This is a genomic window from Kribbella antibiotica (assembly GCF_004349055.1).
Classification (GTDB): Bacteria; Actinomycetota; Actinomycetes; order Propionibacteriales; family Kribbellaceae; genus Kribbella; species Kribbella antibiotica.
In genome coordinates this window covers 1-57,671 of record NZ_SMKX01000023.1, presented here as the reverse complement: position 1 = coordinate 57,671, position 57,671 = coordinate 1, and the positions used below count along the sequence as shown (strand labels likewise).

At 67.6% G+C, this 57,671-nt stretch carries 50 protein-coding genes (1 of these 50 running past the window's edge); 20 read left to right on the top strand and 30 right to left on the bottom strand.

Annotated elements, in window-relative coordinates:
- From cobM to E1263_RS10680, 6 genes are all read right to left on the bottom strand, one after another.
- Positions 1-375 carry the 5' portion of a precorrin-4 C(11)-methyltransferase gene (cobM, locus tag E1263_RS10705; protein ID WP_132167067.1) on the bottom strand. The gene continues 366 nt to the left of window position 1, outside the view, so 375 of the gene's 741 nt are visible here — the first part of the coding sequence; it begins with the start codon at positions 373-375; its stop codon lies off the left edge, out of view.
- Positions 372-1,604 (bottom strand): precorrin-6y C5,15-methyltransferase (decarboxylating) subunit CbiE, encoded by a 1,233-nt coding sequence (cbiE, locus tag E1263_RS10700; protein ID WP_132167066.1) that lies wholly within the window; start codon positions 1,602-1,604, stop codon positions 372-374. The genes cobM and cbiE overlap by 4 nt, the downstream gene beginning before the upstream one ends.
- Positions 1,594-1,977, bottom strand: a complete 384-nt coding sequence (locus E1263_RS10695) for a TIGR03618 family F420-dependent PPOX class oxidoreductase (RefSeq protein WP_132167065.1) — start codon at positions 1,975-1,977, stop codon at positions 1,594-1,596. Before E1263_RS10695 ends, cbiE begins: the two co-directional genes overlap by 11 nt.
- A gap of 61 nt (positions 1,978-2,038) precedes the next feature.
- A complete protein-coding gene (locus tag E1263_RS10690) occupies positions 2,039-5,899 on the bottom strand; it encodes a hypothetical protein (protein ID WP_132167064.1) in 3,861 nt (1,286 codons plus the stop codon).
- Between the two features lie 94 nt (positions 5,900-5,993).
- Positions 5,994-7,592 carry an ABC transporter permease gene (locus tag E1263_RS10685; RefSeq protein ID WP_132167063.1) on the bottom strand — a complete coding sequence of 533 codons (1,599 nt, stop codon included), beginning with the start codon at positions 7,590-7,592 and terminating at the stop codon, positions 5,994-5,996.
- Positions 7,589-8,488 carry an ABC transporter ATP-binding protein gene (locus tag E1263_RS10680; RefSeq protein WP_132167062.1) on the bottom strand — a complete coding sequence of 300 codons (900 nt, stop codon included), beginning with the start codon at positions 8,486-8,488 and terminating at the stop codon, positions 7,589-7,591. The genes E1263_RS10685 and E1263_RS10680 overlap by 4 nt, the downstream gene beginning before the upstream one ends.
- A 74-nt stretch (positions 8,489-8,562) precedes the next feature.
- Here E1263_RS10680 and E1263_RS10675 point away from each other — a divergent pair, with 74 nt between their 5' ends.
- Positions 8,563-9,063, top strand: coding sequence for a GbsR/MarR family transcriptional regulator (locus tag E1263_RS10675; protein ID WP_132167061.1), 501 nt, complete (start codon positions 8,563-8,565; stop codon positions 9,061-9,063).
- Between the two features lie 43 nt (positions 9,064-9,106).
- Here the strand turns inward: E1263_RS10675 and E1263_RS10670 are convergent, their stop codons facing one another.
- Together E1263_RS10670 and E1263_RS10665 are read right to left on the bottom strand one after the other, a co-directional pair.
- A complete protein-coding gene (locus E1263_RS10670; RefSeq protein WP_132167060.1) occupies positions 9,107-10,978 on the bottom strand; it encodes an alpha/beta fold hydrolase in 1,872 nt (623 codons plus the stop codon).
- A gap of 98 nt (positions 10,979-11,076) precedes the next feature.
- Positions 11,077-11,721: an NBR1-Ig-like domain-containing protein gene (locus tag E1263_RS10665; RefSeq protein ID WP_238161161.1), complete on the bottom strand. Its 645-nt coding sequence runs from the start codon at positions 11,719-11,721 to the stop codon at positions 11,077-11,079.
- A gap of 204 nt (positions 11,722-11,925) precedes the next feature.
- Between E1263_RS10665 and E1263_RS10660 the strand changes: the two genes are divergently transcribed.
- The 3 genes from E1263_RS10660 to E1263_RS43200 all read left to right on the top strand — a co-directional run bounded on the left by E1263_RS10660 (position 11,926) and on the right by E1263_RS43200 (position 17,354).
- On the top strand, positions 11,926-12,414 hold the full coding sequence (locus tag E1263_RS10660) for a CHAP domain-containing protein (protein WP_132167058.1): 489 nt from the start codon (positions 11,926-11,928) through the stop codon (positions 12,412-12,414).
- Positions 12,415-12,523: 109 nt separating this feature from the next.
- A complete protein-coding gene (locus E1263_RS10655) occupies positions 12,524-13,219 on the top strand; it encodes a CHAP domain-containing protein (protein ID WP_132167057.1) in 696 nt (231 codons plus the stop codon).
- Between the two features lie 256 nt (positions 13,220-13,475).
- The gene (locus E1263_RS43200; protein WP_202868820.1) at positions 13,476-17,354 is read left to right on the top strand and encodes a glycosyl hydrolase family 18 protein; all 3,879 of its coding nucleotides are present in this window, start codon (positions 13,476-13,478) and stop codon (positions 17,352-17,354) included.
- Here the strand turns inward: E1263_RS43200 and E1263_RS10645 are convergent.
- Both E1263_RS10645 and E1263_RS10640 read right to left on the bottom strand, forming a co-directional pair.
- Positions 17,347-18,078 (bottom strand): alpha/beta fold hydrolase, encoded by a 732-nt coding sequence (locus E1263_RS10645; RefSeq protein ID WP_132167056.1) that lies wholly within the window; start codon positions 18,076-18,078, stop codon positions 17,347-17,349. The genes E1263_RS43200 and E1263_RS10645 overlap by 8 nt on opposite strands.
- A gap of 29 nt (positions 18,079-18,107) precedes the next feature.
- Positions 18,108-19,154 carry a LacI family DNA-binding transcriptional regulator gene (locus E1263_RS10640; RefSeq protein ID WP_238161160.1) on the bottom strand — a complete coding sequence of 349 codons (1,047 nt, stop codon included), beginning with the start codon at positions 19,152-19,154 and terminating at the stop codon, positions 18,108-18,110.
- Between the two features lie 81 nt (positions 19,155-19,235).
- Here E1263_RS10640 and E1263_RS10635 point away from each other — a divergent pair, with 81 nt between their 5' ends.
- Genes E1263_RS10635 through E1263_RS10620 form a run of 4 tightly spaced genes read left to right on the top strand, consistent with a single transcriptional unit; the run spans position 19,236 to position 23,421 of the window.
- Positions 19,236-20,195, top strand: a complete 960-nt coding sequence (locus E1263_RS10635) for a carbohydrate ABC transporter permease (RefSeq protein WP_202868818.1) — start codon at positions 19,236-19,238, stop codon at positions 20,193-20,195.
- Positions 20,176-21,045 carry a carbohydrate ABC transporter permease gene (locus E1263_RS10630; RefSeq protein ID WP_238161159.1) on the top strand — a complete coding sequence of 290 codons (870 nt, stop codon included), beginning with the start codon at positions 20,176-20,178 and terminating at the stop codon, positions 21,043-21,045. Before E1263_RS10635 ends, E1263_RS10630 begins: the two co-directional genes overlap by 20 nt.
- A gap of 10 nt (positions 21,046-21,055) precedes the next feature.
- A complete protein-coding gene (locus E1263_RS10625; protein ID WP_132167055.1) occupies positions 21,056-22,342 on the top strand; it encodes an ABC transporter substrate-binding protein in 1,287 nt (428 codons plus the stop codon).
- A 44-nt stretch (positions 22,343-22,386) separates the two neighbouring features.
- Positions 22,387-23,421 carry a TRM11 family SAM-dependent methyltransferase gene (locus E1263_RS10620; protein ID WP_132167054.1) on the top strand — a complete coding sequence of 345 codons (1,035 nt, stop codon included), beginning with the start codon at positions 22,387-22,389 and terminating at the stop codon, positions 23,419-23,421.
- Here E1263_RS10620 and egtD read toward each other — a convergent pair.
- The 8 genes from egtD to E1263_RS10580 form a co-directional block, all read right to left on the bottom strand.
- A complete protein-coding gene (egtD, locus tag E1263_RS10615; protein WP_132167053.1) occupies positions 23,418-24,383 on the bottom strand; it encodes an L-histidine N(alpha)-methyltransferase in 966 nt (321 codons plus the stop codon). The genes E1263_RS10620 and egtD overlap by 4 nt on opposite strands.
- Positions 24,383-25,120, bottom strand: a complete 738-nt coding sequence (egtC, locus tag E1263_RS10610; RefSeq protein ID WP_132167052.1) for an ergothioneine biosynthesis protein EgtC — start codon at positions 25,118-25,120, stop codon at positions 24,383-24,385. Before egtC ends, egtD begins: the two co-directional genes overlap by 1 nt.
- Positions 25,120-26,457: an ergothioneine biosynthesis protein EgtB gene (gene egtB, locus E1263_RS10605; RefSeq protein ID WP_132167051.1), complete on the bottom strand. Its 1,338-nt coding sequence runs from the start codon at positions 26,455-26,457 to the stop codon at positions 25,120-25,122. The genes egtC and egtB overlap by 1 nt, the downstream gene beginning before the upstream one ends.
- Entirely contained in the window at positions 26,454-27,680 is a 1,227-nt protein-coding gene (locus E1263_RS10600; protein ID WP_202868817.1) for a glutamate-cysteine ligase family protein, read from the bottom strand. Before E1263_RS10600 ends, egtB begins: the two co-directional genes overlap by 4 nt.
- Before the next feature lie 126 nt (positions 27,681-27,806).
- Positions 27,807-28,505, bottom strand: a complete 699-nt coding sequence (locus E1263_RS10595; protein ID WP_132167050.1) for a (2Fe-2S)-binding protein — start codon at positions 28,503-28,505, stop codon at positions 27,807-27,809.
- Positions 28,502-29,278: an ABC transporter ATP-binding protein gene (locus E1263_RS10590; protein ID WP_132167049.1), complete on the bottom strand. Its 777-nt coding sequence runs from the start codon at positions 29,276-29,278 to the stop codon at positions 28,502-28,504. Before E1263_RS10590 ends, E1263_RS10595 begins: the two co-directional genes overlap by 4 nt.
- Before the next feature lies 1 nt (position 29,279).
- Positions 29,280-30,308, bottom strand: coding sequence for a FecCD family ABC transporter permease (locus tag E1263_RS10585; RefSeq protein WP_132167048.1), 1,029 nt, complete (start codon positions 30,306-30,308; stop codon positions 29,280-29,282).
- Positions 30,305-31,300 (bottom strand): FecCD family ABC transporter permease, encoded by a 996-nt coding sequence (locus tag E1263_RS10580; protein WP_132167047.1) that lies wholly within the window; start codon positions 31,298-31,300, stop codon positions 30,305-30,307. Before E1263_RS10580 ends, E1263_RS10585 begins: the two co-directional genes overlap by 4 nt.
- 70 nt (positions 31,301-31,370) lie before the next feature.
- Here E1263_RS10580 and E1263_RS10575 point away from each other — a divergent pair, with 70 nt between their 5' ends.
- Entirely contained in the window at positions 31,371-32,348 is a 978-nt protein-coding gene (locus E1263_RS10575) for an ABC transporter substrate-binding protein (RefSeq protein WP_132167046.1), read from the top strand.
- A 9-nt stretch (positions 32,349-32,357) separates the two neighbouring features.
- Positions 32,358-32,975, top strand: a complete 618-nt coding sequence (locus E1263_RS10570; RefSeq protein ID WP_132167045.1) for a hypothetical protein — start codon at positions 32,358-32,360, stop codon at positions 32,973-32,975.
- Here the strand turns inward: E1263_RS10570 and E1263_RS10565 are convergent.
- The 3 genes from E1263_RS10565 to folP are packed head-to-tail and all read right to left on the bottom strand — an operon-like array spanning position 32,968 to position 35,238.
- Positions 32,968-33,648 (bottom strand): class III extradiol dioxygenase subunit B-like domain-containing protein, encoded by a 681-nt coding sequence (locus E1263_RS10565; RefSeq protein ID WP_132167044.1) that lies wholly within the window; start codon positions 33,646-33,648, stop codon positions 32,968-32,970. The genes E1263_RS10570 and E1263_RS10565 overlap by 8 nt on opposite strands.
- Position 33,649: 1 nt before the next feature.
- Entirely contained in the window at positions 33,650-34,372 is a 723-nt protein-coding gene (locus tag E1263_RS10560) for a pyrimidine reductase family protein (protein WP_132167043.1), read from the bottom strand.
- Positions 34,372-35,238, bottom strand: a complete 867-nt coding sequence (gene folP / locus E1263_RS10555) for a dihydropteroate synthase (RefSeq protein ID WP_132167042.1) — start codon at positions 35,236-35,238, stop codon at positions 34,372-34,374. The genes E1263_RS10560 and folP overlap by 1 nt, the downstream gene beginning before the upstream one ends.
- Before the next feature lie 197 nt (positions 35,239-35,435).
- Here folP and E1263_RS10550 point away from each other — a divergent pair, with 197 nt between their 5' ends.
- From E1263_RS10550 to E1263_RS10530, 5 genes are all read left to right on the top strand, one after another.
- A complete protein-coding gene (locus E1263_RS10550; protein ID WP_132167041.1) occupies positions 35,436-36,752 on the top strand; it encodes an L-fuconate dehydratase in 1,317 nt (438 codons plus the stop codon).
- Entirely contained in the window at positions 36,749-37,516 is a 768-nt protein-coding gene (locus E1263_RS10545) for an SDR family NAD(P)-dependent oxidoreductase (protein WP_132167040.1), read from the top strand. The genes E1263_RS10550 and E1263_RS10545 overlap by 4 nt, the downstream gene beginning before the upstream one ends.
- The gene (locus E1263_RS10540; protein WP_132167039.1) at positions 37,513-38,484 is read left to right on the top strand and encodes an aldo/keto reductase; all 972 of its coding nucleotides are present in this window, start codon (positions 37,513-37,515) and stop codon (positions 38,482-38,484) included. Before E1263_RS10545 ends, E1263_RS10540 begins: the two co-directional genes overlap by 4 nt.
- A 157-nt stretch (positions 38,485-38,641) precedes the next feature.
- Positions 38,642-39,094, top strand: coding sequence for an ester cyclase (locus E1263_RS10535; RefSeq protein WP_132167038.1), 453 nt, complete (start codon positions 38,642-38,644; stop codon positions 39,092-39,094).
- The gene (locus tag E1263_RS10530) at positions 39,094-39,864 is read left to right on the top strand and encodes an MBL fold metallo-hydrolase (protein WP_132167037.1); all 771 of its coding nucleotides are present in this window, start codon (positions 39,094-39,096) and stop codon (positions 39,862-39,864) included. The genes E1263_RS10535 and E1263_RS10530 overlap by 1 nt, the downstream gene beginning before the upstream one ends.
- 88 nt (positions 39,865-39,952) lie before the next feature.
- Here the strand turns inward: E1263_RS10530 and E1263_RS10525 are convergent, their stop codons facing one another.
- The 4 genes from E1263_RS10525 to E1263_RS10510 all read right to left on the bottom strand — a co-directional run bounded on the left by E1263_RS10525 (position 39,953) and on the right by E1263_RS10510 (position 45,478).
- Positions 39,953-41,983 (bottom strand): copper-translocating P-type ATPase, encoded by a 2,031-nt coding sequence (locus E1263_RS10525; RefSeq protein ID WP_132167036.1) that lies wholly within the window; start codon positions 41,981-41,983, stop codon positions 39,953-39,955.
- A gap of 96 nt (positions 41,984-42,079) precedes the next feature.
- The gene (locus E1263_RS10520; RefSeq protein ID WP_132167035.1) at positions 42,080-43,660 is read right to left on the bottom strand and encodes an ABC-F family ATP-binding cassette domain-containing protein; all 1,581 of its coding nucleotides are present in this window, start codon (positions 43,658-43,660) and stop codon (positions 42,080-42,082) included.
- A gap of 165 nt (positions 43,661-43,825) precedes the next feature.
- Positions 43,826-44,497 carry a FadR/GntR family transcriptional regulator gene (locus E1263_RS10515; RefSeq protein ID WP_132167034.1) on the bottom strand — a complete coding sequence of 224 codons (672 nt, stop codon included), beginning with the start codon at positions 44,495-44,497 and terminating at the stop codon, positions 43,826-43,828.
- A 24-nt stretch (positions 44,498-44,521) separates the two neighbouring features.
- Positions 44,522-45,478, bottom strand: coding sequence for a helix-turn-helix transcriptional regulator (locus E1263_RS10510; protein WP_202868816.1), 957 nt, complete (start codon positions 45,476-45,478; stop codon positions 44,522-44,524).
- Between the two features lie 65 nt (positions 45,479-45,543).
- Between E1263_RS10510 and E1263_RS10505 the strand changes: the two genes are divergently transcribed.
- From E1263_RS10505 to E1263_RS10495, 4 genes are all read left to right on the top strand, one after another.
- Positions 45,544-45,837: a hypothetical protein gene (locus tag E1263_RS10505; protein ID WP_132167033.1), complete on the top strand. Its 294-nt coding sequence runs from the start codon at positions 45,544-45,546 to the stop codon at positions 45,835-45,837.
- A 458-nt stretch (positions 45,838-46,295) separates the two neighbouring features.
- Positions 46,296-50,075 carry a multifunctional oxoglutarate decarboxylase/oxoglutarate dehydrogenase thiamine pyrophosphate-binding subunit/dihydrolipoyllysine-residue succinyltransferase subunit gene (locus E1263_RS10500; RefSeq protein WP_202868815.1) on the top strand — a complete coding sequence of 1,260 codons (3,780 nt, stop codon included), beginning with the start codon at positions 46,296-46,298 and terminating at the stop codon, positions 50,073-50,075.
- A 1-nt stretch (position 50,076) separates the two neighbouring features.
- Positions 50,077-50,253 carry a DUF6104 family protein gene (locus E1263_RS42655; RefSeq protein WP_012922754.1) on the top strand — a complete coding sequence of 59 codons (177 nt, stop codon included), beginning with the start codon at positions 50,077-50,079 and terminating at the stop codon, positions 50,251-50,253.
- Positions 50,254-50,286: 33 nt separating this feature from the next.
- The gene (locus E1263_RS10495) at positions 50,287-51,009 is read left to right on the top strand and encodes an AAA family ATPase (RefSeq protein ID WP_132167031.1); all 723 of its coding nucleotides are present in this window, start codon (positions 50,287-50,289) and stop codon (positions 51,007-51,009) included.
- 14 nt (positions 51,010-51,023) lie between these two features.
- On the opposite strand, the gene E1263_RS10490 is transcribed toward E1263_RS10495, so the two are convergent.
- The gene (locus E1263_RS10490) at positions 51,024-51,377 is read right to left on the bottom strand and encodes an ArsR/SmtB family transcription factor (protein ID WP_132167030.1); all 354 of its coding nucleotides are present in this window, start codon (positions 51,375-51,377) and stop codon (positions 51,024-51,026) included.
- Between the two features lie 114 nt (positions 51,378-51,491).
- Here E1263_RS10490 and E1263_RS10485 point away from each other — a divergent pair, with 114 nt between their 5' ends.
- On the top strand, positions 51,492-52,721 hold the full coding sequence (locus E1263_RS10485; protein WP_132167029.1) for a sodium:proton exchanger: 1,230 nt from the start codon (positions 51,492-51,494) through the stop codon (positions 52,719-52,721).
- A 321-nt stretch (positions 52,722-53,042) separates the two neighbouring features.
- Here the strand turns inward: E1263_RS10485 and E1263_RS10480 are convergent, their stop codons facing one another.
- The 4 genes from E1263_RS10480 to E1263_RS10465 all read right to left on the bottom strand — a co-directional run bounded on the left by E1263_RS10480 (position 53,043) and on the right by E1263_RS10465 (position 57,283).
- Positions 53,043-53,342, bottom strand: coding sequence for a WhiB family transcriptional regulator (locus E1263_RS10480; RefSeq protein ID WP_132167028.1), 300 nt, complete (start codon positions 53,340-53,342; stop codon positions 53,043-53,045).
- A gap of 121 nt (positions 53,343-53,463) precedes the next feature.
- Positions 53,464-53,967 carry a GNAT family N-acetyltransferase gene (locus tag E1263_RS10475; RefSeq protein WP_132167027.1) on the bottom strand — a complete coding sequence of 168 codons (504 nt, stop codon included), beginning with the start codon at positions 53,965-53,967 and terminating at the stop codon, positions 53,464-53,466.
- 1 nt (position 53,968) lies between these two features.
- The gene (locus E1263_RS10470; protein ID WP_132167026.1) at positions 53,969-54,937 is read right to left on the bottom strand and encodes a zinc-binding dehydrogenase; all 969 of its coding nucleotides are present in this window, start codon (positions 54,935-54,937) and stop codon (positions 53,969-53,971) included.
- 48 nt (positions 54,938-54,985) lie between these two features.
- The gene (locus E1263_RS10465; protein WP_202868814.1) at positions 54,986-57,283 is read right to left on the bottom strand and encodes a family 20 glycosylhydrolase; all 2,298 of its coding nucleotides are present in this window, start codon (positions 57,281-57,283) and stop codon (positions 54,986-54,988) included.
- Between the last annotated feature and the right edge of the window lie 388 nt (positions 57,284-57,671).

Below are 57,671 nucleotides of genomic sequence, written 5' to 3'. Positions count from 1 at the left end.
GGTCAGCTCCCGGTTGAGGGACGCTGCGGCCGCGGCATACGCCGGTACGCCGGGTGTGACGTCGTACGGGATGTTGAGCGCGTCGAGCCGGCGCATCTGCTCAGCCATCGCGCTGAAGACTGACGGGTCGCCGGAGTGCAGTCGCGCAACGTCGAGACCAGCAGCGTGCGCAGCGGACAGCTCAGCGATGATCTGGTCGAGGTCGAGGTTGGCCGTGTCCACCTTGTGCGCCCCGACCGGGCAGTGCTCAAGGAGCTCAACCGGCACCAGCGCACCGGCGTACAGGCAGACCGGCGACGCCGTGATCAGGTCACGCCCGCGCACGGTGATCAGGTCGGCAGCACCCGGTCCAGCGCCGATGAAATGCACGGTCACTTCGTCACGCTCCAAATCGTCACCGGCATCGCAGGACGCCATCCGGTCATCCCACCAACCGCTGAGGCCCGCTGCACATCCATCCGCACCAAGTCGCCGCCTAGCTCCTGGTACCAACGCGCAATCAGCACCTCGGTCTCCAGCGTCACGCCGTTCATCACCAGGCGCCCGCCGGGCCGCAGCGCTGCCCAGCACGCCTCAACCATTCCCTCGGCCGTCGCACCGCCGCCGATGAAGATCGCGTCCGGTTCGTCAGCCCACCCCGGCAACCCGGGCGACTCTTGCGTCTGTGGCTTGAACGACTCCAGCACCTCAGGGGCCGCGCCGTGCACCACTGTCACGTTCGCCCCAAGCGCGGCCACGTTCCGCTCGAGCCGTCGTACTCGCTCTTCGTCGCGTTCGATCGCGATAGCGCGACAGGTCGGGTGGTGCCGCGACCACTCGATCCCGATGCTGCCCGCTCCCCCGCCGATGTCCCACAGCAGTTGCCCTGGCACCGGTGCGAGCCGTGACAACGTCACTGCGCGCACCTCACGCTTCGTCAGTTGCCCATCACTCTCGTACGCCGCATCCGGCAATCCGGGCGCAGTCGACAGCACCGGTCCGTCCGCACAGCGCACCGCGATGACGTTGAGGGGGTCTACCTCACCAGTCCACTCAGCAGCCGTCGTACGGGTCACGCGTTCCGCCGGACCGCCCAGCTGCTCCAGCACGATGAACTCACTCGCACCGTAGCCCCGGGCAACCAGCAGGTCGGCCACCTCGCCCGGAGTCCGCGCACCCCAGCTCAGAACCAGGAACCGCGACCCCGGCTGGACGTGCGGGTGCACCAGTGAAGTCGGGCGCCCCACCAGGCTGACGACCTGCACCTGCTCCTGCGCCCACCCCAGCCGCGCACATGCGAGCGAAACACTCGACGGATGCGGGATCACCCGGACAGCACTTGCCCCCAGCAACCGCACCAACGTCGTACCGATCCCATGGAACGTCGGATCCCCGCTGGCCAGCACACACACCCGCCGACCGCGGTACTCAGCCAGCAACCCCGGCAAAGCCTCCGACAGTGGCGACGGCCAAGCCCGGCGTTCCGCCGTACCGGCCGGGACCAGACCGAGCTGCCTGGTGCTTCCCATCAGCACATCAGCCGCTGCGATCGCCTCGCGCGCAGCCGGCGCCAGACCGTCGTACCCGTCCGCACCGATGCCGACGACTACGACCTCAGCCCCCATTGCCGAGCACCTTCGTCACAGTGATCTCCAGAACGACCCGCTGCGGATTCACCCGCGGCTCCTTGTACCGCCGCGCATACCGCTGCTCCGCGTCCCGCACCCGCTCCGGCTCGTCCACCACCACCGCAAGCCCCTCAAGCGTGCTCCACCGCCGCCCGTCCACCTGCGTCACCGCAACCGCCGCAGTCCCCAGCCGCCGAATCGCCCGAGCCTTGTACGAGGTCCCCGAGCAGATCACCCGAGCCAGCCCCGACTCCGGGTCGATAGTCACCCCCACCGGCGTCGCATGGACCGACCCATCCCCCCGGACCGTGCTCAGCACCGCCAGGTGCCGCTCACTCCAGAACTCCACCAACCGCTCAGTCCACAACACCCAGCGATCGTAAACAGCAAGGCCCGCCCGGCAACCGGGCGGGCCTCACCTACGCACTACTTCAAGCAGCCACAGTCACTGCCTTGGTCGACGCCACCCCCGACGCATGCCCAGTCCGCACACACGTCGCAGCGACGTACAGCGCCTTCTTGCCCATTGCGGTGGTCAACACCAGCGACGCCTTGGTCCCACCGGCAACCGCCTTGCCAGCCGAGTACCACTGGAACTTCACCGCCGTACAGGTCGGTGCCCAAGTCCCAGCCGAGGCCGTCACGGTTTTGCCCACCTTGACGGTCCCCGTCACCACCGGGCCTTTGGAAGCCTTAGGCGCCACCCCAGCCGCCACCACGACCGCAGCCGTCGTCACGGCAGTACTGGTCGATCCGGCGCGCGCAGCTGTCACCGTGACGCTGAGCTTGTGCTCCAACATCGCCGCAGCAGGCGTATAGGTAGCCGCGCCGGCACCACGAATCGCTGCCCCGTTGTCCCGCCACTGATACGTGTAGGACGTGGCCGCCGGCGACCAGGTCCCGACCGCGACCTTCACGGCAGCCCCCACCTGCACCGGCGCAACCAGAGCCGGCGCCTTGGTGTTCGCCAACGCCGGCGGGGTCACCGTGAACGCACTCGCCAACGTCGCCGACCCACCGGCGAACGAATCGACCGTCAGGTTCCGAGCACCAGCCGCAGCACCCTTCAAGTCGACTGTCACCGTGGCCGCAGTCCGGTCCGCCGAAACCGACTTCACCACACCGACCAGATCCGGCTTTCCGGCTGCCTTGAACGTCACCACGTCCTTCAGATGCAGCGACTTCCCCTTGACAGTCACTGTGGCCGACGCGCCGGTTGCAGCACTGGCAGGAGCAACGCTGCTGACCCCGAAGGTCGCTCCACCACACAGCGGCGTCTCACAAGACGCATCCATGGTGTACTTCAGCGCCGCCGGGTCCGGCTGCTCGGGGACGTTCAGCAGCACAACGGCATTCCAGGACTGCGTCTCGCGTCCATCGCAGCCAAAGTCGCCGTCGTCGCCCGAGAACGACTCACAGGTGTCGGACGGCGTCGGGCCGAAGGAGGTGATGGTCGGGTTCGTTCCACCGGCCGTCTGGTTGCGGGCGTGTCCACGAAGCGTCGTGTCCTTCGCCATCGGGAACGTCACGCAACTGCTCGGCTTGCTCTTCGTGAGCTCTCCGGTGATCGGCCCGAACCCGTACGCCGAGTTGACCTTCGTGCACTCGGCCGCAGGACCCGCGGCGGTGGCGACCCGGTACGTCTCCACGGTGAAGGGCCCACCGGCCCCGATCGTGGGGTCGTTCCACGCCAGCACCTGGTAGCCGGCCGAACCGCGCAACGAGCAGCGCTCCTCGTAGGTCGACCGGCAGATCAGCTCACCGGCCGTGTTGTGCACATCGAGGCGGATGCTGTCGTCGGCGTTGCGGACGTTGGCGACGAACTGGTCGGTCGCCGCTCCCGTCACCTTGAAACAACGGACGGTCGCGGCGTCCGGGATTGTTCCGGATCCGGAAACACTCCCGACCACAGTCGAGCTCACCGGCGTACAGCCGGGAGCGGTGGCGGTAACGTCGCGCCGGGCGATCCGGTGGCTTGCTGTGTCGGAAGACCCGAGCACCAGCACAACAGCGGCCTTACCGGCGGGGTACGAGCAGGTCACGAACGACGCCGCCGCCGCGCTCCCCTCACACCACTCTTCCGAGCCGACCGACAGCGCCAGCGTGGTAGCCGTGCCGATGGCCCCCGTGCGGCTGTGCTCGACCGTCTCGGCCGCCGAGTGACCGTTGGCAGGTACCGCAAGGCATTCCATAAACCGATCCGGCCGCAGGGCCACAACCGTGCCACCCGGCGCGGAGAAGGTGCTCTGCGGGAAGGCCTTGCAGCCTGGGTTCGGATCGGCAGCCACCACAGCGAGCTGGTAGTTGTCCGCACCCTTCCAAGGGCCCCGGTGCAGGACCGCGCGGAACGGCGCCTTCCCGGTCAGTCTGCAGAGTCTCGGCGCATCGGAACCGCCGCTGAAGTTCGGTCCCCAGGCACACATCTCGGCGCCGGCCGCATCCACGACCCAGCCGGTGGTGACCGTCTTTCCGAGCGGTTCGGCGACGACAACGCGGCTTCCGGCCGCTGCGCGCAGACTCAAGCAGTCGAACTGCGTACCGACGGGCAACGTCCCGGTCTTCGCGGCGTAGGTGTCGGCCGGCTGGGCGACACAACCCGCCGTACTGGAGAAGGGGAAGACCGCGACCCGCTCGTTCGCCTGGGCGAGCAGGCTGTACTTGCCAGGCTGGAGCTGGCAGGAGAAGAGGCTGGTGCAGCCCTCAAGACCGTCGGTCTTGTAGGCACCGCGGCCGCCGTTTCCATAGCTGTACGCCGTCGACGCGTCGACCCGGTAGCGACCGGCAGCGGTCACCGTGAGCTCGCGGCATCGGCCACCCGCGGCCGGCGCGGGAGCACCGAAGCTGGTCACGGCGACCGGCGCACAGCCGACCGGAGCGTTCAGCCGCCCGATGTCGAGGACGTAGGAACCCTTGAAGTAGTAGTTTCGCGTGCTCAGCACACGGAACGGCCCAGTACCCTGCAGAACACACCCATCGTGCTGTGAGTCCTGGTTGCAGACTGTCGCTCCGCTCGGGCCGACAATCCGGCTCGTGCCTTCCACATCCGGCCCTTGCAGCCGCACCAGGATTCGATCGCCCGACTTGCCTGCGATCGGTTGACAGTCGAGCTGAACCGGCGATTGGAGAGTCCTGGTCGGAGCCGGCGTGTCCCACCGCGGCTCGATCTCCGGTGCGCAACCGGCCGTTGCCGCGAGGTCGTTGACCGCCAGCGCGAAGTCATAGGTCTTGATACCGGCCAGGCTCGTCAGCAGGACCGTGTAGCTGCCCGCCGGGACCGAGCACGACTCGTCGCACCAGACGCGTTGGCCGGCCTGTGTGTACAGCTCCCGCTGGTTGACGATGTTGCTGCTGTCGTCCTCGACGCCGAGCCGGAGAGAGAGCAGCCCGGGCGAGGTGGTCGTGATCGAGCGGCAGGTGGTCGTGCCGGTCCGCAGTTGGCCGGTCGCGACCGAGCCGGTGGCGTCTCCGAACGGAGCCAACGGCAGCGCGGGGCATGCGGTGGGGTTGGTCAACCGGAACAACATGAACGGAAAGATCGTTGTGACGGAGCTGTCGGATCCGTTCACGCCGGTCATCCAGGCCCGGTAGGGCCCAGGTCCGCTCAGCTCACAGGTCCGGGCGCCACTGTGCAGGTGGCAAGGTTCGCCGCCCTCTGCGTTGTAGATGACCCCGCCGGTGGCGTCACCGACGCCCATAACGTCGCCGGGAGCGCCGGAGAAGGTGAAGCAGGTCGAGACCAGCCCACGTGCGCCCTCCGTGGGTCGAGGAGCCGCAGCCGGCGAGAGGTCCGAGTCGGTCAGGGTTGTGCAGGCGCCGTGGAAGATCGAGACCACGAACAGCGTGTAGGAGGCGACTTCGGAGCCATAGTTCCGTGCCGTCAGCGTGTACTCACCGGCTGCACCCAGATCACAGCGTCTCCGGCCGGAGACGTAACAGCTGGTGTTGTCGCCGTTCACCGTGACGTTGACGTACGACCTCGACGGCATATCGGCTCGGAGCAGCAGCGACTCGTTCGCCGCCGTGGTGGTGATCGTGAAGGTGTCGGTCGTGTCGACCTCGATCGCCTCGCACGTAGTGATCGTGCCGAAGGCCACCGCGCCACCGCAGTCGGCCTCGGTCGCCTTGGCAGCCTTGGTCTTGCTCGAAGGTACCGGCTTCGTTGTGGCCGTTGGTGGTGGTGTCGGCTTGGCTGCGGTGGCTTCTGGAGCTTGCAGGAGGGACACCGCCAGTACGGCGGTCAATAGTGCCGTGACCGCCTTGCGGAATGGCATGCGGCGGCGTTGCGTACTCATCTGGAAAGTCCTCCCCTGGTGCTCACCCCGAGCGGCGGGAGCCTAACAGGGGGTGGGGACTGGGGAGGACTGTTTTGCACTTTGTTGCAATGGGTTAGCCGATGTCTCGGCGGCGGAAGGTGGTTAGGCCGGCGGCTAGGAGGGCTGCGGCTATGGCTGTTAGGGCTAGGACGGGAGTGAGGGTGAAGGTGCCGCCGGGGAGGCGGGGGGTGTGGCCGTAGGGGCTCAGGTTGATGACGGCTTGGGGGAGGTTGAAGAGGGCGCCGAACTGGCCTATGAGGAGGAAGAGGCCGTAGAGGGCCCAGGAGGCGGTTACCAGCTTGGGGGCCAGGCCGAAGAGGGCTACTACTAGGGCTGTTACCAGCCAGATGGCTGGGAGTTGGACTGCGGCTGCGGCGAGCATGCGGGGGACTTGGTGGCCTACGTTGCCCAGGGATGCGCCGCTGGAGAGGCCGGAGCCTAGTCCGGCGATCATGATGAGGGCTCCGGTGCCTAGGAGGGCCATCAGGACGTGGCTGGCTAGCCATCGAGTGCGGGTGACGCCGGTGGCCAGGAGGGGTTCGGCTCTTAGGGCTGTCTCTTCGGAGCGGAGGCGGAGGGCGGCTTGGATGCCGTACGCCGAGGCCAGCAGGCCGACCATGCCCATCTCGGTGGAGAGGAAGGCGTCGGTGATGGCTTGGACGCCGCCTAGCTTCTGGACCATCTCGCGGGCGCTGTCGCTGGTGACAAAGCCGTCGACGTTGCTGGCGATGTTGCCGACCAGGAGGCCAAGGAGGAGGAAGGCGAAACCCCAGCCGTACAAGGAGCCTCGGTGTAGTCGCCAGGCCAGGGCCAGGGGTGAGCGCAGTGACGGTGCGCCGACAGCGGGGCCGGGGCGAGGGCGGACCAGGCCTGCACCGACATCGCGGCGGCGGATGAGGGCCAGTGCTCCGGTGACTAACAAAGCCAGGAATGCCAGGGGCAGGAGGACTACGACGTACCGGTCTCCGGCGAAGGCTCGGATCTGTTGGGACCAGCCGATGGGTGACAGCCAGGAGACCCACTCGGACTTGCCGTCGGATGAGGAGTCACCGATTGCGCGCAGGACGTAGGAGACGCCTAGGACAATGGCGGTGAAGCCGTTGGCGGTACGGGCGCCCTCGGTGAGCTGGGCGACTAGTGCGCCGACGCCGGCGAAGGAGAGGCCGGCGGTGATCCAGATGAGTCCGAACGCGAAAGAGCCGGCTGCTGGTAGGCCTAGGCCGATGAGGGCCAGTGCGGTCAGCAAACCCAGCACTACAACGGTTCCGGTCGATACGAGCAGGGCTGCGGTCAGAGCGGCGTACCGGCCGAGCACTCCGGCGCTCAGAAGCTCTAGGCGACCGGACTCCTCTTCGGCGCGGGTATGGCGGACCACGAGGATCGATGCGAGCAGTCCGACCAGTGCAGCGCCGAATGCGGTCAGCTTGAACAGCGAGAGCTCCCCGAGCGAGGTCTCGTCGAAAATGCGGCCGTAGAGCGACACCAGGGCCGGCGACGCGTTCGTCGTACGGGCTGCTTCTACGCGGGATGCGACATCGGTGTAGAGATCCATAGTGGCCTGGGCCGAGCCTGCGGCCATCACGACGAACACTGCGATCCAGGTGGGGATCAGAACGCGGTCACGTCGCAGAGCGAGGCGGACCAGCGTCCCAGTACCTACGAAGTCGCTCATGAGGCGGCCACCGAGTCGTCCTCGTAGTGGCGCAGGAACAGCTCCTCCAGCGTCGGGGGCTGTGCCACCAGACTCTTGATGCCACTGGCCGCGAGCTCTCGCATCACTGCGTCGAGCTGGGCGGTGTCCACCTCGCAGTGGACTCGGTTGCCCTCGACATCCAGTGAGTGCACGCCTGGCAACGACGCAAGGCCGTTTGGGGCGGCAGATAGCTCGGCCTGGATGGAGGTGCGCGTCAGGTGGCGCAGGTCGGACATCGTGCCGGTCTCGACCACCTTGCCGCGGCGGATGATGCTGATCCGGTCGCAGAGCGCCTCGACCTCGGAGAGGATGTGGCTGGACAGCAGGACGGTACGGTCGCGCTGTCGCTCCTCCTCGATGCACTGGCGGAACACCTCCTCCATCAGGGGATCCAGTCCGGAGGTTGGCTCGTCCAGGATGAGCAGCTCGACGTCGGAGGCGAGTGCCGCGACCAGTGCGACCTTCTGACGGTTGCCCTTGGAGTAGGTGCGGCCCTTCTTGGTCGGATCCAGGTCGAAGCGGCGCAGCAGGTCGTCGCGCTTCTTCGGGTCCAGCCCGCCGCGCAGCCGGCCGAGCAGGTCAATCACCTCGCCGCCGGTCAGGTTCGGCCAGAGGTTGACGTCACCGGGGACGTAGGCCAGCCGGCGATGCAGCTGGGCCGCGTCGCGCCACGGGTCGCCGCCGAGCAGCGACACGTCGCCCTCGTCACCGCGCAGCAGTCCGAGCAGCACCCGGATGGTGGTGGACTTCCCGGCGCCGTTCGGGCCCAGGAATCCGTGCACCTCGCCGGTGGTGACCTCCAGGTCGAGACCGTCGAGAGCGTGCGTTGCGCCATAGGACTTGTGCAGTCCGGAGACCACGATGGCTGATGTCATGTTTCATAACGTACACTTCATTCAGAAGTTTGTGAATCTTCGAAACGAGCGTGCCGGGAAGGGATGATGGGCCGGTGAGTGCACAACGCGACGACGAGGCCGTCAAGCGGTACGCCGAGCAGTTCGGCAACCTGCTGGCCGACACGGGCTGGCCCCGGATGGCCGGCCGGGCCTTCTCCGCCATCCTGTCCAGCGAGGACGGCCGGCTGACCGCCGCCGAGCTGTCCGACCAGCTCCAGGCCAGCCCCGCCGCCGTCTCCGGCGCGGTCAACTACCTGCTCCAGCTCCGCCTGGCCACCCGCGAACGCGAGCCCGGCAGCCGCCGCGACGTCTACGTCGTCCAGGACGACGCCTGGTACCAGACCATGATGACCGAGGACCAGTCGCTGCTCCGCTGGTCGGCATCGCTGCGCAAGGTCCTCGACGCCTCCGGCGAAGGCACCCCCGCCCACTACCGAGTGCGGATCTCCCTGGCCTTCATCGACTTCATCAGCGGCGAGGTCAAAGGCCTCAGCGAACGCTGGGTAGCCCGCAAGGCCGAGCTCGACGCGGAAATCGACGCGGAGTACAAGTAGAAAGGGCCCGGCGATCACGCCGGGCCCACTCACAAACCAACCGCTACCGGAGGGTGCCGGCGGCGATGGTGTCTAGGGCTTGCTGGAGTAGGGGGCTTGCTTTCTGCGAAGCGGACTTGGAGCGGGGGAGGTGTACGGCGTTGCCGTCGACTGGGCCGTTGACGGGGTAGACGGAGAGTTCGGCGGGTAGGGGCGTCGTGCCGCAGACCTTGTCGCGGGCGGGCAGTTCGCCGGTGAAGATGAAGGTGTCACCGATGGCTTCGGCGCAGGCGGAGGCGGAGCCGACGTACTGACCGTGCTGGCCTTCGTCGTCGATGGCGACGAAGCGCGTCACCTTGGCGGTGTCCTGGTGGGTGCGGAGGGAACCCTCGTACGCCGTGGCCGGGTCGAGCTCGCCTTGGACCATCAGGATGCGCGGGGAACCGGTCAGGTCGAGTTTGCGGTCCTGGGCCTTGTACTTCCAGAAGGCGCACATCGGTACGCCGTTCATGTAGCCGAAGAAGCTGTACTTGCGCGCCATCTTGTCGGCCTCGGCCAGGTAGAACTTCGGGTCCTTGTTCCAGACGGTGTCGTTGCAGCGGACCGTCGTACCGACCGCGCCGAAGCTGTGCACCTCGTCACCGCCGCCCGAGGACTTCTCCGCAGCCGAGCGGGCGTCGGCCAGGAGCGAGCGGGTCGAGTCGGAGCTGGTGGCGACCTTGTCGGCGGCCGTGGCCGCCGGGTTCACGCCGTAGCGGGTGCGGATGGCGGTGAGGGTGTCGAAGGTCTGCAGCTCGGGGGCGAGCCGGGCCCACGCCTTGTCGACGTGCCGCAGCTCGACGTCGCCGGAGGCCGACGGGTCCTTGGTGAACTCCTGGTGCACCAGGATGTCGAGGGTGCCGCGGATGAACCGGACGTTGCCGTAGATGACGCTGTAGATCTTGCCGTCCAGGTCGTCACCGCGGACGTTCGACGTACCGGCCTTGACCAGCTTGACCAGGTCGGCGCGGACCTTGTCGTACGACGCCGTCACCTGCTTGGGCGTGGATCCGAGGCCCTGGATCTGGTCGGCGTGCCGGGCGATCCACGGGATCAGCTGGGTGTCACGGCGGCGCTGGCCGGAGAACGGGTCGAAGTTCACGTTGTCCCACTGGGTGTGGGTCCAGTCCATGTTCGAGTCGATGACGAACCGGCCGACGCGCTGCGGGTAGGTGTCGGCGTACCAGCCACCGAGCCAGGTGCCGTAGCTGTAGCCGATGAAGTTCAGCTGGCGGGCCTTGAACAGCGCGCGCAGGAAGTCCATGTCGTACACGGTCTGCTGGCTGCTGACGAACTGGCCGAACTCCTGGGATGAACAGGCCTCGGCAAGCAGCGCGGCCTCGGCCACTTCAGTCTTGTGAGTCTGCCGCGTGCGCTCCTTGTAGTCCGGAGTCGTCGGCAGCGCGAGCAGCTTCTCCTTGGTCGTCAGGCACCGCAGCGGCGTACTGGCTCCGAATCCCCGCGGGTCGAAACCGAGCTGGTCGAAGTCGGTGAAGAGCTGGGGCTTCTCCGACGCCAGGACGGCAGACAGGCTGAGGCCTGCGCCACCGGGGCCGCCGGGGTTCGTGGTCATCAGACCCTTCGACTTGCCGGTGGCCTTGCTGTAGGCGATCGCCACCTCGACGTCGGGATGCGCGTCCGGGTGCGCCCAGTCCATCGGCACCTTGACCTTGGCGCAGTTGGTGGTCGGCGCTTGGGGGTACGCGCGCTTGATCCCGGCATCGAACGAGCAGACCGACCAGGTGATCGGCTGGTCGAGGTACCGCTGCGGGATGGACGGCACCGGCGGGTCCACCGGACCTCTGGCCGGGCGGGCCGCCGTGGCCGAGCTGACGGCCAGCTGCGGCACGAAAAGCGCCACTGCCAAGGCCATTGCGATCTTGCGAGGTTTCAACACTGCTACTCCTGTAGGCCGGGCGGGGATGCAGGAAAACAGCAACGTATGCCGGGCCCAGGCGCGATGACCAGGTACTACCGCTAGTACAAGGGCATTCCCTAGAGGTCGTAAACCGTGAAAATCGTGCAGTACATCGGCGGCGACTCCAGCCCGGGGTAGTACAAACGCCCGGCATCATCAGTAATTTTGAAGTACGCCGTGGACGCTCCGACCTGAGACGGCGCCTGCAGCTGCATTGTTACGACCACCACTTCGCCCGGCTCGGCATCCGGCACCCGCTCGCGCGCAGGAGACCGCAGCCAGCCCGGCGCGCCCGCAGCACCCTGCCGGGTCAGCCACCTGTCGCGCCATGGCCGCTCACCGCTGTTGTGGATCTGCCATGTCTTCTCGAACGGCTGCTCCCGGGCCACCCTGGTCCCGTCCGGCACTGTCTCCCCCACCAGCTCCGCCCGGTCCTCCGCATGGTGGTCAGCCGGCACCGATCCGCCGAGTGACACCGGCTGCACATGCCGCCGCAGGTCCCGCTGCGACATGTCTCGACCAGCCCGTACGGCGGCATCCAGCTCCATCAGCTGGTTGACGAGCGCCTGCCCCGCCCCGAACGAGGCGTCGTACCACTCGATCAGTTCGCGACTCGGCTTGGTGTGCCCGCGCTCCACCCGGGACAGGTGCCCCTTGTCCCAACCGGACATCCCCGCAGCGCGCGTCAGCGGCACACCGGCCGCCTCCCGGAGCTCTCGCATCCGGCAACCGATCACTAAGCGAGCCTGCGCTGGCCTCACGACGCCATCCTGCCCTTGAGGTTAGTAACCTACGTGAATTATAAGCTGATGGTTTTCATTTTACGGTTGCCTACTGCGACAACACGGTCACGCCCTGATTCTCTTCGGGTAACAGCGAATTCGCCAGCCGCTTTGCCCCTCCCATCGCAGCGAAAGGCCATCATCATGAGATCTTTCCTTGTTCGCGCCGCCACCACGACCGCCACTGCTCTCCTCGGTGGCGCCATGCTGCTCGGCGTCGGCCTGCCGGCCCAGGCCGCACCGACGCCCGCACCGGCAACAGCAACGGCCGACCTCGCCGCCGCACCGCAGGCGCGAGCCGACAACGCCATCGCCTGGTTCTCGTCGCGCAACGGCTCGACGGCCTACCAGGGCTACTGCGAGAAGGCCGTCGAGAACTCCTACGGCCGGACCGGCATCTACGCATCGGCCATCGCCAACTGGAACGACGCCGTACGGCGGGGTGCCGCACACCGCGGCGACCTGAACCCGCCGAAGGGCGCACTGGTCTTCTGGAACATCAGTAGCTACGGCCACGTCGGCCTCGCGACCGGTGACGGCAACTTCTGGGCCACCAGCGTGAACGGGCGGATCGGCAAGGCGCGCCTGCCGTACTTCTCCAACTACCTGGGCTGGGCGCAGCCGAACTTCTGAGCCACGGGCGGGTCGCCCGGCGAGCCGGGCGACCCGTTGCCCACTGCGACAACAGCACCACCCTCTGATTCCCTGCGAGTGAAACACTCTTCCAGAAGGGAACACCCTCATGCGGACCGCCCTAATCCGTACCGTCTCCCGCATCACGACCACTGCCCTGCTCGGCGGCGCAGCCATCACCGGCGTCGCAGTTCTGCCCGCGCACGCCGCGACCGGCACAGTTGTCACCGACAGCGGCTCCGGTGTGACCATCCGGTCCGGCAACGCGACCAGCTTCGGCTCGGTCGGCACCCAGCCCAACGGCGCGGTCGAGATCGACTGCCAGATCTATGGCGAGCCGGTGACCGGAAAGTTCGGCCGCAGCCTCGTCTGGGACCACATCCCCGGCAAGGGCTTCATCTCCGACTCCTACGTCAACACCGGCAGCACAGGTCTGGTTGCACCGCTCTGTACGAGCAATCCGCGCGCCGACAAGGCCATCGCCTGGTACGCCGCTCGCAACGGCTCGACCGACTTCCAGGGGTACTGCGAGATGGCCGCGGAGAACTCCTACGGCAAGACGGGCATCTGGGCCTCGGCCAAGGCGGACTGGAACGACGCCGTGGCTCGTGGGGTCGCCCACCGCGGTGACCTGAACCCACCGAAGGGCGCACTGATCTTCTGGGACCTGGCCGCGCCGTACGGGCATGTCGGTGTCGCCCGCGGCGACGGCTACTTCTGGGCCACCAGCGTGAACGGCAAGATCGGCCTGGCGAAGCTCCCGTACTTCAACAGCTACCTCGGCTGGGCCTGGCCGAACTTCTAGATCCCGACCCCGAGGCCCACGAAGCCCGGACGCGCCCCGCCGCCCCAGGGGCCCGTTCGGGCACCGCGAAACGCTCAACTGAGCACGCTATCTGTGACGCGGATCACGGATAGCGTTTACTGACGCCGCAACCTCTTCCCACCCTTCGTACGGTCGTGGAAACGCTCCCACAGCGTCCACCGCCCTACCGAAGGAACTTCTGATGAGACTTGGCCGGATCTTTCCCCGAAGAAAATCCCCGATTCTGATAGCTGTCGTGACCGCTGTCGCGGTCCTGCTGTCGAGCACCGGCATCCAGCCGGCGCTGGCCAAGCCGGCTGCCCAGGACCAGGTCGTCACCCACGACTTCCAGGACCCGGCGCTGGCCGCGCACTACAAGCAGCAGTTCGACGAGATCAAGGCCAGCGGCAAGAAGCTCAGTCAGGTGCTGGAGGAGCGGACCAAGGGCCAGCTCCAAGACGTCATGCCCAGCCTGCGCTACATCGAGTTCAACGCCGAGACCAAGGTCGAGGGCACGGTCGCCACGATCGTCATCAAGGCCCCTGAGATCGAGGTGGACGCGACCTGGTGGCAGGGCGCGCTGATCGTGGCCGGATCCATCCTGGTCGGTGTCGGCGCGACCGCGGCCTGCCTCCGGACCGGTGCTTCGGTGCCCGTCTGCGCGGGGATCGGCGGGTTCATGGGCGAGTTCGTGAACGGCGCCTTGACCCAGTGGGCCGACGGCAAGCTCGGTGACGCCGACGAGTGGGCCAACACGATGGCCAAGTCCATCGCGGCCGGCCTGACGACGTTCGCGGTCGCGTTCGCCGGAACACCGGAGATGCTCGCCTGGTACAAGGCGACGAGCGCCTCGATCATCCGGTTCGTCCGGACCGTCGAAGCCTTCTTCGGCGGACATGCAGCCGGCGACATGATGGCCGGGATGTTCGACGCGCTCGAGCGGTACCTGCCCGATTACCTGCGCAGGATGTCGTCGGCGAACGGCATCTGCCGCGAGCCGGACGGCAACTCCGAGCCCGGCGGCTGGGCTCCGCTCGGTCAGATCGTGATGGCCGCGGACGGTGCCCAGACGAGGTTCATGGACGTCGACGGCGACCGCGACGTCGATCGTGCCGTCACGGTCAACGGCCGGCTGTACACCTGGCAGAACGGCGGCTGTGGAACCGACGGCCGACGGGTCTGGTTCCCGTTGGGTGACACCGCACCGGCGGGTGCCCGCCAGACGCCGAAGCCCGCGTTCTTCGGCGACCTCGACGGCGACGGCAAGGACGACCTGGTCAACTTCATGACCGCCGCCGATTCCGGCACCGGCTTCGCCGCGATGAAGGTGTGGCGCAACGAGTCCAGCGGCCGCGACGTCCGCTGGGCGAACCCGGTCATCGTCGCGAACGACCTCGGCTACACCGGCTACCCGGTGTTCGCCGATCTCGACGGCGACGGTGACGACGACATCATCATCCCCGACCGCCTCAACTTCCTGGCCGCTTGGCGCAACACCACCACCGGCGGGCTCCCGAAGCCGGGCAACTGGAGCAAGATCGACGGCTTCACCCACCCGGCCGAAGGCCCGACCGGATCGGTCTCCTACCCCGACCTCAACGGTGACGGCAAGGCCGACGTCGTGGTCGTCCGGTACACCACTGGTGACGTGGACGCCTGGCTGAACCTTGGCAGCGGCTGGGGCGAGACGAAAGCCAAGACGAAGGCCAACGGTACGGCGGCCACCGGCGGCTGGAACTCCATTGGCCGGATCCGCTCCGGGAACGCGTTCGGCGGCAGCATCGGCGACTTCGGTGACCTCGACGCCGACAAGGTGTCTGACTTCTTGCTGTACAACTCGGCCTCCAAGGGTGTCGACGGCTGGCTGCTGCCGACCGAGATCGCGTCGGCCGCGAACGGCGGTGTCGGCGACCCGATGGAGGCGCACCCGGGTGGCGACGACGGCGGCGCCCGGCCGGGTGCGAGCGGCGACTGCCGCCCTGACGGTCTCGCAACCACGCCCGGCGTGGCGACGCCGTACTGCAAGATCTATCAGAGCGACGGCCGGGAGTGGCTCGGTCAGGGGCGGGACCGACGCGTTGTCGCCTACTTCAACGGTGGCCGGACCGGTAAGGACGGCACCCCGCACTACCTGGTGAAGAACATCCCGTGGTCGAAGGTCACGCACCTCAACTACGCCTTCGCCTCGGTGCAGAACAACAAGATCACCGTTGACGATGCGGCCATCCGGATGGAGTGGCCGGGCAAGGTCGGCGCCGAGATGGACGCGTCGCTGCCGTACAAGGGTCATTTCAACCAGCTCACCAAGTACAAGCGCCTGCACCCGCGGGTCAAGACGCTGATCTCGGTGGGTGGCTGGGCCGGGTCAGGTGGTTTCTATGCGATGACCACGAACGCCGACGGCTCGGTCAATCAGGCCGGTATCGACACGTTCGCCGGCTCGGCCGTGGAGTTCCTGCGGACCTACGGTTTCGACGGCGTCGACATCGACTTCGAATACCCGACCGTGCTGGACGACACCGGCAACCCCAACGACTGGGGTACGGCGAATCCGCGACGGAAGGGGCTACCGACGGCGTACGCGGCCTTGATGAAGACCCTGCGTGATTCGCTGAACCGGGCATCGGTTGCCGACAACAAGTACTACCAGCTGACCTCGGCCTCGACGGCCTCCGGCTACCTGACGCGTGGCATGGCGAACCAGACCTCGCTCGATTATCAGGACTTCACCAACCTGATGGCGTACGACTATCACGGCACCTGGAACAACGTGGTCGGTCCGAACGCCGCTTTGTTCGACGACGGCAAGGACCCGGAGCTGGCCGATCTGTACGCAACGCCGGAGTACGGCGGCATCGGCTACTTCAACACCAGTTGGGCGATGAAGTACATGCGCGGCGCCTTGCAGGCCGGGCGGGTCAACATCGGCATCCCCTATTACACGCGTGGCTGGAAGAACGTCACCGGCGGCACGAACGGTCTGTGGGGCAACTCCCAGAAGCCGGACGGCTGCGAGCCCGGGACCGGCATCAAGCGTCCGTGTGGTGATGGTGCGGTCGGAATCGACAACATCTGGCACGACGAAACGTCCAACGGCGGTGAGCTGGGATCGGGCACGAACCCGTTGTGGCACACGAAGAACCTGGAGAAGAACATCCTTCCCCGGTACGCGCCGAATGTCGGCCTGACCCCGGCAACCGATCCGGCCGACCGCATCTCCGGCCAGTACAACCGGTTCTGGGACAACACCACGAAGACGTCGTGGCTGTGGAACGCCGACAAGAAGGTGTTCTTGTCGACCGAGGACGAGCAAGGCATCGACGCCGTGACCGATCTCGTGAAGTCCACCGGTGCGGGCGGCGTGATGATGTGGGAGCTCGGCGGCGACTACGCCTGCCCGGCAGTTGTCGACGCGCAGCACCCTTGTGGCATGGGCTACAGCCTGACGACCCGGATCAACGACAAGCTGAACAGTTCAGGGGCCTATGACAACAATCTGCGCAGCGGAAGTACCGGTACGGCGCCTGCCGTCACCGCGAACATCAGCGTGGACATGGTCAACTACCCGACCGAGACGGCCAAGCTCTGGCCGTTGACTCCGACAGTCCGGATCACCAACAACACGGGCCGCACGCTCGGTGGCGGCAAGGACACCAAGCTGTCGTTCGACATCCCGGCGTCCACGTCGCCGCTGGTCAAGGACGTCAACTGGCAGACCGGTGATCAAGGTGGGCAGTGGAAACTCACTTCCGGCTCGCAGTTCCACCGGATCACCACCACGCTGGACTACTGCCAGATCATTCCGGCGGGGAAGACCCTTGATCTCCCGATCATCTACTACCTGCCGATTACCGGGCCGGTGAACACCAGTCTGTCGATCAGCGGTACGCCGTATTCGCCGGTGACCGACAACGTCAAGGGCCTCGGTACGGCGACTCCTGCGGCGGGTGGATGTGCTGCGGGGAACTGGGACTCGGCCAAGGTCTACGACCCGGTGACCCAAGCGGTCGAGCAGGTCACCGTGAAATACAACGGCAAGGTCTGGAAAGCCAAGTGGTGGACCCAGAACAACGCCCCGGGCACCGGGCCCGACCCGGATCACGAGCCCTGGAAGCTGATCGGCAACGCTAGCTAGCGTCCATCCGATCAAGCCAGTCGGCGACCAGCGCGCGGTACAGCGTTGGTCGCCGTACTGGTAGGTCGTGCTCTTCCTGATCCAGTACGGCGTACGTCGCCGTCGGGTAGTCGTCGAGCAAGCCCCACGCGTCGGCGTACCCAGTCACGGTGTCCTGCCGCCCGGTCACGATCAACGTCGGCCGCTCGAACCGCGCCGCCGGATCTTCCCGCAACCCATAGGTCGCAGGGTCGGACTGAATCCGGCCGAGGAATTCCAGATCCGCCGACTGTTCGGCCGGGTCGTAGTAGTTGTCCTGCTTCGCCTGCGATGCGGCCTCGAACGCTGCCGTCCGGCGCAGGTAGTCGTCCGTCGGAAGTGTTCGCGCGGCACGATCCGCGATGACGCCGGGCACCCGAAGCAGGAGGCCGAGCACGCGTTCCGGATCGCGCTTGATCAGCCCGCGCGCGTGCAAACCACCTGCCGATGTGCCCGAGACGGCGTACTGGTCACTGCCCAGAACTTGCGTAATGGTCTCCGCGATCGCGTCCAGCATTCCGTCCTGGTCGGTGATCGACGGATCTCCGGGGCGGTGGTTGGTGCCGGGTGGGTCGATGTAGATGCGGCGCCAGCCGGGGCGGTCGGCGAAAACCGGCTCGTGAGCCGCTTGGGTTTCGCCGTTATTGCCGCCCCAGCCGGGCAGGAACACGACAGGACGGCCGCTACCGATGGATTCGTAGAACACGCGGCAAGCCTAACCAGCGTCGAGCGTCATCAGCGGGGTTTTCTCTTACTGGCAGACGGTGGCCGCTCCCCAGAACCGCGCTGGATCAGCGCACACGGCAGGACGATGCGCTGAGGTGGGCGACGATCCGCGCCGGAGGCTCGGTCGAGTAGCAAGCGGGCAGCGCTGCGGCCGAGCTCAGCGATGTCGGAGGCAACGACTGTGACCGGCGTCGGCAACATGTCGGCCAAGCGGAAGTCGTCGAAACCGACGACGGCCGGCTCGAGGCCGAGCTCGCCGAGCGCGCGCAGGACACCTTCGGTCAGGAAGTTGGTGGAGGCAAAGATCGCGGTCGGCGGATCAGGCCGCAGCATCAGCTCGCGAGTCGCCTTCTCGGCGGACTCGGCGTTCCCCTCAGGGAGCTGGACCACGAGCGACTCGTCCACCTCCAGCCCGGCACCGCGGTGGGCCCGGCGGTAACCGCGGAGGCGACGACCCGTGGTGTAGTACGACGGCGCCAGCAGGATCGCGATTCGTTCGTGCCCCTGCTCCAGTAGGTGGTCGGTGGCCAGCTTCCCGCCACCCTCGTTGTCGACCATCACGATGTCGGCCTCGATGCCGGTCGCGGGCCGGTCGACGAACACGACCGGTACGCCGGCGCCGACCAGGAACGCATGGTCGCCCTGGTCCGGCACGATCATCAGCCCGGCGACCTGGCGACTGACCAGCTCCTGGATCGCGCGCTTCTCCCCCTCCGGGTCCTCATCGACGCTGCCCAGTACGACGGCGAAGCCGGACTGGCCGGCGACCTCCAGCGAAGCCTTGGCGATCGTCGCGAAGAACGGGTTCGTCAGGTCACCGAGGACGAGCGCAAGACTGGACGACTTCTTCCCCGGGCGCAGGGCGCGGGCGACCTCGTTGCGCTGGAAGCCCAGTTGCTCGATCGCGGTCCGGACCCGCTGCGCGGTTTCGTCGCGGACACCGTGGCCGCCGTTCACCACGCGGGACACCGTGCCGAGCCCGACCCCCGCCCGGCGGGCCACGTCGATCATCGTCGGCCGAGCGGTCTCGGGGGTGTTTGGAAACGTTTCGGGCACGGGGTTGACTTCCTTTTCGCGGCACGGCATCGTCCACCACACACTAAAACTTGGAAACGTTACCGTCCAGCAGGAGATCGGATGAATCGTTCCAGCCGTCCACTCCAACGTGGCAACGGCCCCGGCCGCGGAAAAGGCCTGAGTCGCGGCGCCGGTTCCGACACCGTGGCGGCCTACCTGTTCATCGCCCCGGCGATCATCGGGTTCACCGTCTTCGTCGGCTATCCACTGATCCGCTCGTTCTATCTCGCCCTGACGAAGTACAACGGCCTGGCCGATCCCGTCTTCGTCGGGCTCGGCAACTTCCGCCGTCTCTTCGGAGGCGACCCGGCGTTCTGGCCGGCCCTGCGCGCGACCGGGTACCTGGTGGTCCTGTACGTGCCGCTCTCATTGATCCTAGGTCTCGCCCTGGCGATGTTCTGCAACCAGCGCTTCCGCGGCGTCCGGATCGTCCGGACCCTGGCCTATCTGCCGGTGGTCCTCCCGGCGGTCGCGACCATCACGCTCTGGAAGTTCATCCTCAACCCCGAGGTCGGCCTGCTGAACACGGTCCTCGACCGCCTCGGTCTGCCGACCAGTCTCTGGTTGCAGAGTCCGTCGATGTCGATGCCGTCCGTCGTACTGATGATGTTGTGGGGCGTCGGCGGCACGATGATCATCTTCCTGGCCGCGCTGCAGTCCGTCCCGACCGAGCTGTACGAAGCAGCGAAGGTGGACGGAGCAGGTCCCTGGTCCGCGTTCATCCGCATCACGCTGCCGACGATCAGCCCGATCATCCTGCTGCAGGTGATCCTGCAGACCACCGCGGCGCTGCAAACCTTCAACCAGCCCAAGATCCTGACCAACGGCGGCCCTGGCTTCAGCACCAACGTGCTGATGCTGTCGATCTACAACAACGGCTTCCCGAACCTCGGCCGGATCCCGCAGCTCGGCTACGCCTCGGCCCAGGTCTGGGTCCTGTTCATCGTCATCATCGCCGTGATCGCCTTGGCCGCGAAGTTCACCTCCCTTTGGACTTACAGTGACAACACTCCAGACTGAGCGCAGGCCGCGCCGGCTCATCGGTACGACGGCCTGGTACGTGACCGCGTTGTTCGTCGCCGCCGTGATGATCGTTCCGCTGCTGTGGATGATCACCATCGGCCTGAAGAGCGGCTCAGCCGTCTTCGAGATCCCGCCGCGACTGCTACCGCGCGAGTGGACGTGGAGCAACTTCATCGACGGCCCGAAGGCGATCCACTTCCCCCGGCTGCTGCTGAACTCGACCATCATCACCGCGCTCAGCGTGCTCGGCGGAGTGATGACCGCAATGATGACCGGCTACGCGCTGGCCCGGTTGCGATTCCCCGGCCGCAAGGTCTGGTTCTACCTGTTCGTCGGCAGCATGCTCCTCCCTGGTGTGGTCGGTCTGATCCCGCTCTTCCAGCTATACAAGAGCATTGGGTGGTACGACACCTGGCTGCCGCTGATCGTACCGGCCTTCCTGGGCGGAAATCCGTTGTTCATCTTCCTGGCCCGGCAATACTTTCTCGCCATCCCGTACTCGATCGACGAAGCCGCCAAGATCGACGGCGCCGGCCACCTGCGGATCTTCACCCAGGTGATGCTGCCGCTGACCCGGCCGGCCTGGATCACAATGGCGATCCTCGCCTTCCAGGCCTCCTGGAACGACTATCTGAATCCGCTGGTCTACCTCTATTCCTCCGGCAAGTGGCCGCTGTCGGTCGGGATGGCGGCGTTCATCTCGCCGTTCGCCGGCAAGACACCGGACTGGAGCTACTACATGGCCACCAACCTGCTCTACATGCTGCCGCCGCTGGTTCTCTTCTTCGTTGCGCAGCGCTACTTCATCCAGGGCCTCGGCTCGCTCGGCAGCACCACCCAGAAATGAGGGCACACCTGTGAAGACCAAGCTCATCGGCGCCACATTGGCCTGCGCCGGGTTGCTGACCGCCTGTGGTGGTTCGGACTCCGGCGCGAGTGACGGCCCGGTCACCGTGACCGTGATGACGTGGGAGTCGACCCAGACGAACGCCGTGATCAAGAAGGCACTGGCGGAGTTCAAGGACGACAACATCAAGGTCGAACTGCTCGACACCCCGAGCGGCCAGTACGGCGACAAACTGTCGTCGCTGACCCAGGCCAAGAAGCTGCCCGATCTCTTCTGGTGCGGCAACGACACCGAGCAGCAGTACACACAGCAAGGCTTGCTGGTGGACTGGAGTTCGAAGCTCAAGGACAGCTCCGATTTCGGTGCGGACAAGTTCGTCCCGTCCGCGATCGCCAACTGGACAACGGCCGACGGCCAAATGGGCGGCCTCCCCTCACTCATGAACACGTACGGCGTCTGGTACAACGCCGACGCGTTCACCGCGGCCGGTGTCACGATCCCCAAGGCCGGCTGGACCTGGGACGACATGTACGGCGCGGCGGCCAAACTCACTGGGAAGAACGGAGCGAAGTACGGGTTGGTGGCGGATCAGCTGACCGGACCGGACGGCCCGTTCACGATGAGCATGTACTCCGTCTCGGCCGGCGGCGCGCCGTTCACCGACGACGTGAACCACCCGACCAAGGCGGAAGCGGACGCGAAGTACACCGAGGGTGTGCAGAAGCTGACCGACGCGGTCAAGAGTGGCTCGGTCGCACCACCCGGGTACGACGCCTCGAACGCGCAATCGTTGTTCGCGGCCGGGAAGGTGCCGATGATGTTCGGCGGGCAGTGGCTGGCCGCCGGGTTCCAGGTCGACAAGCCGAAGGTGAAGTACGGGTTCGTCCCGTTCCCGCAGGTGACGACACCGGCCACGCTGTACGACTCGGTCGGGATCTGCACGCCGCAGTACACGAAGAACCAGGACTCCACCTTCAAGGTGCTGCAGTACCTCAACACGAAGGTCTGGGACGCCGTACTGCCGGAGTCACCGGTCGCTCCCCCGGCCTATACCCCCGCGCAGGCAAGCTACTTCGACGCGCTGACCAAGGCCGAGCAGACGACGGTGGTCGACACGGTCAAGGCCGACCTGGCCGCGGAGAAGACGGTCGGCGTCCGGTTCACCACGCAATGGGCCCAGCAGGTCGGTGACCTCACCACCGCCGAGTACCAGCCGATCATCAGCGGTAAGAAGCCGATCACCAACCTGCCCGCGTATGTCGAGAAGATCAACGGCCTGATCAAATCCGGAGGCTGAGTTAGACTGCGGCGCTCGTTGACACCTCGGGAATTGCAGGAGAGATGGCTCGCTACGCACTACTGATTCTGCCGTCGACCAATCGGGTCTACGCCGAGTCGTCCGTCGGTCTGACCAAGGCGGAGCTGCAGTTGTTCGGGCAGACCACGCTCACGGCGGACGTCTCCGACATCGGCGAGACCCGGATCGGTGGGGTGCAGTATGTGACGTTCGAGGCCGCGGAATTGCCGGCCGACGATGCCGCGAAACTGGCGAACATGGCGTCGGTCTATGCACTGTTCCGCCAGGACGGAAAGTTTCTCGAACCGGTCGAGCTGAAGTCCTTGGACAAACTCGACAGCGATCTGATCACCATTCAGAAGTACCAGGGCAAGACCAATGAGCTGTTCACCAAGCTGCTGCTGAACGTGACCCTGCTGTCGTCGAAGTGGGGTCCGCAGCTGCTCGAGCGCCGGTTCAGCGTCATCGATCCGCTGTGCGGTCGCGGGACGACACTGAACCAGGCGCTGATGTACGGGTTCGACGCGGCCGGAGTCGATGTGGACCGCAAGGACTTCGACGCGTACGCGACATTCGTGCAGACCTGGCTGAAGAACAAGCGGCTCAAGCATGACGCCGAGGTGATCCGGGTTCGTCGCGAGCACGAGGTCGTGGGGCACCGATTCCAGGCGTCGTTCGGGCTCACGAAAGAAGCCTGGAAGGCGGGCGAGAAGTTCAGCCTGTCGGTCGTCAACGCCGATACGACCAAGGCGCTGGAATTCCACCGCCCGGGCACCTTCGACCTCGTCGTCACGGATGCGCCGTACGGGGTGCAGCACGGCAGCCGGTCGGCCGAGAGCGGCCTGCACCGGAGCCCGATCGACTTGCTGAAGGCGGCCGCGCCGGTCTGGGCCGGGCTACTCCGCTCCGGTGGTGCGCTGGGGATCGCCTGGAACACCAATGTCGCGCGCCGACCGGCCGCCGCGGAAATTCTTGCCGCGGCGGGCCTGGAGCCGCTGGACGAGGCGCCGTACCAGGACTTCGTGCATCGGGTGGATCAGGCGATCGTGCGGGACATCTTGGTGGCGCGTAAGCCTTAGACGGCCTGCCAGAGAGACAGCGCGAAGCGGGCTTCGCTGTCGGTCCACCAGGCGGCCTGGGCGAAGCCGCCGGCGGCGAGCTCCGCGGCGACCCCCTCGGGACGGAACTTGGTGGAGATCTCGGTATGTAGCTCCTCGCCTTCGGCGAAGTCGACCTCGAGGTGCACCTCGGGGATCAGGACGCGCTGCGGGCTGGTGGCGCGCAGGCGCATCTCGATCCGCTCCTCCTCGGCATCCCAAAGCGCGACGTGCTCGAACGCGTCCACGTCGAAGTCCGCGCCGAGCTGCCGGTTGATCACCCGGAGCACGTTGCGGTTGAACTCGGCGGTCACACCCTGAGCATCGTCGTACGCCGCGACCAGCGTGGCTGGGTCCTTGACCAAATCGGTGCCGAGCAGCAGCCACTCGCCAGGCTCGAGGACATCGCGGATCGAGCGGTAGAAGCCGGCGCGCTCCTCCGGGAGCAGGTTGCCGATCGTGCCGCCGAGGAAGGCGACGAGTCTTGGTGAATCGCCCGGCAGCTTGTCGAGGTGCGCAGTGAAGTCACCAACCACACCGTGTACGCCGATGGTCGGATAGTCCGCGTTGATCGCGTCGGACGCGTCGCGCAGCGCCGACTCGGACACGTCGAGTGGGACGAAGGTGCTCAGGCTGCCGTGGTCACGGAGCCCGTCGAGCAGCAGACGGGTCTTCTCCGACGAGCCCGAACCGAGCTCCACCAGCGTGCGGGCCTTGGTCAGCTTCGCGATCTCGGCGCTGCGCGCCTGCAGAATTTCGCGCTCGGCGCGGGTCGGGTAGTACTCGGGCAGGCGGGTGATCTGCTCGAACAGATCGCTGCCGCGCGCATCGTAGAACCATTTCGGTGGCAGCCATTTGGCGTCGGCGGTGAGGCCGGTACGGACGTCTTCGCGGAGGGTACGAGCGGCATAGTCCGGCGTGAGGTGGACGTCGATCTGGGTCACTACGGTCCTTCCATCGGGGTGATGCTCACGGTGGTAGCGGTAGCCACGAGCAGAGAGCGGTCCGGGACCTCGTCCCAGTGCCCCGCGCCGAACGGTTCCGAACCGACTGTGGTCGAATCGGAGGTCCGCCTGACCCAGAGCGAATGCGTCCAGGTGGTGGCGACCAGTTGCTCGCCGTCGGTCAGCAGCACGTTCAGGCGCGAGCCCGGCGCTGCCTCTTCCACCTCATGAAGCACGGACGCGACCGCTTCGGCCGCATCCTGTCCGTCGTTGAGCCGATGCACGATCAGTGCGAACAACAACGCGGAGTCAACTGGCGCTGGAAGCGTCAGCAAGTCGGTGACCGGCAACTCCGCGGCCAGCTTCGCCGTCGACTCCGGCCAGCCGGGGATCTTGCCGTTGTGACTGAACAACCAGTTGCCACTGCGGAACGGCGCCGCTGCCGCCTCGTCGTGCGGCATCCGATCCGTCCCGTTCCGTACGGCGGCAATCACCGCGCCGGAGGTGATTCCGGCGGCGAGGTCGCAGAGGTTGTCGTCGGTCCAGATCGGCACATTCCGGCGATAGCGCCGGGCCGAGCCGGCGTACCAACCCAGGCCGAAGCCGTCGGCGTTCACGGTCCCGCCGCCGCGCATGTCGTTCGGCGCCCAGGACTGCTCGTACAGCGAGTGTTCTGGGTCCAGGACAAGCGAGGCCAAGGTGACCGATGGGCCGAGGTAAGCGAGGTGGCGGCACATCAGGCGCGCAGCTCCTCAGGACGAGGGTCGCGGGCACAACGGAAGCCGGCGAAGATCTGCCGGCGGATCGGGTAGTCCCAGTTCCGGAAGGTGCTGCGGGCAACCACCTCGTCGGTGGCGAACGAACCACCGCGGAGGATCTTGTAGTCAGGGCTGAAGAAGACCAGCGAATACTCGTCGTACGGGAACGCACGGAACTCCGGGTACGGCGTGAACTCGCTCGACGTCCACTCCCAGAGATCGCCGATCAGCTGCTCGACGCCCAGCGGTGATGCGCCCGCCGGATAGGCACCGACCGGCGCCGGACCGAGGTGTCGCTGACCAAGGTTCGCGTGCTGCGGGCCAGGTGTCTCGTCACCCCACGGGAAGCGACGCGTCCGCCCGGTCGCCGGGTCGAACCGCGCTGCGAACTCCCACTCCTCCTCGGTCGGCAGCCGCTTCCCCGCCCACTTCGCGTAGGCCTCGGCCTCGTAGAAGCAGACGTGCATCACCGGCTCGTCCAGAGGCAGCGCTTCGAGCCTGCCGAACCGCAGCTGCCAGTACTCGCCGTCCACAACCTCCCAGAACCGCGGTCCGGTCAGTGAGCCCTTCTGGACGTGCGCCCAGCCGGCCTCCGACCACCACTGCGGGTCCTGATATCCACCACCGGTCACGAACTGCAGGTAGTCCCCATTGCTCACCGGCACCGTGTCGATCACATAAGGCGCAACCCGCACGGCGTGCGCCGGCCGCTCGTTGTCGAGCGCCCACGGCTCGACCGATGTCCCCATCTCGAAGACCCCGCCGGGCACCAGCACCTCCGGAGCGGCCACCCGCCGGCCAGGTGGCGGCGGTGGCGCATCCAGCACCGGCACACCGCGGCGCAACTGGTGGGTCGCGAGCATGGTCTCGTCGTGCTGCTGCTCGTGCTGCACGATCATCCCGAACGCGAACCCGTTGTCGACCAGCTCCCGGCCGCCATCGAACTTCACATGGTCGAGGACGTCGAGCACCTTGTCCCGCACCTCTTCGACATACCCACGCGTCTCCACCGGGCTGAGCAACGGGAGCGCCGGCCGATCCGACCGCGGGTGCATGAACGCGTCGTACAGCTCGTCGATGTCCTGGCGCACCGGCTCACGGCCGCCGACATCCCGGACCAGCCAGAGCTCTTCCTGGTTGCCGATGTGCGCGTAGTCCCAGACCAGCGGCGACATCAGCTTCGAGTGCTGTTTGACCAGGTCGTCGACATCCACCGCGTCGGCCAGGTGCACAGTCCGCCGCCGGGACCGATCCAGCTGCTCGCCGATGAAGGCTCGCAGGCCCTCCTCATTCAGGTCTGACAATTGGTGCTTCATGAGGCTCGCCTTCCGTGGGTGTCGTCGACGATGCGCTGCAACCGGGTCGCGGTCGCAGCGCGAAGCTCAGGGGTGACGCCGGTGCGCTCCAGCAGGTCGATGCCGAGGTCCACGAGGTCGCGGGCCGCCTTGGCGACCGGCTTGTCGTCGAGCCCGTCGCGGGCTGCCGGGTACCAGCGCCCGGCAGCAGGCTCGGCCGCGGCCAGCACGTCGTCGAGGCGGGCCGGGTCGGACATCAGCGCCGAGATCAGCAGCGTCGGGGTGATCCACCCGTCGCCCTGCTGAGTGTCGAGGTAGCGAATCTCCAGATACCCACGCGGGCGCACCGGCGGGAACAGCGTGGACAGGTGGTAGTCAAGGTCGTCGTACGTCGGTCTGTCGCCGGGCAACCGGCCATCGGCCCAATCGCCGAACGTCAGCCCGTCCGGTGCCTCCCAGCTGTCACCACGCCGCAGGCACAGCACCGGCGCGTCCATCGCCGTCCGGGCCCAGGTCGCCGCCGGGTCACCGTCCACCGGCGGTGGCTCCGTGAACGGCGGACAGGTGCCGAAGGTCGCCTCGGTCCGCGCCGAGGCCCAGCCGGTGTCGGCGCCCCCTCGGCGCCGCGAATTCGCGAAGAGCGCGACCATGGCTGGGCCGATGTCGTGCACAGCGCGCCAACGCAGCGCGGTCTGGTCTGCCTCACCGGCGTCCAGACAGACCTGGAATCCCGCGCTGCTGCACATCATCCGCGGGCCATGCGGACCGAGCCGAGCGAAGGTGCGCTCCAGCGCCGCGTAACGCGGGACCGTGAGAATGCGGCGGGGCGCCCGGAAGGCGTCCAGCCCATGGTCGCCGAGGACCAGACCCTCAGCCTGCAGCAGCGCGGCCAGCTCGGCCGCATCGGCGAGAGTGTCGTCGACCAACTGCTGGACCGACGCCATGGCGGGGCCGGAGACCTCCACCTGGCCACCCGGCTCCACCGTGACCAGAGCACCCCGGCCCAGCGGCAGCTGTGGGCTGCCGGGGACCAGGGTGGGGGGCGCGTACACGCCCAGAGCTTTGCGGAGTCGATCGGCGTCGAGCGGCCGGCGCGGATCCTCCGCGTGATGCACGGTCCACTCCAGCTCGACACCGTGCAACTGCGGAGGGCCGTGCTTGAAACAGACCATCGCGACGTAGCCCTCAGCCTCGGCCCGGGAGCCGATCGGGGTTGTCGCCGGAGCACCACCGGACGAGGTCACGTCAGCGACCGTAGCTCTCGCGCCGGGCCTGGACAACCAAGACCGGATTACTCATCGATGACGCCTGCAGTGCGGATCTCATGCCTACATCCTGCAGGCGACCACCGACAGTTTTCCCTTACAGGACTAACTTCCCAGGTCGAAGCGCTTCAAAGAGCTCCGGCTCGGGCGGAACCTAGGACAGGTGGTGCAGGCCTTGACGTTCGGCAACACGTAGAAGTAGCAGCACGACGTCCGCAGCTTCTGTTCCAGCGTGACTCCGAACGCTGTGGCCGCTTCCTCGGCGTGCGGCGCAGGCCCGGCGAGGCGGATGGCGGACCGAACCTCGTCGTCGACCGCTCCGAACCGCTGCAGGGAGCTGAGCTTCACACCGGGCCGGAACGAGTCCAGGAACGCGTTGGCGTGCTCCTGCAATTGCGCCGCCGCTTCCTGCACCGGTACGACGCGGTCGGACAGCAGCGCGACCTCGATCGGGTAGTGCGCGGTCGGGTGCACGCGGAACGCCAGCGCGTCCGGTGAGACCTCAGGCGAGACGCCGGTGGCCGCACCGAGCACCCCGGCCACCAGCGCCGGCACTTGGACGTACCACATCAGCGTGAACATGGCCGCGACCTGGACCGGCGGATCAATCGCGTACTCCCGCGCATAGTCCGCTGCGACCTGCGCACGCCAAGCCCCGGTCGGATCACCGCCGGCTTGCTGCTCTGCGACGACCTGCGCACACGACACCCACTCCGGCCCCGGTACGGCGTCCGCCGTCCGCACGGACAACCAGTCGACCGAGTCGGCCAGGGTGTCCACGAGGGAGCCAACGGAGTGGGTCACCCAGCAAGCCTACGATCCGGCACCACGACCGGTGCGCCATCCACCTCCACCACGGTGGCCTTGAGCCCGAACACCTCGTCTAACCGCTCCGCAGTCAGTACGTCGGCCGGTCGCCCCTGCGCGGCGATCGCACCAGCGCCCATCACCACCAGATGATCGGCGTACTGCGCAGCCAGCGTCAGATCGTGCAGTACGACCACCACCGTCCGACCAGAGGTGTGCGCTGCGGCGTGGACGACGTTCATCACGTCCACTGCGTGCGCCAGGTCGAGGTATGTCGTGGGCTCGTCCAGCAGCAGATGCGCTGTGCCCTGTGCCAACACCATGGCGATCCACACGCGCTGCCGCTGGCCACCGGACAGCTGGTCGACCGGTCGGTCCCGCAGTTCAGTCAGCTCCACTGCGGCCAACGCCTGCTCAATCGCTGCGTCGTCCTCGGAGGTCAACCGCCCGAACAGCCCGCGGTGCGGATGCCGACCACGCGACACCAGCTCGGCAGCGGTGATGCCCTCCGGTGTGACCGGTCCCTGCGGCAGCACACCGAGTCGCCGGGCGAGCTCACGCGCCGGCAACTTGTGGATGTCGTCGCCATCCAGCAACACCTGACCACTCTGCGGCGGGAGCAGTCTGCTCATCCCGCGCAGCAGCGTGGATTTGCCGGAGCCGTTCGGCCCGACGATCGCCGTCAACCGCCCAGCTGGAATCTCCAGCGTCAGGCCGGAGACCACCGGCGCATCGGCGCCGTACGCGAGGGTGAGGTTCTCGACGTGCATATCAACGCCCCTTCTGCTGACGGCCGATTAGGTGAAGCAGATACGGCGCTCCGGCCGCGGCGGTGATCACACCGACAGGAAGCTCATACGGGCCGAAGTGGAGCCAGCCCAGGCCGTTGCGTGCAATCAGATCAGCCAGTACGACGAACAGTGCGCCCAGCAACGCGGATGTCACCAACGGCGGCCGCTCCATCCGGGTCAGCCGCAGTGCGACCTGTGGAGCCACCAGAGCGACGAAGGCAATCGGACCGGCTCCGGCAGTCGCCATAGCGGCCAGGACTGTCGCCACGATCAGCAGGAGTAGCCGGATACGCGCCACCCGCACGCCTAGCGAGGACGCCACGTCGTCGCCGAGCACCATGGCGGATAGGTCCCGGTTGAACATGATTGCTACCGGCAACAGCACGGCTAGTGCGATCAGCACCGGGAGGGCGTCGCTCCACTCGCGCGAGTTGAGCGAACCGGCCAGCCAGGCCGCGGCACGGCCAGCGTCGTTCACATCGCCGATCACCAGCATCCAAGCGACCAAGGAGTTCGCGGCGGCCGCTACACCGACACCGATCAGCACTATCCGGCCACCGTCGACCTGCCCACGCTGGATGGACAGGATGCCGACAGTGAGTGTGGCCAGCAGCCCGCCAACGACGGCGGCCAACGGGATCCCCACTTGACCCGCGAACCCCGAGATGTTGCCGCCACCGCTTCCGGCCAGCACGATCACTGCGACCGCTCCGGCCGACGCTCCCGAGTTCACACCGACGATGTCCGGGCTGGCCAACGCGTTGCGGGACAGGGTTTGCAGGAGCGCACCGGACACGGCGAAGGCGATTCCCACGAGCAGTCCGGTGGCGACTCGTGGCAATCGCAGGTCGAGCACGATCAGTCGTTGCCCACGGCGCCCACCACCGAGCAGTACGTCGATCACATCCGCGACCGGGACTTTCGACGTACCGATGCTTAGTGACAGCAGGGCGACGGCGATCGCCAGGACTGCGAAGAGCAGGCTCAGCACGACAGTGCGGGATTTCACAGCACCACCGCCCGGCGGCGAACCACCAGCACGAACAGCGGCGCACCGACGATGCCCAGCACCACACCGGCCTGCACCTCGCCCGCACCGCCGATCAACCGGCCGACAAGGTCCGCGAGCACCATGGCGCTCGCACCGACCAGTCCGGCGCCCGGGATCAGCCAGGTGTTGCGGGAGCCGAAGAGCTGCCGAGCCACATGACCAGACAGCAAGCCCAGGAAGCCGATCGGGCCGCAGGCAGCCACTCCGGCCGCGGTGAGCAGGCCGATCGCGCCTAGCCCGATCAGGCGGGCGCGGGGAATCGACAGTCCGAGTCCTGCAGCCACATCATCACCGAGCGCCAGCAGGTCGAGATCGCGCGCATTGATGGCGGCGAGGACCAGACCGATCACCGCGAACGGCAGCACCTGACCGGCGACGTCGAGACCGCGACCAGCCACCGATCCGACCGCCCAGAAGCGATAGCTGTCCAGAGTGGTGCTGTCGAGCAAGACAACTGCGGAGGTCATCGCACCGAGCAGTGCGGCCACAGCAGCCCCTGTTAACGCCAGCCCGACTGGAGTCGCGCCACTCCCCCGCGACGCCAGCCGCTGTACGCCGTACGTGGCTATCAGTGCACCCGCGAGCGCTACCCACACTGTGGCGCCGACTGACTCGACGACTCCGGTCTGTAGCCCTAGAACTACAGCGAAGGCAGCGCCCGCGCTCACACCGAAGATGCCGGGCTCAGCGAGCGCATTGCGGGTGTGGCCTTGCATCAGGGCTCCGGCCACGCCGAGGCAGAGACCGATGAGGACGGCAACGATCGTGCGCGGCGCCCGCAGGCTGCGGACGATCACATCGGCGTCAGAGCCGTTGTTGGCGGTCATGGCGTGCCACAGCGCGCCCGGACCGAGCCAGCGCGACCCGAAAGCCAAGCTGGCAACGAAGACCAGCGCGAGTATGACGATCAGCACTACCAGGAACACTGTGCGCCGAGCAGGGGACGACATAGGTTAGCGTTGCCTTACTTGTCAGAGGTCGTGAGTCACCTTACGCGACCCGTGTCCCCAGGAGAGACCCGTGCGCCTGCACCGCATTACCGCCCTGCTCGCCGTCACCGCCTTGGCCCTGACCGGCTGTGGCTCGTCGGACGACGGGAAGTCCCCGGAGGCGCCCGGCTCGTCGTCCACCGGCTTCCCGCGCACCATCGAGCACGCGATGGGCAAGACCGAGATCCCCGCCAAGCCCAAGCGGGTCGTCGCCCTGGACGCCAGCTTCGTCGACGCGACGCTGATCCTGGACACCCCGGTCGTCGGCTACACCGACTACCGCAGCATCAAGGACAAGCTGCCGGAGTATCTGGGCGCCGACCGGGACACGCTCGGTAAGGACGCCCAGCCGGTCGGCACGCTGGCCGAGCCGAACCTGGAGAAGATCGCCGACCTCCAGCCGGACCTGATCATCACCGCCAAGGTCCGGCACGAGAAGCTCTACGAGCAGCTGTCCAAGATCGCCCCGACGATCATGTCGGAGACCACTGGACCGACCTGGCAGGACAACATCCGGCTCGAGGCGAAGGCGCTCGGCCAGGAGCAGCTGGCCGACCAGGAACTCTCGGCGTACAAGACGGCCGCCCGGACCGTCGGTGCCGCCATCAACACCAAGGCGAAGAACCCGACCGTCTCGGTGGTCCGCTTCCTCGACGGCCCGACCCGGCTCTACCAGAAGGCCACCTTCTCCGGCATCGTGCTGAAGGACGCCGGCCTGGCCCGGCCGAAGTCGCAGGACGTCGACGGGTTCGCCCTGGAGATCAGCCCGGAGCGGATCAAGGACGCCGACGCCGACGCGATCTTCGTCACCACGTTCGCCGACGACAAGGGTGTCGGCGCCAAGACCGCGGCCGAGTTCAAGGCCAACCCGCTCTGGAAGCCGCTCGCCCCGAAGGTGCACGAGGTCCCGGACCTGACCTGGATGACCGCTGTCGGTCTGCAGGGCGCCTGGGTCATCCTGGGTGACCTCGCCAAGACCTTCGGTGTGGACGCACCCGTCAAGCCATAGGGTGTTGGTGTGACTGTTCTGACTCGGTGGCATGTCGGGCCGTGGACCGCTCGGGGGACACTGCCGGGCATGCCACTCGAGCCAGGGCGGAAGCGCACCCCGGACGAGCTGAACTTCGACGTCGTCGGTCTCGCCCGCATCCTCGGCCGGCGGCTGTCCGGCCGCGAGGAGCTGCAGGTCAGGTTGTGGCAGAACGAGCTCCGACCGACCCACACCCGCCAGTGCGGTGTGCGCACTCTCGCGGACCCTTCGCTACTGCAGCAGACCGCTGCTGAGGCCCTGGCCTGGCTAGCGGAGCGCGCACCGGCCGGCTACGAGTTCGTCCGTACGGACGCCGTTGAGCTACGACCTCTCCTCGACCTGACCGCACCGGTCGTCGCTGTCGACGCTGTGATCCAGCTGGCCGACGCTCCGCTCCCGGCAGCCCGGCTCGCCGCCTCCCATGTGCGGCCAGGCTGGTACGCCGGAGATGCCGTCTGCAACTGGTCGGGTCCGCATGACACGGCGGCGGCAGCGGTGAGCGCCGTACAGGCTGCTCGGGGTGACCTGGTCTCGCAACTGCGCGCACTGGGTCGAGACGACCTCGCTGCGACCGCACCGCGCTGGCCGGACGTGCCGGTCAGCTAAAGCTGGCGACGAAGTAGCCGACCCCGTACGGCGCCGCGTCGTACAAGAGCTCACCCTGCAGCCGGCCCAGCGCTCCGGCCAGCACCTGCCAAGGCGCCCGCCCTGCCGCCTGGAGCTCAGCCGCGAGCTCCGGGTCAAGAGCAGCCAGTACGTCGGCATCTGCCGCAGCGAACGCGTTAGCCACCGTGCTGTCGAACGCCTCTGCCAGCGGATGCAGGTGCACCGGCGAATGCTCGCTCCGCCGCGGAGCCCCATCCCCCATCACCAGCAGCCCGATACGGTCGTTGCCCTGAGCAATCTCCTTGCCAAGCTGCACGCAGTCGGCCGGTGCGGCATCCACCGGTACGGCGCGGTAGCTCCGGGGCATGTGGACAGCCTTGGACTGTTCGAGGAGCCAGCCGCCGATTGCCAACGAGAGCGGCAGCACCGGTTCGCCGATGCCTAGGCGGACGGATGGAGCGCCGTACGGGCCGAAGGAGCCGCCAGCGGTCGAGCCATAGCTCGCGTCACCGGCTGCCGAGCCGATCACCAGCACCTGGTCGGCAGTTGCGAGCAGGTCGACAGCGGCGAGGCAGGCGGCGCGTAGCTCGTCCAGCTCCGCGGCAGCGCCGGAGGCGACTTCGGGGACCAGTAGAGGTGGGTGGGGGCAGACTGCGGCGGCCACAACGGGCATGTCAGGACTCCCGGAGGTAGCGGAAGAAGAGGTAGTCGTCGGCGCCAGCCACCGTCGTGGCCAGCTTTAGCTGACGGGCAGCAGTGGGAGCGCCGGCTGTGATGCGGCCGGAGCCTGGACCCGCCAAGACGGGCGCCAGGGACAGACAGAGTTCGTCGACGAGGTCAGCGGCGGTGAGTGCGCCCAGGAGGCTCGGACCGCCTTCGCAGAGGATCTGCGGCTGGCCGCGCTCGGCCAGCGTCTTGACCAGCGCGGGCAGCTCGACCTCGGTGCCGCCGAGGACGAGCACATCGGCGACCTTGGCGAGGGCCGCACGGCGGTCCGGCGGGGAGGCTTCATGCGTGATGACGAGTGGGCGCACGGCCGACTGGAAGATCGGGTTGTCGGGGCTGAGTTCGAGGCGACCGGAGACGACCGCGAGCGTGGGGTTCTCGGCGAGGCCTTGCGCCTGGCGCCAGGAACGGCTGGCGGCGGACAGCCTCAGAGGCGTGTAGCCCTCGTCGCGGATGGTGCCGGCACCGACCAGTACGACGTCGGCCAGCCGCCGGATCATGCTGAAGACCCGACTGTCGGAGTCACTCGACAGCGCCTTCGACTTGCCGTCGATCTCGACCGCACCGTCCAGGCTGCTGACGAAGTTGGCGCGCAGGTGCGGCACCGTGCGGTCGGCGACCTGGTAGACCTCGATCAGGTCGTCGTCCGTCAGCTCGTCCAATTGGCGCATCAGGCCAGGCTCCTTCGGGTTCCGGCGGGCTGGGCAGTGCCACGCAGTACGGCGATCAGGTCGAGCGCCTGGCGTGCAGCCGGTACGTCGTGTACCCGGAACACCCGAGCCCCAAGCCACGCCGAGATGCTCAGTGCGGCCAGTGTGCCGTTGCCGCGCTGACCAGGTGGGAGCTCCAGCGTCTCGCCGATGAAGTCCTTGTTGGACACGGCCACGAGCACCGGCCAGCCGGTTGCCGCCAGCTCATCCAGCCGGCGGGTCAGTTCGAGCGACTGCAGGGTGTTCTTGCCGAAGTCGTGGGTCGGATCGATGAGGATCCCGTCCCGCCGCACCCCGGCCGCGACTGCGCGCTCGGCGAGACCGGTCGTCGTACGGATGACGTCTTCGACCACGTCGTCGTACGCCATCCGGTGCGGGTCGGTGCGCGGGGAGAGTCCGCCGACGTGACTGCAGACGAGCCCGGCGCCGAACTCGGCGGCGGCGTAGACGAGGTCAGGGTCGGAACCGGACCAGGTGTCGTTCAGCAGGTCGGCACCGGCCTCGACCACGCGCCGGGCGACGCCGCTGCGGTAGGTGTCCACGCTGATCACCAGCGAGGGGTGCCGCTCTCGGATCCCGGCCACGAAGTCGACCGTCCGCCGTAGCTCCTCGTCCTCGCTGACCGGCTCGCCGTACCCGGCCTTCACGCCACCGATGTCGACCAGATCGGCACCGTCCGCGACCGCCTGATCGATCGCCGCGTATGCCGCATCGGCCGCGTAGGTCGCGCCCCGGTCGTAGAACGAGTCCGGAGTCCGGTTCACGATCGCCATCACGGCGAACTCGCCGACCCCGAAAGTGCGTTGGCCCAGGCGCAGCGCAGTCATGAGGCGACTGTATCCGGCGGACTTCCAGCACTGTCCAACCTCCCGCCGACGGGCCCCGCGAGGAGGCGCTGAGCGTGCAGGTGGCGGTGGGCGGCCCAGTTAGTCAGTGGTGGCGGTCCAAACCCCCTGCCGAAGCTGCCACATATCCTATAGGATTCGTCGAACAGACCGCCCTCCGCACCAGATCGGGTCACTCCATGGCACGTTTCACCGAGTTAGAGACGTATGACGTCCGCTTCCCCACGTCGCTGGACCTGGACGGCTCCGACGCGATGAACCCCGACCCGGACTACTCGGCGGCGTACCTGATCCTGCGCACCGATGCCGGCGACGGGCTCGAAGGGCACGGTTTCGCGTTCACGATCGGTCGTGGGAACGACGTGCAGACCGCCGCCATCCACGCGCTGCGCGACCACGTCGTCGGGCTCGACCTGGACGCGACGCTGAACGATCTCGGCGGCTTCTGGAAGTCGCTCGTGCACGACTCGCAGCTGCGCTGGCTGGGCCCGGAGAAGGGCGTCATGCACATGGCGATCGGCGCAGTCGTCAACGCAGTCTGGGATCTGGCGGCCAAACGCGCCGGTGTCCCGCTCTGGAAGTTGCTGTCCGATCTGACGCCTGAGCAGATCGTCGACCTGGTCGACTTCCGCTACCTGACCGATGCGCTCACTCCGGACGAGGCGCTCGAGATCCTGCGCAAGGGTCAGACCGGCCGCGGCGAGCGTGAGGCGCTGCTGCGGGAGAACGGCTACCCGGCGTACACGACGACGCCCGGCTGGCTCGGGTACGACGACGCCAAGCTGATCCGGCTGTGTCACGAGGCCGTCGCCGAGGGGTTCACGCAGATCAAGCTGAAGGTCGGCGCGAACCTCGACGACGACATCCGCCGGATGCGGCTGGCCCGCGAGGCCGTCGGCCCCGACATCCGGATCGCCATCGACGCCAACCAGCGCTGGGACGTCGCCGACGCCATCGAGTGGGTCAAGGCGCTGGCGCCGTACGACGTCTGGTGGATCGAGGAGCCGACCAGCCCCGACGACATCCTCGGCCACGCGACCATCGCGAAGGCGATTGCGCCGACCCGCGTCGCGACCGGCGAGCACGTGCAGAACCGCGTTGTGTTCAAGCAGATGCTGCAAGCCGGATCGCTATCCGTGCTCCAGCTCGACAGCGCCCGGGTCGCCGGAGTGAACGAGAACATCGCGATCCTGCTGCTGGCCGCGAAGTTCGGCGTACCGGTGTGTCCGCATGCAGGCGGGGTAGGACTGTGTGAGCTGGTCCAGCACCTGTCGATGTTCGACTACGTTGCGGTCAGCGGGACGGTCGAGGACCGGGTGATCGAGTTCGTCGACCACCTGCACGAGCACTTCCTGGACCCGGTCGTGATCCGGGCCGGGCACTACGTGGCACCGGTGAAGCCGGGCTTCGGCGCCGAGATGGACGCCGAGACGCTGACCGACTTCCGCTTCCCGGGTGGCAAGATCTGGAACGACCTCACTAAGGAGAACCAGTGACTAGCCCGCAAGACAACACTTTCACCGGCCTGCGAGCTGTGGTCACCGGCGGCGCGTCGGGCCTGGGCCTCGCGGCCGCCACCCTGCTGGCCGCTCGTGGCGCGCAGGTGGTCGTGTTCGACCTCAAACCCGACGTCGCCGAGCCGCTGACCGGCATCGCGGCCGATGTCACCGATGACGCCTCCGTGCGGTCCGCCATCGCCGCGGCCGCGCTGCAGCTCGGCGGGATCGACATCGTGGTGAACAACGCCGGGATCGGGGCCCAGGGCAACGTCGCGGCGAACGACGACGACGAGTGGCACCGCGTTCTCGACGTCAACGTGGTCGGGATCGCCCGCGTCACCCGCGCCGCTCTGCCGTATCTGCGCAAGTCGTCCGCGGCCGCGATCGTCAACACCTGCTCGATCGCTGCCACTGCCGGCCTGCCGAACCGCGCCGTGTACTCCGCCAGCAAGGGCGCCGTACTGGCCTTGACGATGGCGATGGCCGCTGACCACGTTCGCGAAGGCATCCGGGTCAACTGCGTGAACCCCGGTACGGCGGACACCCCGTGGGTCGGCCGTTTGCTCGACAGCGCCGCCGACCCGGAGGCGGAGCGCGCATCGCTTGAAGCCCGGCAGCCGATGGGTCGTCTGGTGTCGGCCGAGGAGGTCGCCCACGCCATCGCGTACCTGGCCAGCCCGCTGTCCGGCTCAACCACCGGTACGGCGCTTGCTGTCGACGGCGGAATGCAGGGTCTGCGACTCCCAGCGGCGCGGTCATGAGCGGTCTGAACATCTTCGGCGACCGTTTCAAGATCGGACTGGGCGGAGCGCCGCTGGCCGGTCTGCGGACAAAGGTCTCCGAGGATGATGCCCTCGCCACGGTGAATGCGGCCTGGGACGCGGGCTGGCGGTACTTCGACACCGCGCCGCACTACGGGCTCGGACTGGCCGAAGAGCGGCTTGGCCGGGGGCTCGCCGGGAAGCCGCGGGATGAGTACGTGCTGTCCTCGAAGGTCGGCCGGATCATCTACGAGGCCGACACCGAGGCACCGGACGACCAGGGCTTCGCGGTTACCACCAAGCGTCGCCGCCGCTGGGACTTCAGCCGGGACGGCGTCCTGCGCAGCATCGAGGACTCGCTGCGCAGGATCGGCACCGACCGCCTCGACATCGTCTTCGTGCACGACCCCGACGACCACGGCGACGAGGCCATCGCGACCGCGTTTCCGGCGCTGATCGAGCTGCGGGATCAGGGTGTGATCGGGGCGATCGGGTCCGGGATGAACCAGACCGCGATGCTCACCCGGTTCGTCACCGAGGTCGATGTCGACGTGATCATGCTGGCCGGCCGCTATTCGCTGATCGACCCCGCCGGGCTCGACGACATCCTGCCGGCGTGCCTGGCGAACGACGTACAGGTTGTTGCTGTGGGGGTCTTCAACTCCGGTCTGTTGTCGCAGCCGCGGCCGGCCGTGGACACGACCTTCAACTACGCGCCGGCCGATGCGGCGTTGATCGCGAAGGCCAACCAGCTGGCCGATGTGTGCGAGTCGCATGGCGTCACGCTGCCTGCGGCCGCTCTCGCCTTCCCGCGGTTCCACGAGGCTGTTGCCGGTATTGCGGTCGGCTGCCGAAACGCGGCGGAGGTCCAGACCAATGCGGCGCTGGATCAGGCCGAAATCCCTTCCGGCCTGTGGTCCGACCTGAAGTCGACCGGCTTGCTCCGCGCGGACGCACCGACCGCCTGACGACGAAGCGCCGTACGGATCCGTCCCAAGACCCCCGTACGGCGTCGCTTCGGCGTGGCGTGTCGCGGCCGCAATCGGACAGTTCTCCGTAGGGCGCACCACAGGGACCCGCCGTAGGGGGCCGGTGGACCGGAAAGATCCCCTAGGGTTTCGCAGCATGGAACTGAGTGTTGACGCAGACCTGGCCGCGCGGCGGATCGCAGTGATCCAGGAGCACATGGACACCGAGGTCACGCAGGAGTTCGATCTCACGCTGGCGACCTTCGACGGGCATCCGCTGTACGAGATCGTGCCGACCGGGCAGACCTTCGAGGGCGCCGAGCAGGTGATGGCGTACTACACGCTGACCCGGACCGCCTTCCCCGACCAGCGGCACGACAACGTGCGATTCCACGCGGCCGCCGACTCGGTGATCGTCGAGTTCGACCTGCTCGGGACGAACCTCGGCGAGTTCTACGGATTCCCGCCGACCGGCAAGGCCTACCGGGTGCCGGTGATCGCGGTGTTCTTCTTCACCGGCGACCGGATCACGCTGGAGCGCGTGTACTTCGACACGGCGTCGCTGGTGATGCAGATCGGCCGGCCCGAGTTGCTGACTGCGCCGCGTTGATGCGGGTCCACCACCTCAACTGCGGTTCGCTCCGGTTTCCGGGGGCGCCGCTGGTCTGTCATGTGCTGCTGATCGAGTCTTCAGATGGGTTGGTTCTGGTCGACACGGGGTTCGGGCTGGCTGATATCGCGGATCCGTCCCGGTTGGGGCCGGCTCGGCGGTTGGTGCGGCCGGTGCTTGATCCGGCCGAGACCGCGATTCGGCAGGTCGAGAAGTTGGGGTTCGCGGCGAGCGACGTACGGGATGTTGTGGTGACGCACTTCGATCTCGACCACATTGGTGGGCTGGCGGACTTCCCGTCGGCCGCAGTGCATGTGACGGCGACTGAGGCCCGCGCTGCGGTGCATTCGCCGTCGTGGCAGGAGCGGCAGCGGTATCAGTCGGCGCAGTGGGCGCATGGGCCTCGGTTGGTTGAACATCCGGTCGGCGGCGATACCTGGAACGGCTTCACCGGCGCGCACGAGATCCTGCCAGGCGTCGTACTCATCCCCTTGCCAGGCCACACTCGCGGCCACGCGGCCGTTGCCGTTGACAACGGCCGTTTGCTGCATGCCGGTGACTCGTTCTTCCATCGCGGAACGTTGGAGAGAAAGCCGATCCCATGGTCGCTGCGGCTCAACGAGCGAGCAGTCGCCTTCGACGCCGCGCGCGTCCGCTCCAACCACGCCCGCCTAGCCGAGCTCCACCAAGCAGGCTCCGGCACGACCGTTTTCTGTGCCCACGACCCGGTGCAGTTCGAGGCACTGGCCGAGGCGGACCGCTACCACTGACCAACCTCCCGAATGGGCCGGCCGCGCCGCCCGGCTGAGCGTGAACTCGGTTGGGCGGGCCGGGTTAGACAGCGGGGGCGGTCCGCTGTCAGCGGGTAAGGCGGTCGGGCCTTAGGTCCAGTCGTCTTAGCAGCTGGGCGTTGAGGGCGACGACGATGGTGGAGATCGACATCAGCAGGGCGCCGACGGCGGGTGAGACGAGGATACCTGCGAACGCCAGTACGCCGGCTGCCAGCGGGACGGTGATGACGTTGTAGCCGGTCGCCCAAACGAGGTTCTGCCACATCTTGCGGTAGCTGGCCCGGGACAGGTCGATCACCGACAGGACGGCTCTCGGGTCGTCGGCGGCGAGTACGACTCCGGCGGATTCGATCGCTACGTCGGTGCCGGCGCCGATCGCGATGCCGACCTCGGCACGTGCCAGGGCGGGGGCGTCGTTCACGCCGTCGCCGACCATGGCGACCTTCAGTCCGCGGGCCTGCAGTTCGCTGACCTTGGCGTCTTTGTCGCCCGGCAAGACCTCGGCGAAGACCTCGTCGATCCCCAGCTCGCTCGCCACCGCGTCGGCCACCTGGTGGGCGTCGCCGGTGATCATCGCCACCCGGACACCCCTTTGGTGCAAGGCATCCACGGCTTGTCGGGACTCCTCACGCACGGCATCCGCGAGGGCGATCGCACCGACGACCTGCCGGTCCTTCAGCACCTGCAGCACTGCCGCGCCCTGCGACTTCCACTCCGCGATGCGCGCCTCGAGCTCGGCCGGCTCAGCGACGCCGTACTCGCGCAGTAACGCCGGTCCACCGACAGCAACTTCGTTGCCATTGACAACAGCCTGTACGCCGCGCCCGGTGAGCGAGGTGAATCCGGTCGCCACGAGCTGTCCGCGGCTGGCGCTGTCCGCATGCGCGCGGACGATCGCCTTCGCCAGCGGGTGTTCACTGTCCGCCTCGACGGCTGCTGCGAGTGCGAGCAGTTCGTCTTCCGTTACACCGGCGGTCGGCGCGACGCCGAGTACGGCGGGCTCGCCCTTCGTCAGCGTGCCGGTCTTGTCGAACAGGACGACGTCGATGGTGCGCATCCGCTCCAGCGCCAGCCGGTCCTTCACCAGTACGCCGGCCTTCGCGGCCCGCTCGGTGGAGATCGCGATCACCAGCGGGATCGCGAGGCCGAGAGCGTGCGGGCAGGCGATCACGAGGACAGTGACGGTGCGGGTGACGGCCTGGTCGAGCTCGCCCAGCAGCGACCACACGATGAAGGTGATCACCCCGGCACCCGACGCGAAGTAGAAGAGGAACGCGGCGGCCCGATCGGCCAGTGCCTGCGCGCGGGACGACGACGCCTGCGCCTCCGCGACCAGCCGCTGGATCCCGGCCAGCGCAGTGTCGTCGCCGACCGCGGTGATCTCGACGCGAAGGGCGTTGTCGGTGGCAACAGTTCCGGCGACCACCGAGTCACCGACTGCCCGCGAAACCGGCCTCGACTCCCCGGTGATCATCGACTCGTCAACCTCGGCCTGCCCGTCGACAACCGTCCCGTCCGCGGGGACCCGGCCGCCCGACCGCACCAGTACGACGTCGCCCGCTGCGAGCATGTGGAGTGGCACTGGGGTGACCCCATCGGGCGTGACCTTCTCAGCCTCATCCGGTAGCAACGCGGCCAGCGCATCGAGCGCTCCGGAGGCGGCCCCGAGTGCTCGCATCTCCAGCCAGTGCCCGAGCAGCATGATCACGATCAGCAGCGCGAGCTCCCACCAGAAGTCAAGGTCGAAGCTACCGATCTTGAGGGTGGTGACCCATGACGCGACGAACGCGACCGTGATCGCCATCGAGATGAGGAGCATCATGCCCGGCCGCCGCGACCGCAGTTCGGCCCAACCACCGGTCAGGAACGGGCGTCCGCCGTACAGGAAGATCGCGGTGCCGAGAACCGGCGCGATCCAGCTCGCCCCCGGAAAGTCGGGCCGCGTATATCCCAGCAGGTCGGCGAACATCTCGCTGAAGAACACCACCGGCACCGACAGCCCCAAGCTGACCCAGAACCGGTCCTTGAACTGCGCCGCATGATCCCCGTGCCCACCATGCCCCGAGTGATCCATCGAATGCCCCGCGTGCTCATCCATACCTGCAACATACCCCCAAGGGGTATCGAAAGCCAACGTGACCCACAACGCAAAGCCCCCTGGCCAGCGGGCCAAGGGGCTTTGCGGTGAGACCGGCTACAGCGGGTCGATGGTTTCCAGGGACTCGGGGGTTTGCTCCAGCCAGCGGGTGATGCCGATGTCGCGGAGGAACGGCAGGTCGTGGCTGGCCACGACGAGGGCGCCTTGGTAGGAGGCGAGGGCGCCTTTCAGTTGGGCGACGCTGGCCAGGTCGAGGTTGTTGGTTGGTTCGTCGAGCATGAGGAGTTGGGGTGGGGGCTCGGCCAGGAGGAGTGCGGCGAGGGTCGCTCGGAAGCGTTCGCCGCCGGACAGGGTGCTTACCAACTGGTCTGCGGAGCGACCTCGGAAGAGGAAGCGGGCCAGGCGTGAACGCCGATCCTGGTTCTCGATGGCGGGCGCCAGGAGACCGACGTTGTCCACGATGGAGAGGTCGTCGCGAAGAAGGTCGAGTCGCTGAGGCAAATAGCGGAAGGGAACCAGCGGCAGCGAATCACTCGTGATCGATTGCAGCAGCGTTGTCTTGCCGGCACCGTTCGGCCCGGTCAGCGCGATTCGCTCCGGCCCGCGGATCTCCAGATCCACGAGCGCGCCCGTCCGCAGCGGGTGCTCTTCGAGGCGCAGTACGACGCGCCCAGCCGGTACTGCGGTCTTCGGCAGGTCGACTCGGATTGTCTCGTCGTCGTGGACCTTCGCCTCCGCATCGGTCAGTGCATCCTGCGCCGATTCCAGCCGGTCGGAGTGCATACCGACATGCTTGGCCGCCGACACCTGAGCATTGCGTTTCAGATTGCCGGCAACGATCTTCGGGATACCGCCCTTCTCGAACGCACGCTGACCCCGCGCTTGACGCTGGTCGGACTTCATCCGGGCCTCGATCAGGTCCTTCTTCTGTTTGCGCAGATCCGACTCGGCCGCGCGCACCATCCGCTCGGCCGCCTCCTGCTCGATCGCGACAGCCTCCTCGTACGCCGACAGGTTGCCGCCGTACCAGGTGATTCCGCCCTTGCGCAGGTCGCCGATCTGGTCGACCCGGTCGAGCAATTCGCGGTCGTGGCTCACGATCAGCAGCGCACCACGGAACTGGTCGACGGCGTCGTACAGGTGTTGTCGCGCTCGTAGGTCAAGGTTGTTGGTCGGTTCGTCGAGCAGCAGTACGTCGGGGCGTCGGAGCAGCTCAGCGGCTAGGCCGAGCAGGATCGTTTCGCCGCCGGACAGTTCGCCGACCGACCGGTCCAGGCCGATCGAACCGAGCCCGAGCTTGCCGAGCAATGCCTCGGCGCGCTCGTCGGCATCCCACTCGTCGCCGACGATGGCGAAGTTCTCCTCCGATGCATCGCCGGACTCGATCGCCGTGATGGCACGGCGGATCGCATCGATGCCGAGCGCCTGGTCGACGCGCAGCGACGTGTCCAGCGTGAGGTCTTGCGGCAGGTAGCCAAGCTCGCCCTGCACCCGGACCGTGCCGCGCTGCGGCTTGAGCCGGCCGGCGATCAGCCGGAGCAGGGTGGACTTGCCGGTGCCGTTGCGTCCGACCAGGCCGGAGCGAACCGGTCCCGCGACGAAGCTGAGCCCGTCGAACAGCACGTCGCCGTCGGGCCAGGCGAAAAAGAGGTCAGTACACGACAGGGAATGACTCATCAGGTGCTCCAAGAGAGATCTTCAAGGAGACCGCACAGATCCCGGGAACCGGGCAGCGGTCATCAACTAGTTGAAGGAAGATCTCAGTTGCGCAACCTGCACCCCTGTCGTCGGGAATGTGACTTCACCACTGTACGACGCGCTACCGGCCCGAGCCAGTTGTTTTCAGGGGGCCTGTCGCAGCCAGGTCTCGACGCCGGCGACATGCACGGTCATCCAGGCGCGGGCGGCTTCGGCGTCGCCGGACTGGATGGCGTCCAGGATCGCGGTGTGCTCGGCGAGCGTCCGCTCGACCGCGCCGGCCTGGGTGACGCCGCGCCAGATGCGGGCTCGCTGGGTCGCACCGGAGATGCCGTCGAGCAGCGAGCAGACGACCTGGTTGCCGGTCGCCTCGGCGATGCCACGGTGGAAGCGCAGGTCGTTCGCGACCAGCTCCTCGACGCCCGCATCCGTCGGCAAGTCGGCACACAGCTGCCGCAGAGCCGACAGTTGGTCAGCCCCGATCCGCGCTGCCGCCAGCGCGGCCACGCCGGGCTCCAGGAGGCGCCGTACCTCGAAGAACTGGAGGATCGAGTCGTCGCGGTGCAGGTCGACCATGAAATTCAGGGCGTCCAGCAGATGCGCACTGTCCAGGCTGGTCACATACGTGCCGTCGCCGTGCCGCACGTCGAGCACGTTCACCAGCGTCAGCGCCTTGACCGCCTCGCGCAGCGAGTTCCTCGACAACCCCAGCCGCGCGGCCAGATCCGCCTCTTTCGGCAACCGGTCACCCGGCCCGAGCTCCCCCGAGGTGATCATCCCTTTGATCTTGACGATCGCCTCGTCCGTCAATGCCATTGCGTCAGTATGCCGCCCAAGCGCTCAGCCCGTCCCAGCGATCCGGGCCAGCAGGGCGCCCCGGGTCGCCGAACCGGTCTTGGCGAGCACCGCTTTCACGTGATCGTCAACGGTGTGCCGGGACAGCACCAGTCGCTCGGCCAGACCGCGTGAGTCGATCCCAGTGGCCAGCTCGGTGAGCACCTCCCGCTCCCGCGGGCTCAGACCGTGCGCCAGCCCGAACACCTCAAGCCGCTCCGCCGGAGTCGAGTCCTCGATGCTCACGACGATGTCGGACTCACCAGAGGCCCGAGCTGCGCGCAGTGTGATCCAGCGCCCGGAGCCGAGGTGCACCCGGGACCACGCCGGCCCCACGGGCATCCCTTGCTCAGCCGCGATCAGTGCGGCCGCCAGGTTGTACGCCGCCGCCGGGATTACCTCCTCCGATGGATTCAGCTGTTCGAGCGCCTCCACAGCTGCCGGCGTCCGGATCCGGACCCTCAGATCAGCATCCAGTACGACGATCGCCGGGCCGCCCGGCGTTTCCTGCGGAGCGGCCGTGAAGGTTCGCGCTTGCGCCCGTCGCAGGCCGGTGGTCAGTACGGCCGCCAGTGCGCCCAGCTGGTTCTGCTCTGCCCGAGTGAACGGCGTGGAGCGCCACAGGTCCAGCCACGCCCAGCAGCCGAACCGGTCCCAGCACGCGACAGTCAGGATGTGCGCCGACCGGCCCCGGAACGAATTGACCGCCGTACCGGCGGCTCGCAGGTCAGTCCACCGCGTCCCGTGCTCCAGGTAGCGCCACCGCACCAGCCCGGGCAGCTCCGGCCACGCCAACCCCGGTACGGCGGCCAGTGGCGCCGTACCGACGCAGGTCACCGGGTCGGTCAGCACCCAGACGTATCCGTCGAACGGCACCACCGGGCGCACCGCGGTCAGGACCTGCTCCCGCAGCGCTTTCGCATCGAGCGCGCCGGAACACAGCCGCTCCACCCGGTCCAGCACGTCCCGAGCGTAGATCCCCAACTTGGGGGATGGGAACGCATGACGCAGACGCGCACGCTCAACCCATGATCACTCTGCACATCGAGAACACCATCGACGACTACGCCACCTGGAAGGCCGCCTTCGACCGCTACGAGCGGGCCCGGCGCGACCACAACGTCCTGGCGCACCGGATCACCCGGCCGGCCGACGACACCACCACCAAGGTCTTCATCGACCTGGATTTCGCGACCCGGACCGACGCCGCCGCCTTCGGCCGGCTCCTGGAGAAGATCTGGCAAACCCCGCTGTCGCACGCTGCTTCGGCCGCGCACGCCGTACCGGAGCTTCGCGAGGTCCTGGAGGAGCAGCGTCACTAAGGCAGCGTCATTAAGGCAGCGTCACTAAGACCAGGAGGGGGGAACTGGACTGATCCGGAGGGTGAGCTTCACCACATCTTCACAATTGTTCACACTTCACCCACGGCAGCGCGGCAGTTGCATACAGTGGCCATCCACGCTCAGTGACGTCACCCGAAGTGACCGTCCAGGCGGCCGGAATCCCCCCTGTACAACGCGTCCGGCAGTTGACCACACGTTCACCTCAGCCGTCCAGAGACACCGCGGCGACCACCGCGCTGAAACACCTGTCAGCGCGGTGTTTCAGCCATCCGGCGATGGCAGCCGCGACTCCTGACCACTCGGCACACTGGTCCGGTGATCCCGGGCTGTGGAACTTACCGCCGTGCGATTAGCCTTGCCTCGGGAACCAACCCATAACTGCACGAGTCATAACGCGCGGTATATCTGACCCGAGATCGGAAGAGGCGAACTGCCCAGTGGCCACCGAGCCATCAGACTCAAATCCCCTTGCAGCCTTCGGTGCGAACGAATGGCTGGTCGACGAGCTGTACGAGAAGTACTTGCAGGACCCGAAGTCGGTGGATCCCGCGTGGCTTGAATTCTTCAAGACGTACACGCCTGAGGCAGACGCGAAGCCGGTGACGACCGCCCCGGCCGACGCGCCCCGACCCGATGCCGTGTCGGACAACAAGACTCCAGAGGCTCCGAGCCGCGGCAGTGCGCCGACCGTGCCCGCCTCGAACCAGCCTGCTGTGGCCGCTTCTCAGGCCTCTGCGCCGGCCGATCAGCCCGCCAAGCAGCCCGTGCCGGCAGCGGCCGCGCCGGCCGCCCCCACCGGAGGAACGGTGAACCAGCCGCAGAAGGCGCCGATCAAGCCTGCGCCCGCCACCATCGCCGACACCGAGCGGAAGATCCTCCGTGGTGCGCCGGCCCGGACCGCGCAGAACATGGAGACCAGCCTCACGGTCCCCACTGCGACCAGCGTCCGCCAGGTGCCGGTCAAGCTGCTGATCGACAACCGCATCGTCATCAACAACCACCTCAAGCGCGCCCGTGGCGGCAAGATCTCGTTCACCCACCTGATCGGGTGGGCGCTGGTGAAGGCCCTGAAGACGCTGCCCGAGATGAACGCGTCGTACGACGAGACCGAGGGCAAGCCGACGCATGTCCAGCCGGCCCACATCAACCTGGGTCTGGCCATCGACATGTCGAAGCCGGACGGCACCCGGCAGCTGCTGGTGCCTTCCATCAAGGCGACCGAGGACATGACGTTCGCGGACTTCTGGATGGCCTACGAGGACATCGTCCGGCGGGCCCGCGACAACAAGCTCGCGCTGCCGGACTTCCAGGGCACCACGATCAGCCTGACCAACCCGGGCACCATCGGTACGCAGCACTCGGTGCCGCGGCTGATGACCGGCCAGGGCTGCATCATCGGCGTCGGCGCGATGGAGTACCCGACCGAGTACCAGGGTGCGGCCGAGGAGACGATGGCCAAGCTCGCGGTGAGCAAGGTCATGACGCTCACCTCGACGTACGACCACCGGATCATCCAGGGCGCCCAGTCGGGTGAGTTCCTGCGCCGGATCCACCAGCTGCTGCTCGGCCAGGAGGGTTTCTACGACGAGATCTTCCAGAGCCTGCGGATCCCGTACGAGCCGATCCGCTGGGCCACGGACCTCCCGCACAGCCACGAAGAGGACATCAACAAGCAGGCCCGGATCCTCGAGCTGATCCACGCCTTCCGGGTGCGCGGCCACATCATGGCCGACACCGACCCGCTGGAGTACAAGCAGCGCAGTCACCCCGACCTCGACGTCGCGACCCACGGCCTGACGCTGTGGGACCTGGACCGCGAGTTCGCGACCGGCTCCTTCGGTGGCGACCGCCGGTTCATGAAGCTGCGCGAGATCCTCGGCATCCTGCGCGACTCGTACTGCCGGACCACCGGTATCGAGTACATGCACATCCAGGACCCCGAGCAGCGCAAGTGGCTGCAGACCCGGGTCGAGCGGCCGCACACCAAGCCGCCGCGCGAGGAGCAGCTCCGGATCCTGGCCAAGCTGAACGAGGCCGAGGCGTTCGAGACCTTCCTGCAGACCAAGTACGTCGGCCAGAAGCGCTTCTCGCTCGAGGGTGGCGAGACCACCATCCCGCTGCTCGACGAGCTCTGCGAGGAGGCGGCCGGCGCCGGTCTGGACGAGGTCGTCATCGGTATGGCGCACCGTGGCCGCCTGAACGTGCTGGCCAACATCGTCGGCAAGTCCTACGGGCAGATCTTCCGTGAGTTCGACGGCAACATCGACCCGCGGACCGTGCAGGGCTCCGGCGACGTCAAGTACCACCTGGGCGCGGAGGGCGAGTTCGTCTCCGAGTTCGGCGACAAGATCAAGGTGTCGGTCGCGGCCAACCCGTCGCACCTGGAGACCGTCGACCCGGTCCTCGAGGGCATCGTCCGGGCCAAGCAGGACATCCTGGACCGCGGCGCAGCCTTCCCGGTGCTGCCGATCCTGGTCCACGGTGACGCGGCCTTCGCCGGTCAGGGCGTGGTGGCCGAGACGCTGAACCTGTCCCAGCTGCGCGGCTACCGCACCGGTGGCACCGTGCACGTGATCGTCAACAACCAGGTCGGTTTCACCACCTCGCCGGCCTCGTCGCGCTCGTCGATGTACTGCACCGACGTCGCGCGGATGGTCCAGGCACCGATCTTCCACGTGAACGGCGACGACCCCGAGGCGTGTGTCCGGGTCGCCGACCTGGCCTTCGAGTACCGCCAGGCGTTCAACAAGGACGTCGTCATCGACCTGGTCTGCTACCGCCGCCGCGGTCACAACGAGGGTGACGACCCGTCGTTCACCCAGCCGCTGATGTACGACCTGATCGAGCAGAAGCGCTCGGTCCGCAAGCTCTACACCGAGGCCCTGATCGGCCGTGGCGACATCACGGTCGAAGAGGCCGAGCAGGCGATGCGGGACTTCCAGCAGCGCCTCGAGCGGGTCTTCACCGAGGTTCGCGAGGCGAAGAGCCAGCCGGACACCCCGGCGCCGTACATCACCGTCCCGGACTACCCGGACAAGCCGCAGGGTCCGGACGCGACCGCGACCACGCCCGAGGTGCTGAAGAAGATCGCCGACGCGTACACCACGCTGCCGGAGGGCTTCACCGTGCACCCGAAGGTGCTGCCGCAGCTGCAGCGCCGGGCCGCCGCGATCACCCAGGGCCCGATCGACTGGGCCTCGGCGGAGATGACGGCGCTCGGTTCGCTGCTGCTCGCCGGTCGTCCGGTCCGGCTCGCCGGCCAGGACAGCCGCCGCGGCACGTTCGTCCAGCGGTTCGCCGCGATCATCGACCGGGTCAACGGGCAGGACTACGTCCCGCTGCAGAACCTGGACGAGAACCAGGCGAACTTCTACGTCTACGACTCGCTGCTCAGCGAGTACGCCGCCCTCGGCTTCGAGTACGGCTACTCGGTGGCCCGGCCGGACGCGCTCACCCTGTGGGAGGCGCAGTTCGGTGACTTCGTGAACGGCGCCCAGTCGATCATCGACGAGTACATCTCGGCCGGTGAGGCGAAGTGGGGCCAGAAGTCGGGCGTCGTGCTGCTGCTGCCGCACGGCTACGAGGGCCAGGGCCCGGACCACTCGTCCGCGCGGATCGAGCGGTTCCTGGCGCTCTGCGCCGAGGACGCGATGACCGTGGCCCAGCCGTCGACACCGGCGTCGTACTTCCACCTCCTGCGCCGGCACACGCTGGGCGAGGAGCACAACCCGATGATCGTCTTCACGCCGAAGCAGCTGCTGCGGCGCAAGGAGGCGGTGTCGCAGCCGGAGGAGCTCACCCACGGCACCTTCCGGCCGGTCCTCAACGACGAGGAGGCCGAGGCGACCACCGCAACGGTCGAGCGCGTCATCCTGGCGTCGGGCCGGATCAGCTACGACCTGCTCGCCGAGCGCAAGAAGGTCGAGCCGGACAAGATCAGTACGGCGATCATCCGGGTCGAGCAGCTCTACCCGCTGCCCGCCGCCGAGATCGCCGCCGAGATCGCGAAGTACCCGAACGTCACTGAGATCCGCTGGGTCCAGGACGAGCCGGCGAACCAGGGCCCGTGGCCGTTCATGGCGCTGAACCTGACCGAGCACCTCGGCGGCAAGCCGTTCTACCGGGTCTCCCGGCCGGCGATGTCGGCGACCTCGGTCGGTTCGATGGGTGCGCACCAGGCGGAGCAGCAGACGCTGCTGAAGCAGGCCTTCAGCTGACGTGTACTTCACCGACCGAGGGATCGAGGAACTCGAGGGCCGGCGAGGCGAGGAAGACGTCTCGCTGGCCTGGGTGGCCGAACGGCTGCGGGAGTTCGTCGATCTGAACCCAGAGTTCGAGACCCCGATCGAGCGCTTCGCCACCTGGCTGGCGCGCCTGGACGACGAAGACGACTAGTTTTCTGTCGGAGCCCGTTGCTAGCTTGACCGAATGCCCTTCGCCACGCACCCGGTACGCCGGATCGCCGCCGCGGAGGGCGTTTGTGTCTCCGGGTCCTGGCCGCACACCATCCCCGCCGTCCGGCAGTTGCTCACCGACGGCCTGGACCTCGATCCCGGTGTGACGTTCCTCGTCGGCGAGAACGGTGCAGGCAAGTCCACCCTGGTCGAGGCGATCGCCGTCGCGTTCGGCATGTCCCCCGAGGGCGGCTCCACCGGCGCTCGCCTGACCACTCGGGCGACCGAGTCACCGCTGTCCGACGAGCTGCGGCTCACGCGCGGCGTCGGCGGCAAACGCGCGGGCTTCTTCCTGCGCGCCGAGACCATGCACGGCTTCTACACCTACCTGGAAAAGAACCCGAGCCCGTATCGCGAGGACCCGCGCTTCCACGAGATGAGCCACGGCGAAAGCTTCCTCACGCTGATCGAGGACCGCTTCACCCGGCACGGCTTCTACTGCCTCGACGAACCCGAGTCGGCGCTCTCGTTCTCCAGCAGCCTCGCGGTCGTCGGCGTTCTCGACCAGCTGGCCAAGGCCGGCTCGCAGGTCCTCTGCGCGACCCACTCCCCCGTCATCGCTGCCCTGCCCGGCGCGACGATTCTGGAGGTCGGTGAGTGGGGCATCCGCCGTACGGCGTGGGCAGACCTCCAGCTCGTCCAGAACTGGAAGGCGTACCTGGAAGCGCCCGAGCGCTACCTGCGGCACGTCCTTTAGCAGGTGCAGAGCCTCTAGTCGGTGTGCGGAGGCCTCGTACGACGCGGTGGGTCGGGCGCGAGTGAGCCGTCCGGGGCGATGTGCTCGAAGATCTGGTCGACCAGGTTGAGCACGTGCGGGTCGTCGACGGTGTAGATGTGCCGGCGGCCTTCGCGGCGGGCGGTGATGACACCGGCCAGGCGGAGTTTGCCGAGGTGCTGGCTGGCGGTGGCGATACTGACGCCGACGCGGTCAGCCAGGGTGCCGACGTCGTACTCGCCTTGGGCCGCCAGGGCCACGAGATGCAGCCGCACCGGGGCGGACAGCATCGCGAAGGTGCCGGCGGCGGATTCCAGCTGCGCCTTCGTGGGTTCGGGATACGTCGTCATCGCGCAGTCATTGTGACCGCTGAACGGGCCGCACAGTAGGCCGCCGGGCCGAGGTGAGGACGGTCTCACACTTTCGCAATTGCGAAAGTATCAAAACGGTGGCACGCTGGAGGCATGGTCAGAGCGCTTCGCCCAGTGCTGATGCTGCTGCTCGTGGCGGTTCCCGCCGTCACGCTGCGGCTGGCCGGCATCCACCCGCCGGCCCTCGTCTCGATCCTGATTTTCGGCGTCGCGGTCGTGGCTGCGTCGTTCGTGCTGGCCTGGGCGGCCGAGGCTGCGGAGATGGATATCTCCGGTGGTCTGGCGATCGCCCTGCTCGCCGTGATCGCCGTTCTCCCGGAGTACGCGGTGGATCTCTACTTCGCGCACACCGCCGGCTCCAACCCCGACTACGTGCAGTACGCGGCCGCCAACATGACCGGGTCGAACCGGTTACTCCTCGGCCTCGGCTGGTCGAGCGTCGTGCTGGTCAGCCTGTACGTCGCCTCCCGGCGCAGCCGTCGTACGGTGAAGGAGCTCGTCCTCGAGTCGGGCTACCGTCGCGAGCTCGGTTTCCTCGCCATCGCCGGTGTGGTCGCGTTCGTGATCCCGGTGACCGGCGAGATCCACCTGATTCTCGGGATCGCGCTGCTCGCGTTCTTCGCCTTCTACCTGTATCGCGCTGCCCTCTCCGGCCACGACGAGGAGCCGGAGCTGATCGGCCCGGCCGCTCGGATCGGCGGCCTGCCGACCAGGTCGCGGCGGATCGTGGTGATCGGGATGTTCGCGGTCTCGGCCGCGGTGATCCTCGCGTCGGCCGAGCCGTTCGCCGACTCGCTCGTCCAGGGCGGTCGCACGCTCGGGATCGACCAGTTCCTGCTCGTCCAGTGGCTGGCGCCGCTGGCGTCCGAGGCGCCGGAGTTCATCATCGCGATCCTGTTCGCCTGGCGCGGCAAGGGCGCCGCGGCGCTCGGCCTGCTGATCTCGGCCAAGGTGAACCAGTGGACCCTGCTGATCGGCAGCCTCCCGATCGCCTACGGCCTCGGCGGCGGCCCGTCCGCCCTGCACCTCGACGGCCGGCAGATCGAAGAGTTCCTGCTCACCGCCACGCAGACCCTGCTCGGTATCGCGATTCTCCTCAGCCTGCGCTTCCCCCGCTGGGCGGCCTGGACCCTACTCGGCCTGTTCGCGATCCAATTCGCCGTACCGGGCCAAACTGGCCGCTACATCCTGAGCGCCATCTACCTGGTCCTGGCCGTCATCGCGGCCATCCAAAACCGCCACCACCTGGCCGCCACCCTGCGAGCCCCCTTCCGCAAACCCGCCGTACCGGCCGAGCCCCAGCGCGAGCTAGTCGACGCCTAACCGCCCATTTCGTGGGCCAGCCCATCCCGTACCGGCCAAGTCCCGCCGTCATTTCGTGGGCCAGCCCATCCCGTTGCGGGTGGGCTAACCGCATGCGGTGGGCTGACCCACACTCCCGTGGGTCAGCCCACCAAATGGGGACGAACGCGGCTCAACCAGCCGGGGCGATTCACCGGCGGATCGGCTCGGGTGGCATTTCGTGGGCCAGCCCATCCCGTTGCGGGTGGGCTAACCGCATGCGGTGGGCCCTCCCACAACCAGGTGGGTCAGCCCACCAAATGGGGCACGTCTGCACCCACCGAACGGGGGGCGGGGGCGGGGTTAGCTGGCTTGCTGTTCTTCGACGGTGACGATGCGGTTGCGGCGTTCTTGGGGGCCGGGGCGGCCGCGGCGGCGGCCGGAGAGGAACTTCTCGCCGGCGGCGGTGCCGGTGAACTTGGTCCGGCGGGCCCACTCGCGGCACTCCTCGAGCACCGGGCAGGAGGTCAGGCAGATCGCCTGCGCCTTGCGCTGCTCCCACTGGCTGGCGCTCTCGTCGTACGACGGGGCCTGGCCGACGCACGCAGCCCGGCTCATCCAGTTGTCGGCTGGGTCGACGATCACCGTCAAAAGCGGCCTCATGGGCACTCCTGCTTCCTCATCGATCGGGCGGATCGAAACCGTTTGGGGTTTCCAAGCGGTAGGAACAGCGTGCGTCACGTGCGTTGCCTCGGTGCGACGCGAATGTTTCCGGCAGGAAACGTCACGTCCGGACGAGGCGGATCTCCCACAGATCGAAGAACTCGTCGTGCAGCCGCTTACCGTCCGCCACGAAGCCGTGCCGGTCGTAGAACCCGAGCGCCCGCTGGTTGTCCTCGAACACCCACAGGTACGCCGGGTCCTTGCCCACGGCAACCTCCAGCAGGCGCCGGCCCAGCCCGGTTCCCCACCAGGCGGCCCGGGCGTAGATCATCTCCAGCTCCACCGGCGCCGGGTCGTCCTCGTCACGGCCGCTGCCGGCTCCGGCGATCCCGATGACCCGGTCGGCGACCGGCGCCGCCGGATCGGGGTTGATCGCGAGCCAGCGCGTCCGACCGGCCCGTACGGCGTCCGCCCAGCGCTCGATGCGCTGCTCCACATTGGCGGTTCGCCGGGCCAGCAGGTCGGCCGGCGCCAGACCGTCGTACGCCTCGTGCCAGCACTGGATGTGGCACCAGGCGGCGGCTTCGGCGTCCTCGACTGTCGCTGGGCGGATCTCCGGAGTCATGTCAGACAGTGAAGACGATCTTTCCGAACACGTCACCTGCATTCAGCTTCGCGAACCCCTCGCGCGCCGAGGCCAGTGGCAGCACGGTGTCGATGTGCGGCGAGATCCCCGCGTTCGCCATGAACTGCACCACCTGGGCCAGCTCGGCCCGGGTGCCCATCGTCGAGCCCTGCACCCGCAACTGCAGGAAGAAGATCCGGTTGAGCTCCGCCGACTTCGGCGCCTGACCGCTCGTCGCGCCCGAGATCACCAGCGTGCCGCCCTGCTTGAGCGACTTCATCGAATGCGACCAGGTGGCCTGTCCGACCGTCTCCATGACCGCGTCCACCCGCTCCGGCAACCGCGCCCCGGGCTCGAACACTTCATGCGCCCCGATCTCCAGCGCCTTCGCCCGCTTCCCCTCGTCCCGGCTGGTCGCCCAGACGCGAATCCCGGCCGCCCGCGCCAGCGTGATCAGTGAGCTCGCTACCCCGCCGCCAGCGCCCTGCACCAGCACGGTGTCGCCCGGCTTCAGCGGGGACTGCGTGAACAACATCCGGTACGCCGTCAGCCAAGCCGTCGGCAGGCACGCCGCCTGCTCGAAGCTCAACCCAGCAGGTTTCGGTACGACGTTCCGCACCGGTACCGAGATTTTCTCGGCCAGCGTCCCGTCGTACACCTCGCTGAGCAGCGACCGCTTCGGGTCCATCGTCTCGTCGCCCCGCCACTCCGGATCCGAGATCACCCCGTGCACGACCACCTCGTTGCCGTCCGGATCGACCCCGGCGGCATCGCACCCGAGGATCATCGGCAGGTTCGCCTCAGCCAGGCCGATGCCTTTCAGCGACCACAGGTCGTGGTGGTTCAGCGCCGACGCCTTCACGTCGATCGTCACCCACCCGTCCCGCGCCGCCGGCTCCGGCCGCTCCCCCACCTCGAGAGCGCCGACCGGATCCTCCGCATCGAACCGTGCAGCGTAAGCAGCAAGCATGCGAACCACAGTAGGCCGCTGTTGATCAATCAGTCAGTAGGACAGATCTCACGAATACACCTCGAAGGACCACAGCGAGTAGCCCCACTGGGTGGCGCGGGCGGTCCCGAGCATGCGGACATACCGGCCGGAGCCAGCCAGACCAGTGAGATCGTCCAGACCACCATCGGCCGCCGAGTTCGAGTACAGGCTGGTCCAGTTGGTCCCGTCGTTCGACACCTGGACCTGGTACGCACGGGCATAGCTCAGCTCCCAGGCCAGCCGCACCCGGTTGACCGGCTGCACCGAGCCGAGGTCCACCTGCAGCCAGCCGGTGTCGTCGTACCCGCTGGACCACCGGGTCGCCCCGTCGCCATCCGTCGCGAAGCGGCCCTCCCACGTCGTGGTGGGCTCGACGGAGGACGCGGTGGTCGGCTTGCCGAGCGCGAGGTCAGTACCGCCGTACACCTCGAACTCCCACAGCGAATAGCCCCACTGATTGGCCCGCGCGATGCCCTGCATGCGCACGTACCGGCCGGCGCCGGTCAGGCCGGTGAGGTCGTCGATCCCGCCGTCACTCGAGCTGGTCGCGTAGATCTTCCGCCAGGTGGTCCCGTCGTTCGAGAGCTGGATCTCGTACGCCTTGCCGTAGGCGGGGTCCCAACTCAGCCGTACGCCGCTCACCGAGCGCACCGACCCGAGATCGACCTGGATCCACTGGTTGTCGCTCAGCCCGCTGGCCCACCGGCTGGTCGGATCACTGTCGACCGCATACGGCCCAACCAGGTCCGGTGTCTCCACACTCGACACCGTCACCGGCCGACCCGCAGCGAGGTTTCCAACCTGACGCGGCGCCCACTGCGGGTTCCGGCCGACCGCACCGATCACTGAGCGGAACTGCTCCCAGGTCGGCACCAGCTTGGGCGAGCCCCAGAGCTGCTGCGACAGCACGCGCAGCGGCTGCTTGATCCCGGCCGCGACCTGGTCCTCAGTCTCGGTGTTGGGGAAGTCGCACCACACATGCAGGTTGGAACCGCGGTTGCGGGTCGGGTCGCTGATGCGCTGGCCGCCCTGGAACCAGTCCGGGTCCCAGGTCTCGTACGTCCAGGTCAGGTCCGGCCGGCCGTGGCCAAGGATGTAGTACGTCGGGTCCCAGCTCTGGTTGGACAGTGCGTGCCCGTTCGTCACGTGCTGCTGTGCGGTGAGACCGTGGTTCATCCAGAACTCCAGCGCGATGTCGGGCGAGACGGTGACCGCGCCTCCGCCGCCCACGCCGTCGCTCCAGGCCCGGGTGGTCTTACCGGCCGCACGGACGATCTGGTTGGCCCAGTTGAGGAAACCGAGGTAGCTGTCCTTCGCGTTCGCAGAGGCGCCGTACCGGGCTCTGGCGTACTGGAGCAGTTGCGGGAAGTCCTGGGTGTTCTGGACGTACTCGTCGCCGCCGATGTGCCAGTACGGACCGGGGAACAGCGGGAGGTATTCGTCCAGCAGGTCCTTCATGAACGCGTAGACCTCAGGCTTCGACACATCCACGATGCCGCCACCGCTCGGCTGACCCGGGGCGCGCAGCTCCAGCTCCGGGTGCGCGTTGATGACCGGGCGCAGGTGCCCAGGCATGTCGATCTCGGGGACCACGGTGATGTGGTACCGGCCGGCGAGCGCAATCAGGTCAGCGAGCTGGCGCTTCGTCAGGTGCTCGGCCGACACGACCTCGGGGTGCCGGGTGCTCTCGATCCGGAAGCCGAGATCGTCCGTGAGGTGCAGGTGCAGGGTGTTCATCTTGAGGTAGGCGAGATCCTGGATCTGCCGGGCGAAGAAGTCCGGAGTGAAGTACTTCCGGCCGGCGTCCACCATGAGACCGCGCTCGGGCTTGGTCGGCCAGTCCTTCGCGCTCCCCCGCGGCAGGTCGGCCTTCTGCTTGAGCAGTTGGAGGACTGTCCGGGTCCCGTAGAAGACACCCGCATCGGCAGGTGCACTGATCTGCACCCGGTCGGTGATCGCCAGGTTGTACCCCTCGGCACCCACCTGGCTAACGGCCAGGTCCAGGTACACGTCCCCTGCCTGCAGCTCACTCGCCTGTCCGACGACCTGCTCGACCGCCTGTCCGGTCAGCGCCCGCAGGTCGTCCGCGAACACCGCACTGGTCGTGGCCAGCGCCGCCGCGTCACCCGCGTCCCGCACGATCCGACCAGTGAGGCGGGCAGTCCCCTCCCCACCGGTCCACTCCCGCAACGCCGGAATCACCATCGGAGCTGGATTCGCGGCTTGAGCGGCCGCAGCTCCCGCGACCGCTTGCGTTGGAACGGGCGCCGCCATACAGGCGACAACGAGTAAGCCGAACAGGATGCGCTCAGGGCGGGTGAACATGACAACTCCCTCGGGTCGGCCTCATTCGAGCACCGCTCCGAGGGAGCAACAACACATTCAGGCTGGGTCTAACAGCCCCGCACCCAAGGTAGGTCGCCGCACCTTTGAGCGCGAAGCGCATCTTTGGGTATCTACCAACCGTTCTGGCGGCGCGGAAACGGTTGGTGGGTACTCAAAGTTGGGGTCGGCCCACAAAGTCGCGGCTGGTGTCCAAAGGTGGGTCGCCGCACCCTTGGGCGCAGGGCGCATCTTTGGGCGCGGGGCGCATCTTTGGGCGCGGGGCGCATCTTTGGGCGCGGGGCGCATCTTTGGGTATCCACCAACCGTTCTGGCGGCGCGGAAACGGTTGGTGGGTGCTCAAAGTTGGGGTCGGCGCACAAGGGTGGGG

What these genes read in the sequence shown, in the direction of transcription:
- E1263_RS10655 (WP_132167057.1), top strand. Translation starts at nt 12,524, where the DNA reads ATGCGGACCGCCCTAATCCGTACCGTCTCCCGCATCACGACCACTGCC.
- E1263_RS10515 (WP_132167034.1), bottom strand. Translation starts at nt 44,497, where the DNA reads ATGGCATTGACGGACGAGGCGATCGTCAAGATCAAAGGGATGATCACC.
- E1263_RS10485 (WP_132167029.1), top strand. Translation starts at nt 51,492, where the DNA reads ATGGTCAGAGCGCTTCGCCCAGTGCTGATGCTGCTGCTCGTGGCGGTT.
- E1263_RS10470 (WP_132167026.1), bottom strand. Translation starts at nt 54,937, where the DNA reads ATGCTTGCTGCTTACGCTGCACGGTTCGATGCGGAGGATCCGGTCGGC.
- E1263_RS10540 (WP_132167039.1), top strand. Translation starts at nt 37,513, where the DNA reads ATGAGCGGTCTGAACATCTTCGGCGACCGTTTCAAGATCGGACTGGGC.
- E1263_RS10620 (WP_132167054.1), top strand. Translation starts at nt 22,387, where the DNA reads ATGGCTCGCTACGCACTACTGATTCTGCCGTCGACCAATCGGGTCTAC.
- E1263_RS10490 (WP_132167030.1), bottom strand. Translation starts at nt 51,377, where the DNA reads ATGACGACGTATCCCGAACCCACGAAGGCGCAGCTGGAATCCGCCGCC.
- E1263_RS10565 (WP_132167044.1), bottom strand. Translation starts at nt 33,648, where the DNA reads ATGCCCGTTGTGGCCGCCGCAGTCTGCCCCCACCCACCTCTACTGGTC.
- E1263_RS10635 (WP_202868818.1), top strand. Translation starts at nt 19,236, where the DNA reads ATGAATCGTTCCAGCCGTCCACTCCAACGTGGCAACGGCCCCGGCCGC.
- E1263_RS10660 (WP_132167058.1), top strand. Translation starts at nt 11,926, where the DNA reads ATGAGATCTTTCCTTGTTCGCGCCGCCACCACGACCGCCACTGCTCTC.
- egtB (WP_132167051.1), bottom strand. Translation starts at nt 26,457, where the DNA reads ATGAAGCACCAATTGTCAGACCTGAATGAGGAGGGCCTGCGAGCCTTC.
- E1263_RS10560 (WP_132167043.1), bottom strand. Translation starts at nt 34,372, where the DNA reads ATGCGCCAATTGGACGAGCTGACGGACGACGACCTGATCGAGGTCTAC.
- E1263_RS10505 (WP_132167033.1), top strand. Translation starts at nt 45,544, where the DNA reads ATGATCACTCTGCACATCGAGAACACCATCGACGACTACGCCACCTGG.
- E1263_RS10685 (WP_132167063.1), bottom strand. Translation starts at nt 7,592, where the DNA reads ATGAGCGACTTCGTAGGTACTGGGACGCTGGTCCGCCTCGCTCTGCGA.
- E1263_RS10475 (WP_132167027.1), bottom strand. Translation starts at nt 53,967, where the DNA reads ATGACTCCGGAGATCCGCCCAGCGACAGTCGAGGACGCCGAAGCCGCC.
- E1263_RS10535 (WP_132167038.1), top strand. Translation starts at nt 38,642, where the DNA reads ATGGAACTGAGTGTTGACGCAGACCTGGCCGCGCGGCGGATCGCAGTG.
- E1263_RS10680 (WP_132167062.1), bottom strand. Translation starts at nt 8,488, where the DNA reads ATGACATCAGCCATCGTGGTCTCCGGACTGCACAAGTCCTATGGCGCA.
- E1263_RS10525 (WP_132167036.1), bottom strand. Translation starts at nt 41,983, where the DNA reads ATGGATGAGCACGCGGGGCATTCGATGGATCACTCGGGGCATGGTGGG.
- E1263_RS10480 (WP_132167028.1), bottom strand. Translation starts at nt 53,342, where the DNA reads ATGAGGCCGCTTTTGACGGTGATCGTCGACCCAGCCGACAACTGGATG.
- E1263_RS10590 (WP_132167049.1), bottom strand. Translation starts at nt 29,278, where the DNA reads ATGCACGTCGAGAACCTCACCCTCGCGTACGGCGCCGATGCGCCGGTG.
- E1263_RS10530 (WP_132167037.1), top strand. Translation starts at nt 39,094, where the DNA reads ATGCGGGTCCACCACCTCAACTGCGGTTCGCTCCGGTTTCCGGGGGCG.
- E1263_RS10520 (WP_132167035.1), bottom strand. Translation starts at nt 43,660, where the DNA reads ATGAGTCATTCCCTGTCGTGTACTGACCTCTTTTTCGCCTGGCCCGAC.
- E1263_RS10580 (WP_132167047.1), bottom strand. Translation starts at nt 31,300, where the DNA reads ATGTCGTCCCCTGCTCGGCGCACAGTGTTCCTGGTAGTGCTGATCGTC.
- E1263_RS10495 (WP_132167031.1), top strand. Translation starts at nt 50,287, where the DNA reads ATGCCCTTCGCCACGCACCCGGTACGCCGGATCGCCGCCGCGGAGGGC.
- E1263_RS10665 (WP_238161161.1), bottom strand. Translation starts at nt 11,721, where the DNA reads ATGCGAGAGCTCCGGGAGGCGGCCGGTGTGCCGCTGACGCGCGCTGCG.
- egtC (WP_132167052.1), bottom strand. Translation starts at nt 25,120, where the DNA reads ATGTGCCGCCACCTCGCTTACCTCGGCCCATCGGTCACCTTGGCCTCG.
- cbiE (WP_132167066.1), bottom strand. Translation starts at nt 1,604, where the DNA reads ATGGGGGCTGAGGTCGTAGTCGTCGGCATCGGTGCGGACGGGTACGAC.
- E1263_RS10550 (WP_132167041.1), top strand. Translation starts at nt 35,436, where the DNA reads ATGGCACGTTTCACCGAGTTAGAGACGTATGACGTCCGCTTCCCCACG.
- folP (WP_132167042.1), bottom strand. Translation starts at nt 35,238, where the DNA reads ATGACTGCGCTGCGCCTGGGCCAACGCACTTTCGGGGTCGGCGAGTTC.
- E1263_RS10465 (WP_202868814.1), bottom strand. Translation starts at nt 57,283, where the DNA reads ATGTTCACCCGCCCTGAGCGCATCCTGTTCGGCTTACTCGTTGTCGCC.
- E1263_RS10690 (WP_132167064.1), bottom strand. Translation starts at nt 5,899, where the DNA reads ATGAGTACGCAACGCCGCCGCATGCCATTCCGCAAGGCGGTCACGGCA.